Origin of the sequence: Neoakkermansia glycaniphila (genome assembly GCF_001683795.1) — a bacterium.
In the GTDB taxonomy this organism is placed as follows: Bacteria; Verrucomicrobiota; Verrucomicrobiia; order Verrucomicrobiales; family Akkermansiaceae; genus Akkermansia; species Akkermansia glycaniphila.
The window spans coordinates 1-49,198 of record NZ_LIGX01000010.1 but is presented as its reverse complement, the minus strand read 5'-3'; the positions used below and the strand labels follow the sequence as shown (position 1 = coordinate 49,198).

Below are 49,198 nucleotides of genomic sequence, written 5' to 3'. Positions count from 1 at the left end.
CGGAAAAACGGGAAAAAAGTGGTAGCATGCAGGCTTCGGCATATTTTTGTTGTAGACATGTTTTATTGTTGGTTTGCACGTAATCTATTTGAAAAAAGAAGATAGTGTTTGTTAGTTGCGACGGAATGGCAAAAGAATGTTATTGACGGGGCCGTGGGAAAATGTTAAATGAAAAAGGTCTTGAAGGTTGTGGCTCATGGCAGTCGCTTCCGTAAGGATTTCATCACCCCCAACACCCCCTGCAATGAATTACATTCATCAAAACAGCTATATAGTGCCCGGAACTCCGGGATACCGCCTTATCGAAAACAGCTCCGCAACCCGGCCTTCCGCCGGTGAAGCGTCCGCCTTATCAGGCGAAAGCGGCGACATGATCGCCCTGTCGTACTCGCATGGCAAACCGTCGAACTCCTCGCACGTCATGACGCCGGTACGAGGCACCTTCATCCTGCCAGAACTCCCCGAAGGGGGCACGCACACCGTCGTGGCATCGGGCAAGGTGGACGACTCCGTCAGCCTGACAGTAGACGACAGCAGCGTATCCTCCACCTCGGGAGCGCCCCATTCCTTCTCGATCAGCATCGAAGGCCTCCAACCCGGCGTCCACAAACTCGCCGTCGTCCACCACAACATCGACTACTACCCGGACCCCACGGGCAACATCTCCGTCATCTCCGGCAGCGTCGGCCCGTGCCCCCGCTTCGAAATCGAACCGGATGAAAACGTCAAGGTAGACTGCGAATGCGGCTGCGGCTGCGACCGCAACGACGGCGACTCCGGAGGAGAGCTACCCGCCCCGGCCGCCCGCATATCCATACCGCACGGCAGCTTCGGCTCCTCCTCGGCAGGCAGCGGCATCATCCGCGAAGCCCGCCTGCAATACATGCGCTGGAGCGTCACCTTCGGCACCTTCCGCGGCATGGGCGGCATCCCGAAAGGCCGCATCGAACTCATCGGCTACCGCTACTCGGCCTCCCTCCTCACCCCGGCAGGCCTCGCATACAGCCACCCCGCCGCCTCCTTCGTCTCCCTGCCTGCGGGCGGCATCCGCCCCAACAGCCTCCTGCGCGTCCGCCAGGGCGGCGCCTACGCCAACTACATCTGCGACGCCAACGGCCGCACCGCCTTCGGCGTCGGCTCCACCTCCTCCAGCACCGACCGTGCGGACTTCGTCACGGAACTCGTCCGCACCCCCTCCGCCGCCCTCCCTCTGGCGGAAGCCGCCTACCTCCGCATCCTGAAAACGGACGGCACGGCCACCTTCTACCACCTCGAAACGGGCGCCTTCGCCGCCTGCATCTCATCGCAAAACAGCCTCCTCACCGCCGAAGAGGCCGCCCAATACCTCGACATCGTCCGGGAACAAAACGGCACCATCCGCCAAATCTGGAACTACTGGGACGGCCTTGCGGACATCGTCGCCGCAGAAAACGGCTACATCGTCGCCCTCTACCTCCCGAACCAAATCACCGGGCAGAACCCTGCCAGCGGCCTCTACACCACCTCGGGCACCCCCTTCCAAACATACGCCATCGGCGGCGACCCGGCGGCCTCCAGCCTCACCGTCACCGAAACCGACCACACCCTCCCGGCCTCCATGCCCCCCTACACCACGGAATGGACCGAAACGGACCGCCTGTGGAACATCACCCGCGGCACGGGAGACACCGCCGTCTCCACCACCCGCACCCGCGAAACATCGCCCCTCGCCGGCACCTACCGCATCGTCACCACCGTCAGCAAAGGCGGGGCAGCCGCCTCCGTCGTCGCAGAAAACTACATCTCCCTCCCCGTCGGCGAACTCCTCCTCAGCCGCACCGAAGGCTACGGCAGCCCGCAGGCCCTCACCACCGCCTACACCTACGACGGCGCCGGCAGCCGCATCAGCTCCATCGGCCCGCAGCAGGGAGAAACCCGCACCATCCACGACGCACACGGCCGCGCCACCGTCCTCGCCCTCCCGTGGGCAGGCGGCCAAAACCGGATCATCAACACCTCCTACCGCAGCGACGGCGCCACATGGACCGACGAACCCGCGCAAATCGACACCACCATCGTCGACGCGGGCGGCATCCCCCGCCTCCACCTCCGCGAAACATACGCCTACAGCGAAACAAACGCCGTCAAACGCGTCGAAAAACGCAGCACGGCCAACGGCCTCACCCGCCTCGAAATCACCGAAACATGGCAGGGCAACGCCGAAAACATCCATGCCCGCGGCCGCCTCCGCATGACCCAGACCGCCGACGGCATCCAGACATGGCACGACTACGCCCCCGCCTCGGCACACGGAGCCCTCTACACCGCCACCGAAGAAACCCGCATCGGCGGCCAGCCCGTCCCCGGCCACAGCACCCGCAGCACCGCGTGGATCGACGCGCAGGGCAACGCCCTCCGCACCGAACAACACATCCTCGACAGCGCGGGCCACTGGCAACTCCTCGCCGCCGCCGACTACGAACACGACATCCGGAACCGCTGGACCAAACGCACCCGCAGCAACGGCCGCACCACCACCCGCGCCCACATCTGCACCGGAGACCTCCTCCGGGAAACCGACGAAAACGGCACCACCACCACCTACGGCTACGACAGCTCCCGCCAGCTCATCGAAACCGTCCGCAGCGCCACGGCAACCACCCCGGAAACCGTCACCTCCTACCAACGAGACGCCCAGGGCCGCATCCTCCGCACGAGACGCGACACCGGAGCCATGACCACCGTCGAAACCGCCGCGTACGACCTGCAGGGCCGCCTCATCGCCCAAACCGACACCCTCGGCCGCACCACCGCCTACGCCTACAGTGCGGACGGCCTCACCGAAACCCTCACCACCCCCTCCGGAGCCACCCTCATCACCGAACGCAACCCGGACGGCAGCCTCGCCCGCCAGCACGGCACCGGCCAGCGCGAACTCCTCCACGAACACGACTACAGCAACGCCCGCATCCGGCACACCGTCAAACTCGCGGACCGCAGCACCATCCTCTCCCAAACCCTCGAAAACGGCTTTGGAGAAACCGTCGTCGTCACCACACCCAGCACCACGGGCTACCTCTACGACCGCACCACCTACAACAACAAAGGCCAAATCACCCAGCGGCAGCGCGACACCGGCTCGGCAGCCGGCTCCCTCGCCATGGCTCCCACCCTCTACGAACACGACGCCTTCGGCAACCCCGCCAAAGAAACGTGGAAACTCGCCGCCACCCCCACCCTCGCCAACTCCCGCATCACCACCTGGGCCTACCGCGTCGAAACGAGGGCCGACGGCATCTACCGCATCGCCGTCGCCACCAAAAACAACGGCAAAGGCACCACCTGCACCGAAACCGCCGCCCAACTCATCTCCGAACACCCCACGCTTGAAACCCGCAGCGAACACACCTGCCCGCGCGGCCACACCACGGTAGACAGCACCGCCTATGGAGAAGGCGCGGAACGCATCGTCACGCAAACCCTCCCCACCTCCGTCATCGAAGCCGCCGCCACCGTCATCGACGGCTACACCGTCTCGCAAACCGACCACGCCGGCATCACCACCACTGCCCGGCGCGACTGGACCGCCACCGGCCTCCGCCTCACTCAAACGGACGGCCGCGGCAACGCCTCCGTCACCCTCACCGACATCGCCGGCCGCCCCGTCAGCGCCACCGATGCTGCGGGCCACACCACCGCCACCGCATACTGCCCCTGCTGCGACAACCCCGCCTGCATCACCGATGCACTCGGCCACACCGCCCGGTATGCCTACGACATCCGGGGACGCAAAACCGCCGAATGGGGCACCGGCATCCAGCCCGCGCGCTACGCCTACGATGAAGCCGACCGCCTCACCGCCCTCACCACATGGCGTGCCGACGAAGAAAACATCGAAACCGACCCCACCGAACGCACCGACGGCGACACCACCACATGGCAATACCATGACGCCACCGGCCTCCTCACCCGCAAAACTTATGCGGATGCTTCGCACGAAGACACCGAATACAATGCCCTCAACATGCTCTCCCAAAAGACGGATGCGAGAGGAATCGTTTCAACGTACACGTGGGACACCGCCAAAGGCCTCTGCACCCGCATCGAACACAGCGACGCCACCCCGGCGCAGCAAAACACCTGGAACCACATCGGCAACCTCTACCGCATCGCGGACGCCCAGGGCACGCGCGACATCGTCTACAACAACTACAACGAAAAAGACACCGACAGCGTCACCGTCGCCGGCATCAAACACACCGTCACCGAAACATACGACGCCTACGGCCGCCCCGCCGGCTACACCCTCACCAAACCCGGCAGCACCCTCGACACCGTCGCCTGGCGCTACGGCACGGACGGCCGCCTGAACCAGGCCTCCTTCCTCCAGGGAACGGAAGAAAAAACATTCGCATACGCCTACCTCCCCGGCAGCCACCTCCTCCACACCCTCGCGCACCCCAACGGCCTCCTCACCACCCGCAGCTACGAACCGCAGCGCGACCTCCCCACAGCCATCGACACCACGCGAGGCGCCACCGGAGTCGTCCTGCGAGGCTACACCTACGATGCCCTCGGCCGCCCCGCCACCCGCACCCGCGCACGGCAGGGAACCACCCGGCAGGACGCCTTCGCCTACAACGACAGAAGCGAATTGACTGGTGCAACCCTCGGAACCGCGCCCTACGCTTACGCCTACGACAACATAGGAAACCGGGAAACGGCGCAGGAAGCGGCGCAATCTGTCACCTCCTATGCCGCCAACCAGCTCAACCAATACACCGCCATCGGGCAGAATGCGGCGGAACCCTTTATTCCCGCCTACGACGCTGACGGCAACCAAACCACCCTCCAGACACAAACGGGGAAATGGACCGTCGACTACAACGCCAACAACCGTCCCACCCGCTTCACCAGCCAGGACGGCAACACCATCGTCGAAAACGGCTACGACTACATGGGACGGCGCTACATGAAAAAAGTCTCCGTCAACGGAACCGTAATCCTGCACCAGCACTACCTCTACCGTGGCTACCTGCAAATCGCGGCCCTCGACCTCACGCGCAGCAACGCCCCGGCCCTCTGGCTCCTCCACTGGGACCCGACCCAGCCCGTAGCGACGCGTCCCCTCTCCCTCCGCAAAAACGGCACATGGTACACCTACGGCCACGACCTCACGAAAAACGTCACCGAACTCTACAAGGCGGACGGCACCATCGCCACGGCCTACGACTACACCCCGTACGGCTCAGTCACCGCTACAGGCATCGACCAGCCCATCCAGTGGTCCAGCGAACACTACGACCCCGAACTCGCCCTCGTCTACTACAACTACCGCCATTACAACCCCGCCGACGGCAGATGGATCAACCGCGACCCCATCGCTGAAGAAGGAGGGAGGAATTTGTACGGGTTTGCCCGAAATAGGGTAATGGATTTATTCGATTTTTTGGGACTTTGGACAAAAGTTGAAGGTTCAGAGCATACATGGTGCGCGGAAAGAGGAGATTCATTGTCTGGTTTGGCACTCCAATATGGAGCAAGTCATAATGATTGGCAATGTTTGTGGCCGACGTCTGATACTGGCGATCACGGATATCCCAATTCAATTTGGGAGGGTGATAAATATGATGCTTCTAATTTAGACACGAATTGCCCATCAAATTCTTTAGCGGTAGCTCTTGTTCGTTCATTTGGAGAGCAAGATAGTGTGGTTTTTGATGTTTCTCCGGTTAATATTTCAGCTGTTCAGGTGCCTCTAGAAATAGCGCGTAGAGCAAAATATGGTGCGACGCCTATAACCAGTTTTCATGTTTCTGGCCATGGAGCGAGAGGGCTAGATGCGGCGTTTGATGAAGAGCATAAATATTTTACAAGTGTAGATATTCGACGGTTATCACAGTCGCCTTCTTTTGCAAATGCAAAGCAAAAGAAAGGTCCAGTTCGGTGTTGGTTTTGTCGATCTGCATCTGTCCGTTTGGCGACTTGTTATAGTAATATCATGGCTTTACAATTTGCTACGAATATTTTACGTAAAGGTAGCGTTTCGTGGGGAACTAGGCATATAACTGGCGTAGAGCCTGAATATTATGTGCTTGGTGATTTACGTTGGTTTTATAAAAATGATGATGGTTCCTCAATTCATTCGAATCCTGATAATGCGATAAAATCTCCTACATGGGTAAAGTTTGATGGGAAATTATAATAGAAAGTTTGTCGTGAAAAATCTAATCTGTTTAATGTTTATTTTGATGCTAATAATAGGCTGTTTTTGTGGGTGCTCTTCACCCTCAGTTCCTCCGATCCGTGATATTGTACAGCTTAAAGTGCAGTTTGTAGGATTTCAGAAATCGAATAATTTGTTTCTTGTTGAATACGTGCTGCATTTTATCAATCATACTACTCAAAATGTACAACTACAGTCATCTGGAAAAACGTTACGCTTGGTAATTCCTATACAAGTCGACTTAAATGGGCAATCATTCTTTGAATGGGAGAATGTGCATTTACAACACATAAAAAATGGAATTATAATCCCACCCCAAAGTGAAGTAACAGTTAAAATGTCGGTCTCATTGCCAATGATAATAACAGAAGAGATGGCGAATATGATCATAGTTAGTTATCCTGTAGTATATTACAGAGTTGGAAAATGGGAAATTGAATCACAAATACCGCAAATGCTTTTGTCATCGTAATACCAACGAGAATATTCATAGATGTGTTTTAGTTTGAAATAGCTTTAAAATTCATAAATATTTTTGGTTCATGCCTAGTTAAGAGTTTTTGAGATGCATTTAATGTATTCTCTATGAGTGCGAAATAAATATTTTTACCGTCCCCGCATTTCGGAGAAAAAGTTTAGAGAGCTTATTCATTTGTTTTCACTTGATATGGAAGCTTTAAAAAGATCACCATCAACGAAATCGTAGTCTTGCACCAGCACTACCTCTACCGTGGCTACCTGCAAATTGCGGCCCTCGACCTCACGCGCAGCAACGCCCCGGCCCTCTGGCTCCTCCACTGGGACCCGACCCAGCCCATCGCCACCCGCCCGCTCTCCCTCCGCAAAAACGGCACATGGTACACCTACGGCCACGACCTCACGAAAAACGTCACCGAACTCTACAAGGCGGACGGCACCATCGCCACGGCCTACGACTACACCCCGTACGGCACCGTCACCGCCAGCGGCATCGACCAGCCCATCCAGTGGAGCAGCGAACACTACGACCCAGAACTCGCCCTCGTCTACTACAACTACAGACACTACAACCCCGCCGACGGCAGATGGATCAACAGGGATCCCATTGGGGAGCGAGAGCATCTGCATTTGTCTATCTACGTCAGAAATAATCCGTCGATGTTATATGATTTACATGGTTTGGAAACCACGGATGATGAGATGGCAAAAGCCTTGGAAGAGATTAGAGTTAAGATATCGGGAGAAGATGACATTGAAATTGACTGTAAAGGTGTAGAGAGTGCAAAGCAGGCTGCAAGAAATGTCATAGAAAAGTGGAATCCTGTTTCGATAAAAAACGATGTGGAATATGGGGGCGAGTATATGCATGTTGTGTGCGCAAAACAAAAAAATATCTATATATAACAACGCATGTTCAAGGTAAAAACGGCGAAGTGGAACCTGAGGACGCTCCTCCTTGTCCTTTTGGATATAGATTGGCCGGTATTTGGCATACCCATGGCAAAGCGTCCAGTACTGATCCTCATGAAACGTTCGCTCCTGCGGACATTATTAAAATAAATAAGTTAGGTGTTCCTGGATATTTAGGTACTCCATCCGGGGCCATTTATACTCTTGACCCTAATAAAACGACAACTCCGCCAGAATTGAATAATCCTGGTACCCCAAAAACTGCTATCGTGTAAATGATATGATGAAAATATTTATTCTGAGTATATTGTTCTGCTCCTGCCTCTGGGGATCTCCCCAGAGACAGGAGGAGTATTCCTTGAAGGCGATGGATGATATTGCGCGTTGTATTCCCCATCTCGAACAAATTTTGGAAAAAAGGAAAGGAAAGGAGGAGGTTCGTGAGGATTGGGGAGAACATAGTGTGATGATTTATGCATTGCTTGCGGATCAACATGGTGATGTTCAATATGTCAGGGATGATGGAGTTAGTAAGAAGAAAAAGTATATGTTTTCTCTAGATAGTGAGGATCAGGTTGTTCCTTTTGAGCCCGATACGAGATACATCGCTTTTTATTTCTGGTATTGGCCGGATTCCGGGCCATTCGACGGTGAATTAATCTATCTTTGCGATTCAGCAACAGGTGAAGTTAAAGGCTTCTGGAAAACATGGTGAATATTTTATAGAAAAAGAAGATGAAAATATTGCATTTATGCCTGTTGTTGGCGAATTGCTTGTATGTATCGGCACAGGAACCGGAGGTGCAGTTCGATCCTTATATCAATCTTTCGGTGATCAAGCGTGCCATTCCTTTGGTTAAGGCTCATTTTGCCGAGAAGTGGCGTGAGCAACAGAAGTCTGAGGTTTATTATAATGTCACAATTAGGACGTTAGAAATTCCTTCGAGCGGCATCATTCGGTATGGTGATTCGCAAACGTTTGAGTGGTTCGAATCATTGAAAAAGAAGGGAGAGTTTTTGCCTCTGATCGGCGGAGACCGGTATATTGTTTTCCAAATTACGTCGTGGAGGAAAAAGGATAAGTCACAACTACCCGTTCTGGATGAATATATCGTTTATTTTTGCGATCTGAAGACGGGAGAACCGCTGGGAATGTTGAAATTGCAGTGATTTGTAATGGCTCGCCAGACAGCAAATGCTGAAGCTCGGCGCCTGTGTGCATGTACAGCCTGCACCAAGATTACGATGGAATAGGAGGGGAACGGAATTTGTACGGGTTTGCCCGAAATAGGGTAATGGATTTATTCGATTTTCTGGGACAGAAATCTGCCACGACAAAGAAAAAGGATCAAAAAAATGATAAGCTAAAAAAGGAGCCTACAAGTTTGATATATACTAACAATATGAATATGCCTACTAGAACATTAGGAGTAACCGGTGTTCAAGCACAATATACATATAGATATGAAGAGACTGAAAATAAATGCTGTTGCCATGAAGAGGTAACAAAATGGAGAATATCGGTATTCCTTCTTCATGCTTCAGAGTATCCTCAGGGAATGACAGATCTAAGTACATATCAACGTCGGTTTGATCTTATCAATCAAGGAAAATTTAAACCCGATCAGTTTGACGAGGCAGAAAACTGGAAGTTTGCAGATCCCGAAGGTGTAAAGATACATGAAGCTCAACATGTGCATCAATATGAAGCACAGGCAAATGGAATTTCCCATATTTTCTCAGCTCCGACTGTGCAAAGTGATGTGAAAGGAAGCATTGAATGTGAAATAATCAAGTATTCTTGTTCTCAAAAATTAGAGAATAATACTGGTTGGAGATTAAGTGAGGCGCATGGTGCAGCCATCGATGCACTGATGCAGGAAAAGTATCCGGGATCGTTTCGTGAAAGAGCCTCATTGAAGGCCGAATGGACGTACTATGCAAAAAAATATGGAAAACAGAGTAAATATTAAAATGGTATCAATATCATTGATGTTCACGTTATTGATCAATACTCATGGAAATGATGTCGATGGCTCATTAATATCTCAGCCATCCCAGCATGAAAATGAAGAAACAACGAAAAATTTATTGATATGTATAGAAAAAGTGCAGACGAAGATTCAGGAATTTGAGCATGCCGCCATATCTTATACGCAACAGGAAGATTTTAATCCGGAATATATGGTGCAAATCGTCACATCATACAAAGAAGAGATGGATCGAATCATCATTGAGTTTGATTTGAATTCCAAAGAGGATATTATTCTACTTGGTTTATATCCATGGAAATTCAGTCATTTTCCTTATTATCGCTTTTGGACACCAGAGTATTGGAAAGTTGATCAATGGGATATGTATTTTGATGCTGATATCCGAAAAAAGAAAATTCAAAGGGTAAGAGATGTTTTCACCAGTAAATTGCATGATTTGCAAATAGTTTATTTGGAACGAATCTCGCGACCAGCTACAGAAAATGAAATCTGGACAGCGAAACACGTTCGAGATTATTTAAGAAAGGGCCAACGCCCACTTAGACAATAGTCATGGCAACTCATGCCTTGGAGGACATGCTTCCTCCAAGGCATATAGTCGAAGCAATATAATTATACATTAATAATTAATTTAAAAGGAAAAATAGACGATTATAGATGGGAAAAGTCACCGTCAACGGAACCGTCGTCCTGCACCAGCACTACCTCTACCGTGGCTACCTGCAAATCGCGGCTCTCGACCTCACTCGCAGCAACGCCCCGGCCCTCTGGCTCCTCCACTGGGGCCCGACCCAGCCCGTAGCGACGCGCCCCCTCTCCCTCCGCAAAAACGGCACATGGTACACCTACGGCCACGACCTCACGAAAAACGTCACCGAACTCTACAAGGCGGACGGCACCATCGCCACGACCTACGACTACACCCCGTACGGCTCAGTCACCGCCAGCGGCATCGACCTGCCCATCCAGTGGAGCAGCGAACACTACGACCCCGAATTAGCCCTCGTCTATTATAACTACCGTCACTACAACCCACTAGATGGCAGATGGATCAACCGTGACCCCATCGCTGAAGAAGGTGGGAGGAATTTGTACGGGTTTATCCGAAATAACCCATATGCAAATACGGATTACATTGGAGAAACCCCAAAGAAAATAGAATGTCAAATCATTTTAGTTTGGGGGCACGGTTCCGACGTGGATGAGTCTATTGCTCAGCAGCATAGCAAATACAATCCGCATACATGCGCATTCGGTCCATTAGGTTGTTATGCCGACGCTGCTCCCGATGAGTATGCGATTCCAGATTTCCCCGATGTTTCGCAATCATTAATCGGCGATTCAGAAGCTTGTACAAATGCAGGCTTCAATCCGCCGGATGATAATGAGATAAAGAATGAGCAAGTTATACGAGCCAATCGACGACAGGGGTTCGCCAATTTATTGAGGGCAGCTATAACCTCAGCGACAAAAGAAGCAAAAAAAATATGTGAACGCTCAACTTGTCGATCTGTATCCATACTGTTTATAGGTATTGGGGAAAGGTCTGGTTTGGAAGGGACGAAGGTTTTAGGAAAAAGATTACAAAGTACCACAGAAGCTAGTAAAGGATGGAGCAACAGGAAAACATGGACCATTCCATGTCCAAAAAAGAAAATAAAAAAATGTTAAATGATATGAATGTATTTATAGGAAAAACGATATTTTTCGGCATATGTAGTATTTCTTGCCTTTATGCTCAACCCAGCGAGGTACATATTGATCTTAAATTTGAACCAAAGAGTGAATGGGTCGATCATGAAATGATTATTCGGAATGAGAATGGCAAAACGGTCTTTTTCGATGTGAATGATTCCAAAGTCATCCGTACGAGATTGCCACAAGGCCGCTACATTCTTAAAGTGCGGGCATCTACCGAATCCTTGTTTGAAGATTGGTTTTTTCAAAAGGAAATCACGATCAACAAGACGATCATGAACATGCAGTATGTCATTCCCAATTATCGAACAAATCTTGTTTTGCAAGCACATTTGTTGGGAGGGACTGTAGCTGCAAACACCCTGCCTGCAATTATACGTTCCTGTTCGGCTGACCGTACAGTAAATAACGAGTATAACATGGCTGCCTTTTTGAAAAAAGATGGAGCAATCTTTACATGTTCGGCTTATTACCTTCGAGAAGGTATCTATCAAGTGGGAGTTTATTATCCACCACATAAAGACTGGAAGTCTCCCAGTAAGGTGTTTTATTTTGAAATGAAACTACGAGATGGAAAAATGGTAGCGCAACTATTACCGTCATGAAAATAAATTGGATATATATACTTGATTAGCCAATTTGAGAATGATCAACTATTCTGTGCTAGAAAGGGTGCAGGATAGTTGATGAAACACATTTACATCTTAAGCAGACTACATGAGGCGTTGCTATATGAAAAAAGATCCCGCCAATGGTCTGGGTATATTATTTAGAAACCACTTTAACCTAGCTTGGAAACTTATCATTTTGAGTTCCCCTCTTTCAGAATGAGACATACATCACGGCCCTGCCCCGGAAAGGGTACGAAAAAGGGAGCGGGAAAACCCGCTCCCTGAAATATTTGATCGCCGGGCGTGTTACTTGGCAGGAGCCGGAGCAGGCACGGGGGCTTCTTCAACCACCGTTTCGTCTTCTTCGACTTCAACGGGAGCATCGGAAGACAACAGGCCCTTCAATGCATCGTTGCCGAAGAATCCGGCCTTTTCGATGCGTTCCACTTCCGTATTCAGCGAATTGGCCACATTCTGCAATTCCTGCAGCTTCTGGAAGATCTTCACCAGCTCTTCCTGCGGCAAATTGGCTTGATCGCTGTTCTGAGCGAGCTTCAGCTCCTCATTCAGCTTTTCCTGCAGGGTCTTCAACTGCTGCAGATCGGTGGCTGCCTTGGCTGCGGACGAACCGTCCGTCGTTGCCTTGAGCAGATTTTCCACAGTCTGCATGAGCTTCACCCAATCACCCAGCACTTCGACGGCCGGACGCGTAGCGGCGGCTGCCGGAGCAGCGGGTGCGGCAGGGGCGGGAGCCGGAGCCTGTTCCTGTGCGAACACGGGAGCAGCCAATGCTGCGGCGACGATCATGGAAACATAGCTTGTAGTTTTCATATACGCGACTCTAGCTCCAGCATCCGACGAAGTACAGTTTAAAATCTAGAATATAGGCGTCTTCCCGTCATCCTGCCGCGACTGTATTCAAGCATCCTTTTCGGAAACTGCGGCAGGCTTCTCTTCCGCCTTATCCGCAGGCGGGGCCACGGGAACGAGAGGCTGCAGCAGCTCAAGAAGAGCCTGGCTATCGTAATACATCTTGCCATCCAGCAGAGCCACCTTGAGAAGAATATCCTTGTTGAGACGGTCGATCGCCTCAATACGCCTTTCCAGCGCGGGAACATCCTTCGCATCGGGTACGGGAACGCGTTCCCCGTCGAGATATTGAGACGTCTTCAACACCTGAAGACTCTCCTTGATCTTCTCCAGCGGTACGGCGGCGGCATCGGCAGAAGCCTTATCCTTCACACCGTCAAGCAGGCGCTCCATCTCCCTGAGACTCGTTTCGATTTTGTCAAGAACCTGCGAAACAGACTCCTCCTGCCCCCATGCGGGAGCCGCAACGCCTGCAACGGCAACAACTGCCACACCGAAAAGAAAACCGTGCCATCTCATGCCTCACAGTGTACAGACGGGAACCTCCCGCCACAAGCCAAAAAAGTGTAACAAACCTGCAACAGAGCAAACCGTGCAATGAACTCAAATACCCTGCTTGTCGTACAGCTCCCGGTACAGCGGACAGGAGGAATACAACTTGCTATGCGTCCCGTCGCCCACGATCTCCCCGTGGCTGAACACCAGAATGCGATCCGCCACCCGGATGGAGCTGAAACGGTGCGCCACGATCAGAGTCGTACGCCCCTTCACGAGATGTTCCAGCTCGTGCTGAATCTTCTCCTCGCTCTCGGCGTCGAGAGCCGCCGTCGCTTCGTCCAGAATCAGAATCGGAGCATCCTTCAGGAATGCGCGGGCAATGGCCACGCGCTGCCGCTGACCGCCGGAAAGGCCGCCTCCGGCATCGCCCAGCACCGTATCGATCCCCTGAGGCTGATCGTCGAGGAATGAGAACACGGAAGCTTCCCTGGCTGCCTGCAAGACCTCTTCATCCTCCGCCTGTGGACGGCCGATGCGAATATTCTCCTTGATGGACTGGCGGAACAGCATCGCATGCTGGGAAACCAGAGCCAAATGCCTGCGCAGCTCCGTCTTCGCCACATCCTTCACATCCACCCCATCAATCAGCACCGCGCCGGACGTCGCATCGTAGAACCGGGGAATCAGGCTGGCAAACGTCGTCTTCCCGGCGCCGCTCGGCCCCACAAGAGCCACCACCTGCCCGGCGGGAATCTCCACCTGGATATTCTTCAGAATGGGCTTGCCCTCCTCGTAGCTGAAATTCACGTTACGGAACGAAATCCGTCCTTCCACACGCCCGATCGGCTGCGGCAGCTCGGGATCGGGCATCGTATCCGGTTCGGAAAGAATCGCATCGAGGCGTTCCAGCGAAGCCTGCGCCTGATTCAACTTATTGAAAGCTATACCTGCCCTCTTCATCGAATCGAACGCAAAGAACAACGCCCCGGCGATACCCAGGAAATCCGTCAGCGTCATCCCCATCGCACGGCCCTGCACCAGCATATTCGCCAGAGCGAGAGCCGTCACCGTCTCCATCACCGGCACGAGAATCTGCTGATACTTCACTGCCTTCAGCTGATCCTTGCAATACTTGTCCGTACCCTTTGACAACTCGTCAATCTGCCGCTGTTCCAACCCGTAGGAACGAATCTCCCGCTGCGAAGCCAGACTCTCCTGCACCACGGAGGTAATATCTCCAAGCCCCTTCTGCGCCTTGCGCGAACGGTTCGCAATACGCTTGCCGCAAATGATGATGGGAGCGAGAGCCAGTGCGGCGAAGCCGATATTCGTCAGCATCATCCCCATCGTCCCCTGCTCGTACATCATGTAGACCAGAACCCCAATCGCGCTTACCGCCGTCAGCGGCTGCTTGATGATATCGTTCGACACCTGCGTGATCATCGTCTGCACATTCTGCGTATCCGTAATCACGCGGCTGATCAGATCGCCCTTTTGCTGGCGTTCGAGGAAAGAAAGGGGCAAAGACTGCAGCTTCCTGAACACATCCATGCGGATATGCTCCAGAATCTTCATACCCACATAACTCACCAGCACCGCATTCAGCCACATCGCCACCCCACGGATGACGAAAACCACAGGCATCACGGCACAGGCCAGCAAAAGCAGCACATTCTTCAAATTCGCGGGATCGACCCGCGCCGCCATAAACTCGGAAACAGCCTCCGGCATCTTCGACGGATCGAACACCACCGGAAACACCTTGTAGATCATGAACGGAATCCCCATGCCGCTCGCCCCGGCGGCAATCACGCCGGACAGAATCGCCAGCAGGAACCACCACTTCATCGGCAGCAGATACCGCAAATAGCGCATCATGCGTTCCCTCATACCGCAGCCTCCTTTCCGGCATGCATAATCTGCTTATCGTACAGATCCCTGTACAACGTCGAAGAAGCATACAATTCCTCATGCGAACCGTCCGCCACAATGCGGCCAGACTCGAACACGAGAATGCGGTGCGCCATGCGGATCGTACTGAAACGGTGCGCAATCACGAACGTCGTATGGCCCTTCGCCAGCTCGTTCAGCGACGCCTGAATACGCGCCTCACTCGTCATATCGAGAGAAGCCGTCGCCTCATCCAGAATCAAAATCGGCGCATTCTTCAGGAATGCGCGGGCGATAGACACGCGCTGCCGCTGCCCGCCGGACAGACCTTCGCCGCCCTCGCCGATCTCGCGCTCGTACCCATCCGCATGCTGCTCCGTAAACTCGTTCACCGAAGCGAGAGCTCCGGCACGGAAAACCTCCTCATCCGTCGCATCCTGACGGCCCATCCGGATATTCTCCTTGATCGTCGTATGGAACATCACCGGATGCTGGGACACAAGCCCCACAGCCTCCGTACGGTCTTTTCGCGAAACATCGCGCACATCCACCCCGTCGATCTTCACCGAACCGTCCACCACATCGTAAAAACGGCACAGCAAATTGATAAACGTCGTCTTGCCCGAACCGCTCGGCCCCACCAACGCCACAATCTGCCCCGCAGGCACATGCACATCCACATCCCGAAGCACGGGATTATCGGCTACATAGGCGAAATTCACATGCTCGAACCGCACCTCGCCCCTCGGATGCTTCAGCGGCACCGGGCGCTCCGGCTCGGGAGTCTCATCCTTCGCGGACAACACACCCAGCAAACTATCCACAAGCGTCAGCGTCAGCTTGTACTGGTTATGCACCGTACCCAGCCTCTTGATCGGATCGTAGCAATAGTACAAAGCCAGCGCAATAGCCGTAAACTGCTCCAGAGTCAACCCGTGCGAACAGCCCATATACAGCGCATAGGCCAACGCCACCGCGCTCAAAATCTCAATCACCGGAGTCAACGCCTGACTGCAAACCGTCATCCGGAACAAAGCCGTCATCATCCGCCGTATCTGCCCCAGAAAGGTCTCCTCCTGCTGAGCCTCCATATTGAACGCACGCACATCCCTCTGCGCCGAAAGATTCTCCTGCACCGTCGCCGTAATATCGCCGAGACCGCTCATCATATCGCGCATCTTCTTCAGCATCGCACTGCCCACCTTCTTGATGATGGGAATGCACAGCGTCGCCACCACCATATTCACCAGCAGCACCGGCACCTGCTCGCTATTCAGGGCGGCGACGACCAAATACGTCATTGCGGCAACCAGCGTCAGCGGCTGAATCACGACATCGTTCATGATCGTCAGCATCCCGCTCTGCAAAAACTGCGTATTGTGAATCACCCGGCTGATCAGCTCGCCCTGCTTGAACCGCTCGTGGTAGGCCAGAGGCAGCTCCTGCAACCGCGAAAAAACGGCAAGGCGCAAATTCTCCAGAATCCGGAGCCCCGCCTTGCTCAGCAAAAACACATTCATGAACGCAGCCATCCCGCGCACCATCATCACCAGCGGCAGCATCGCCGCCGCTGCCCACAAAGTCACATCCGGCAAATCCTCCGACGCAAAATACTGCCGCAAAAACGCCTCCACGCCCTCGGGCAGCGGATCCTTCCCGAACACGACGGGGAACACATGCTCCATCATGTAGGGAATACCGAAACCCGCCGTAGCCGCTGCAATGCCTCCGAAAAAAATCGCCCAGAGCAGAGTCCTCTTCTGCTGACGGATATAGGACACCCAGAGAAAACGCAACTTTTCCCGGGTGGAAGCGTCTGGAGAAGGCGTCTGCATGCAAACGGAATCAGGATTCGGCGCGGCGCTCGGCCCGCTTGCGATCGTTCGCACTCAGCAGGCGCTTGCGCAGGCGGATATTCTTGGGAGTAGCCTCCACCAGCTCGTCCGCTTCGATATACTCGATGGCGCGTTCCAGCGTAAACTCCACCTTCGGAGTCAGCTGAATACTATCGTTCTTATTCGCGGAACGATGATTCGTCAAATGCTTTTCACGGCACGGATTCACGGGCAAATCATTCGCACGCGGATTCTCGCCGATCAACTGCCCTTCATACACCTTCTCCGCCGCACCGACGAACAGGCGACCCCGGTCTTCCAGGGCAAACAGCGAATACGGCGTCGCCACACCCGTCTCCATCGAAACGAGCGTACCCGTCTGGCGCGTCGAAATCTCACCCGCAAAGGGAGCATACTCGCGGAACAGGTGGGAGAAAATACCATGGCCGGACGTCAGATTCACCAGCTCGAACTCGAAGCCGATAATACCGCGCGTCGGAATGTACGCCTGCAGGAACGTCCTGCCCGTACCCTTCGTCTCCATATGCTCCAGCACCCCCTTGCGCGACGTCAACAGGCGCACCGCACCATTGGCGCACTCGTCCGGCACTTCGATATACAGAGTCTCGAACGGCTCCATCTTGCGACCGTCCTTCTCGATCGTAATCACCTTCGGGCGGGATACGCACACCTCGAAACCTTCCCGGCGCATCGTCTCCACCAGCACGGCAATCTGCATCGCCCCGCGGGCGGACACGGAGAAAATGCCAGCCGCATCCGTATCCTCCATCTTGATCGAAATATTCGTCTTTATCTCGCGCTCCAGGCGGTCGCGAATCACGCGGGACGTCACGTACTTCCCGTCCTGCCCGGCAAACGGACCGTCATTGATCGAAAACTCCATCGAAATCGTCGGCGGATCAATCGCCACGAACGGCAACGCCTCATCTTCCGGATTCGAAACCAGCGTCTCGCCGATATCCACATTCTCGAACCCGGCAAGGCCGACGATATTCCCCGCTTCACCCACAGCGGAATCGCTCGTACCCAGACCGGAATATTCAAAAAGCTTCGTCACCTTGCCCTGCACGCGGGAACCGTCCGCACGCAGCAAATGCACCGTATCGCCCTTCTGCACGCTACCGGAAGAAATGCGGCCGATCGCAATACGACCCACATAATCATCCCAGTCGATATTGGAAATCAGCATCCGGAAATCGCCATCGGCATCGGCATCCTTCGGAGCCGGAATATGCGCCACAATCTTGTGCAGCAGCGGCGTACAATCCACAGGCGGATCATTCTCGAGATGATCCATGAAATACCCGTCGCGGGCGGAACCGTACACGAACGGAGCCTCGAACTGCTCGTCCGTGGCACCCAGTTCCAGAAAAAGCTCAAGCACCTGATCCTTCACGGCGGCGGCATTGGCATGCGGGCGGTCGATCTTGTTCACCACCACAATCGGCATCAAACCTTCCTGCAACGCCTTGCGGAGCACGAAGCGGGTCTGCGCCTGCGGGCCTTCATAGGCATCCACCACCAGCAGCACGCCGTCCACCATCTTCATCACACGCTCCACCTCCGCACCGAAATCGGCGTGGCCGGGAGTATCCACGATATTGATCGTATGGCCGTGCCAGTGGATCGACGTATTCTTCGCCTTGATCGTAATACCCTTCTCCCGCTCCAGATCCATCGAATCCATCGCGCGCTCCTGCACCGCCTGATTCTCACGGTAAGTCCCCCCCGCCTTCAAAAGCTGGTCGACCAATGTAGTTTTGCCATGGTCAACGTGAGCGATGATGGCGAGATTGCGGAACTTCGAAGGATCTGGCATACGGCGAGAAGAGGTACCCTGACAAGGCGCTTTTGTCAAGTCAAACTTGCAACAATCGTCTTGATGCAGAAAGGCATTACCCCTTCATCCCCGTAATACGTCCATCCTCATCCACATCGATCTGCTCGGCCGAAGGCACGCGCGGCAAGGCGGGCATACGCATAATCGTACCCGTCAACGCCACCAGATACCCCGCACCATTGGCAATCTCGAAATCGCGCACATGAATCCTGAACCCGCGTGGCCGCCCCAACAGAGACGCATCGTCCGACAGGGAATTCTGCGTCTTCGCCATGCAAACGGAAAGCCCCGTCAGCCCGTTCTTCTCCAGCAAAGCCAGCTTCTTGCGTGCCGGGGCGGACACATCCACCCCGTCCGCGCCGTACATCTGCGTCGCGATCTTCTCCATCTTCACCTCCACCGCATCATCCAGCCCATACAGGCAGGAGAACTCCGGACTCGGCTCATCGGCAGCCTCCGCCACCAGCCGAGCCAGCTCCTCGGCACCGGGGCCGCCCTTGCCGAACACATCCGCCGCCGCACAGCGAACGCCCATCCCTGCACAAAAATCCTTCACGGCCTGCACCTCCTCCGCCGTATCGGAAGCGGCGAACAGATTGATCGCCACCACCACCGGACGCTTGAACCTCGCCGCACTCTCCAAATGCGCCCCCAAATTCTCCAGACCACGCTTCACCGCCTCCACATCAGGCGTCTCGAGCTGATCCTTGGCCACGCCGCCATGCATCTTCAAGGCACGAATCGTCGCCACAATCACGATCGCATCCGGCGAAAGCCCCGCTTGGCGGCATTTGATATCCAAAAACTTCTCCGCCCCCAGATCGAACGCGAAACCGCCCTCCGTCACCACATAATCGCCGTAGGCCAGCGCCATCTTCGTCGCCAGCACCGAATTGCAGCCGTGCGCGATATTGGCGAACGGGCCGCCATGCACAAACGCGGGCACCCCCTCGATACTCTGCACGAGATTCGGATTCACCGCATCCTTCAGCACCGCCAGCAGCGCCCCCGTCACCTTCATCTCGCGGGCATACACCGCCTCGTCGTCCCTCGTAAAACCGATCACCATCCGGTCGAGCCGCTCGCGCAAATCGTCCATAGACTCGGACAGGCACAACACTGCCATAATCTCGCTGGCGGGCGTAATATCGAACGAACTCTCACGCGCCACCCCCTGCTTGTTCAGGCCGATCACCACATTGCGAAGCGAACGGTCGTTCATATCCAGCACCCGCTTCCACGTCACCTTCGCAGGATCCAGCCGCGTCGTCCCGTAGAACAGCGCATTATCGATCACCGCACTCAGCAAATTGTGCGCCGACGTAATCGCATGGAAATCACCCGTAAAATGCAAATTGATCGAATCCGCCGGAGTCAGCGAACTCATCCCGCCCCCCGTCGCTCCGCCCTTGCGGCCGAACACCGGACCCATCGAAGGCTCGCGGAGAGCCAGCACGCTCCGCTTCCCGATCGCCTGCAGCCCCTGCGCCAGACCGATCGAAATCGTCGTCTTGCCCTCGCCTGCCGCTGTCGGCGTCAAAGCCGAAGTCAGAATCAGCTTCCCTTTCAACGGGCGGCCCTTCAGCGCCTTGATCGACACCTTTGCCTTATCCGAACCGTAGGGAATCACCTGCGCGGCATCAATGCCGAGATACTCGGCCACTTCTGAAATCGGTCTTGTCTTTCCAATCATGCTGCCAACATACCAGAAACCGCCGCAGCAATCAAGACCCGACTCCGTCCAAAATCGGCAATCCTCCCCAACAGATAGATGCAAACTCCCTGCCGCATCACATGCATGCGATGCCCAGCAAAAAAAGAACCTCGCACCGCCCCGGCCCGCACACCTGCGCCACCAACGCCGCCATCACCTTGGAACCGGCAGCGCATACCGCTCAAGCGTAATCCAGAGGGCCATATACACCTCCGATCTGAGGCTGGACTGCTCGTCCCTGTAAAACTGGCGGTAATCTTCGGGATCTTTCCTGCTCTGAATCACACTCTCCTGATACGACTTCACGAACTGCCCGAACTCCTCCCTCGCCTTTGCCGGAAAACTCGCCATCAGCCGATCATAAGCTGCGCCTATGCTCTTCTCCGTCTCGTACACCAGCAACTTGTCCACATTGGCCTTCGGATCCTCGGCAAGCATCTCGCGCTCGATGCAGTCCGACAACATCTTCACCATCGCCGCTGTTTTCTCGCTATCCAACAGAGCCACGATCTCGCGGCCCACACGCCGGGGATGCTTCACACGCCCATCCGCCTGCAACACGGCCAATGCCGCATCCAACGAAGCCCCGGCTTTCTCCAAATTCGCCTGAGCCGCAGGAGTATGCGTCAAATGGTAAAAACCCGGCGACACCACAATAGGCGACTCGTCGAGCTTCACACTTTGGCAAGCCGCCAAAAACAAGACGATCAAGGGTAGATAAACGATCTTCATACACGCTCAAATTATCATATCCGGGCATCTTGTCAACTCCGGGCAGCAAAACTCTGACCTGCAAAAAAACATCACCCTTCTTGCCGATAAAACGAAACATCGCACACCGCCCATCAGGCTCATGCCCCATCCCTCCCATGCGAACCGCATGGGAGGCGGTAGTCCACACATCCTACCTCTTCGATAAAGCCTGCACGCGCGAAGCATCCCAGCCGCCGCCGAGCACCTTGTACAGATTCGCCATATTCTGCCGCAGGCTCTGGCGTGCCGAAACAAGCCTCTCTTCGGACGAAAGCCACGACTGCTGCGCGCTTGCCACATTCAGGAAATCCGTCATACCTGCCGTATAAAGCTTCAGCGAAATGCGGGCAGCTTCACGATTGGCGCGGCGAGCTTCTTCATACAAGGGAAGCTGCTGCATCACCTGTGCATAATTGATCAGGCAGGACTCCACCTCGCTCATCGCCACAACCACCGTCTTCCGGTAGGATTCCGCAGACCGCTGCGTCGCGGTCTTCTGCTGCCGCACGCGCTCCCACAAGGCTCCGCCCTGGAAAATACTCTGGTTCACGCCTCCACCCAGCGCCCACGACGACTTTCCGGAAGAGAACATCCCGGCAAAATCAGATCCGGCGCTGGTATTCACGCTGCCCGTCAACGAAAACTTCGGGAACAAATCAGCCACAGCAACGCCGACATTCGCCGTCGCCGCGTGCAAATCCTCTTCCGCCTGAATAATATCGGGACGCCTCCGCAACAGATCGGAAGGAAGCCCAGTCGGCACCGAAGGAATCTTATTATATACATCGGCCGAAGGCATGGACAGCTTGACCCGGTCCAGATAGGAACCGAGATAAATCGCAAGCTGATTCCTTGCATTCTGCCTCGCGGCCTCCATGGCAGGAATCGTACTCTTCGTCGAAGCGATTTGCGCCTTCGCCTGCTCCAGATCCAGATCGGCGGCAAAACCGACACTCTGCCTCTGCACCACAATCTCATACGTATGCTGCTGATAATCGAGCTGCTCCTTCGCAATACGAAGCTGCTCCTCCGCGGCAATCCAGTCGAAATAGGCCGAAGCGACATTGGCCAGCAACGCCGTACGCACAGCGGCAGCCGACGCTTCCGTCGAACGGAGATTCGCCAGCGCAGCCTCGATGGAACGCCTGTTCCCTCCGAAAATATCCAGCTCCCACGAAGCGGACGCACCAAGCCCCCATTTGCCGTGTGAAGTAGAACTGAATCCCGAAGAAGGAGCCGTAGACTGGCTGCCCGAAGCACTGGCCGAAGGCAGCAGAGCGGCTCCGGCAATCCGTGCGGACGATTCCGCCTCCTTAATGCGCAACGCTGCCGCCACCATATCGGGATTGTTGTTGACAGCCTGTTCAAGCAGGGATTCCAGCTGATTGTCGCCGAAAAGCTGCCACCAGTGCGTCAGGGCATCCTTATCGACCGCAGGCGGTACGGCAGTAGCCCACGAGGCGGGCAAATCCTGTTGCGGCGCACCCTTGAAATCGGGGCCGACCATGCACGCAGGCAGCAGCAGCACTCCGGAAAGGCAGGAAATAAGAATCGGTCGTTTCATGGAAAAAAAGTTATTCATGGCGAAGTGCGTCGATGGGGTCGAGTTTGGAAGCCTTATAAGCCGGATACCAGCCGAAAATGATGCCGATGGTCGCCGCCACCCCGACGGAAAGCACCATCGCTCCCGTGGAACTGGCCGTCGTCCAGTTGAACTTCATGCTCACTAGTTCGGACACGCCGCGGCCGAACAGAATCCCGAGGACGCCGCCGACAAGGCACAGCAGCACCGCTTCCAGCAGGAACTGCCACATGATATCGCGAGGCCTCGCGCCCACGGCCATGCGGAGGCCGATCTCGCGGGTACGTTCCGTCACGGAAACCATCATGATATTCATGATCCCCACACCGCCCACAATCAGGGAAATCATCGCCACGGCCAGCAGCAGGCGCATCATCGTCTCGCTGGTGGACGTCATCACGCTCACGATCGCAGCACGGTCGAACACACGGAAATCGTCCAGTACGCCGGGCTCAAGCCCGTGGCGGGCGCGCAGCACAACCGTCAGCTCCCTGATCGTCTCGGAAGAACGGGACGGATCGGCAATCTCCAGCAGAATGGAATCCACCGTACGGAAACGCAGCGGGTGGGGCGCATCGGTATACGGCTGCAAATCGGCGCCGGGATAAAACTGGACGGACGTACTGGGATAGGTGGAATAGGTCGAAGAAGCCGTCGAATTGGCCGAAGCGCCAGCCTTCGTAATCTTCGCGGTGCCCGAACCGCCCTGCAAACGCGTGCGGATACTCGTCCACGGAAGAATCACGATATCGTCCTGGTCGTTGCCCATCATATCCGAGCCCTTCGATTTCAGAACGCCGATCACCTTGAACACCACATCGCGCACGCGCAAATCCTGCCCCACCGGATCGGTATCAGGAAACAGCTCCTTCACGATCGTCGTACCGATCACGCACACGCGGTTGGCCAGCCTCACATCGCGGGCATCGAACGACACGCCGGAAAGCATCTCGTCCCAATCCTTCATCTTGAGATAATTCTCATTCCCGCCCTCAATCGTACGCGGATTCCAGTTCAGATTGCCCGCCACGATCTGGCCGCTGGAGCGCACCACCGGAGTGGCGCGAATCACCGTCTTGCACTCTTTCTCCAATGCGACGGCATCCTCGGAAAACAGCGATGCACGGCCGCCGCCGCCGGAATTCACCCCGCCCTTCGTCACGGAGGCAGGCATCACGCTCAGGGAATTCGCCCCCATCGTCGCGATTTGCTTGGTAATCTGCTCCTTGGAACCCTGCCCGATCTCCATCACGGCAATCACGGCCGCAATGCCGATAATGATACCGAGAATCGTCAACAGGGCGCGCATCGGATTGCGCACCAGCGCACGAATACAGGTCAGAAAAAGCGTCACAAGTTTCATGCGTCAATGGGATGGAGTTTCTCGGAAATACCTTCGGACAGCATGCCGTCCACCATATTGATGGCACGGTCCGTAAACGCCGCAATCTTCGGATCGTGCGTCACGATAATCACCGTCAGCCCCTGCTCGCGGTTCAACTGCTTGAACATGTGCAGCACCTCCACCGAAGTGGACGAATCGAGATTGCCCGTCGGCTCGTCTGCCAGCAGAATGCCGGGATTATTGATCAGAGAGCGGGCGATGGCCACGCGCTGCTGCTGGCCGCCCGAAAGCTGGGCCGGAGTATGGTGCATACGGTCTTCCAGCCCCACGAGCTTCATCAGCCCGAGCGCCCTCTTGTGCAGCTCGGCATGCGGCAAGGCCGGGCGGGCGTATGCCGCCGGCATCATCACATTTTCCAGAGCAGTCGTGCGGGACAGAAGATTGAAATTCTGGAAAACGAACCCGATACGCTTATTGCGCAACCCGGCGCGCTCATTCGCATTGAACTTCGACACATCTCTGCCGTCGATCAGGAACTCTCCGTCCGAAGGCCTGTCCAGGCATCCCAGAATATTCATCAGGGTGGACTTGCCCGAACCGGAGGCCCCCGTCAGCGAAACGAACTCGCCATCGTCGATGCGCAGGGTAATCCCCTTCAGCACGGGGAGATCGATCTCCCCAAGCTTGTACACCTTGGTAATATTACGTAATTCAATCACGGAATCGCAGTATTGAAGTGGACGAGACGGGCGGAATCCTCACATGGGCGGTCCTCCATGGCCGCCACCGCCGGAAGAGCGGGCGCTACCCTTGGAATCAGCTCCGCCCGTACCGCGCTTCGGCATCTTCGGCATCTTGGGACCGAACGGATTCGTCCCGCCGGCCGTGGCATTTTCCTGACCTTCAGTCCACTGCTGCATCGCCGTCACCAGCTGCATACCGGGCTTCAAGGAATCCGGCTCCACCGGAACAATCACCGTCTTGGCTCCGTCCGACTCACTGCGCCGCACCCAAACGGGCCGCACTTTATCCTCACCGGAACGCACCCACACAGCGGCAACCTGTTCCGCATCCGCAGCCTCACCCTGCTCCGCACGCATACGGTGGATTTCCTTCATCTTTTCCTTGTAAGCAGGCAAAACGGATGCTTCGATCGCATCCTCCTTCGGTCGGAAATTGAACACCGTATTCGGCACAAGCAGCGCATCCTTGACCTCCTTCACCATAATATCCACATTCGCGGAAAGATACGGCAGGAGCATCCTGTCCTTATTCTCAAAATCGATTTCCACGATATACGTCACCACATTCGACGTCATCGTCGCATTGGGACGAATCTTGTTCACCTTCCCCTCGAACGTCTTGTCCTTGAACGCATCCACCGTGAAATCCACGCGCTGGCCCGGCTTCACGCGGCCGATATCCGCCTCATTCACGGATGCCCAAATCTGCATGTGCGACAAATCCTTGGCAATCAGGAACAGCGTCGGCGCGCTCATGCTCGAAACAACCGTCTGCCCCACATTCACCTGCCTCACGATAATCGTACCGTCTGCCGGAGCGAGAATCTTCGTATAATCGCGGTTGCGGAGCTGGGTGGCAAGCTGCGTCTCCGACGACTTCAAATTCGCCTCCGCCTCCGCCTTCGATGCCGTGGCGGACTCCAGCGCAGCACGCGCCGCCACCAGAGAAGCCTCCGCTACTTCGGACGCGGAAACATACTGGTCGAAACTCGACTGGGAAAGAGCCTCGCCCGGCCCCAGCTTCTCGGCACGGTCGCGATCCCGCTTGGCCTGATTGAAATTGGCTTCCGCCTGCACGATGCTCGCCTTGGCCTGTGCAATGCTGGCGGCGGCCTTCAGAATACCGGCCTTGCTCTGCTCCACGGCAGCCTGCGAACGGCGGATATCGAGCTCCACCACCGTATCGTCGATACGGGCCAGAAGCTCGCCCTCTTTCACCTCGCTGGCATAATCCACGGAATTGCCATTCACATCCTTGCCCAACTCCATGATGAGGCCGCCCACCTGGGCGCCTACGTCGATCAGCTGCTGGGGTTCCAGCGTACCCGTGGCCTGCACGGAGATATGGAAATTATCCTGTGAAATATCGGCAGTCTGGAAAACCACCTTCTTCTCGGCGTCGGTTCCCCAGATATACCACGCAGCCCCACCGGCCACACATACGGCTATGGCAATCGCCCATTTGGAAATCTTGTTCACGGCAGAAAACAATATAGAAAGGTCTTTTAGTTGTCAAGATGCAATAGTTATAAAAAGTAAACTATTTTACACCATCGCATAAATGAAATGAATAAAAATCACAAAAACTTGAATAAGAATAAATTAAAATGTTCATAAAAGAGGATTTATCTGAAGAAAAAGCGACCGCACGGATGCACGCACGCGCATCCGGAAAATCCGGTGTTGCGAAGTAAAACACCGGAGGATCGCCGCAGTTGCAAAAAACATGTCTTTTGTTCAACCAACCGACGACCTCTTCCGCAGCGCGCGGAATTCTCCTTGCAACATACTACGTCCGAAAAGAGCAAGGCCTTTCAAACGAATCGGATCACAACTCGTAATACGTATAGCCGTTCAAGCCCATACGGAAAGCCTCCATCGCATTGCGGCGTTCGCGCGGCGTAATACGCTCGTCCGCCACCGCCTGTTCCGCGAAACTGCGGAACTTGACAATCAGCTCCTTGGGATCATATTCGACGTACGACAGCACATCCGCCACCGTATCGCCCTCCACCTCGTGCGTATAAACGGGCCGGTCCCCTTCCAGATGCACGCCGACCACATTCGTATCGCCCAGCAGATTGTGAAGATCGCCCAACGTCTCCTGATACGCACCCACGAGGAACACGCCTACATAATAATCCTCATCCGACGCCACGGAATGCAGCGGCAGCGACTTCGCCACATCTTCGCGATCGATGAAACGATCGATCTTGCCGTCGCAATCGCAGGTAATATCCGCCAGCACCGCCTTCTTCGTCGGCCTTTCATTCAGCCGCTGCAAAGGCATCACGGGGAACAGCTGCTTGATCGCCCATGCATCCGGCAGGGACTGGAACAAAGAGAAATTACCGTAATAAAAATCCACCATCGAATCCGAAATCTCGCGCAGATCTTCGGGAATCGTCTCCATCTCCGTCAGCATATGGGCGATGCGGTTCAGGATATGCCAGAAATACGCGCCTCCGAGTCCCCGCTCGCGCAGGGAGGAATTGCCGTAGAAAAACTGCGCCCGAAGCTGGTCGCGGTAGTAGCAGGCATCGTTATAGCACTCCTGAATATTCTTGCGGGAAAGCATGCGGCTCGTCTCGGCAAGGGCCTTGAGACTATCCAGCGCATTATCGGGCACAGGAGGAGGCTCATCGCCGCCGGGGGCGGCTGCCACATCCAGAATATTGAACACAAGCACCGAATAATACGTCACCACCGCACGGCCGGACTCCGTCACCAGCGTCGGGTGAGGCACATTGTGCTTCGTGCAAAGCTCGCCCACCACCTCGACGATATCGCGGGCATACTCCGCAATCGAATAGTTGCAGGAAGAATGGAAATTCGTCTTCGAACCGTCGTAATCCACGGCGAGGCCGCCGCCCATATCGAGCGTACCCATCGGCGCGCCTTCCGCCACGAGATCGATATAAATACGGGTCGCCTCCGTCAACCCTTCGCGGACGACGGAAATATTCGGAATCTGGGAACCCTGATGGTAATGCAGCAGCTTCAGGCAATCCAGAGCATCCGCCGCCTTCAGCTTATCCACCACATCCACCACCTGCGCGGCATTGAGGCCGAACACGGAATTATCCCCGGCGGATTCCGACCAGTGGCCGGACCCCTTCGCCGCGAGACGCACCCGCACACCGAGATTCGGACGAATCTTCAACTTCTCGGCACGCTTCAAAATGGCATCCAGCTCATTCGGCATCTCCAGCACGAGGTAAATATTAAGCCCCATCTTCTGCCCCAGCAGCGCAAGATCGATAAACTCGTCGTCCTTGTACCCGTTGCAAATCAGATAAGCCTTCGGATTGTGCATGTGCGCCATGGCCGCAATCAGCTCGGGTTTCGACCCGGCTTCCAGACCGTAATCGTAGCGTTCGCCGTACCGAGTCACCTCCTCCACAACCTGCCTCTGCTGATTCACCTTGATGGGATACACTCCCTGATAACCACCTTGGTACTTCACCTCGTCGATCGCCTTGCGGAAACTCTCGTTCAGCTCCTTGATGCGGCTGCGCAGCAAATCGCGGAAACGCAGCAGCACGGGCACCGTCGTACCGCGTTCGACAAGACCTTCCACCAGATCATGCAGACTCACATCCTTGAAGGAATTGCTGTCGCTCTTCAGACGCACCGTCACTTCACCCTGGCGGTTCACCCGGAAATAGCCGTTGCCCCATGAATCGATCCCGTACAGCTCGGCGGAGTCGTGATGGCTCCATCCCTTGACCTTCTGCTTGATACCTTCTTTATTGCGAGCGCCCATGATCGTGCTAAGTTGTGCGCGGGTTATAGCACAACGAATCAGCCCAAGCGAGCCTCAAAGTCATCGTACGACAATTCTTTCACACAACACACCGCACCGCCTGCTTCCTGCACGGCAATCGACGGATGGGGCACCCCGTTGAAAAACGTCGTCTTCACGATCGTATAGTGCGACATATCGTCGAACAACAGCTCATCGCCGACCTCCAGAGGCGCATCGAACGAATAATCGCCGATCACATCGCCTGCCAGACACGTCGGCGCGCCGAGGCGGTACGTCACCGCCTGCTCGCCGGGCTGCCCGGCCAAGGCATACGACTCGCCCGGCCACGCCACGGCGGGCGCAGCTTCACCGCCCTGCCCGCCCACGCGAAACACATCCGGACGGTACGGCATCTCCAGCACATCCGGCATATGGGCCGAAACGGACACATCGAGAATCGCATGACGCACGCCCTGAGACTCGAACACATCCAGCACGCGGCAACGCAGCACGCCCGTATGAATGGCCCACGCCTCACCCGGCTCCAGCAGCACCTCCACCCCGTAGCGTTCCCGCACGCGGCGTACGAGCTCCACGAGCAGCCCCCGGTCGTAATCCGGCTTCGTCACCCAGTGGCCGCCTCCCATATTCAGATACCTGATCTGAGGAGACGACAGCAACTCGCCGAAGTTCTCCTCCACCGCATCCAGCGTCACCGCCAGATCCTCCGCTCCCTGCTCGCAAAGCGTATGAAAATGCAAGCCGGAAATCCCTGTCAAATCCGCCCCCTGCAACGCATCCGCCGTCATACCGAGCCGCGAACCCGGCGCACAGGGATCGTACAGAGCGGTATGCCCCGTCGAACACTGCGGATTGATACGCAGGCCGCATTGCAACTCTCCCGACAAAAAGCGGGGATGCCGCATCAGCTCATCCCGGAAACGGAACCACTGAGACAAACTGTTGAAATCGATATGGTGGGCGAACCCCGCCAACTCCTCCACCTCGCCGTCCCGGTAAGCCGGAGAATAAACGGCCACATGCCCTCCCGCATGACGGGAGGCAAGCTTCGCCTCGTACAGGCCCGACGCACAGCATCCGTCCATAAAAGGCTTCAGCGTACCGAAGGCAGCCGTTGTGGCAAAACCCTTGAGCGCCAAAATCACAGACGCTCCCGACTCATCCGCCACTGCCCGGAGAATGCGAGCATTGCGCTCCAGAGCAGGCAGACTGATCACAAACTGGGCCATAAGCAGGAACAAGCCTTATGCCGCCGAAGAGGGAGCATCGTTCACCTTCATCTCGTCGGACGACTTGCCTTCCTCGCCTTCGGGCTTATCGCCCTTCAGCGTCTTTTCCGCTTCGAGAATACGGGCCTTCAGCTTATCGAACGCCTGGGAAACATACGACTTCAAATCCGGGCGGGTCGTCATCTGGTACACCGTCTGGCACTGCGTCGCCGCTTCCAGCCAGTAATTCTTGGCCTTCTCCAGCTGGGCGCACTTGTCCTCCAGATCGCCGAGAGCCGAAATCGTATGCATCAGCTTGATGCGCAAAGCCGCTTCATCCTGCTGTGACAGATTCTTCAGCGAAAGGGCGAAATCCACAGCCTTCTGGTACATATCGCGGGCATCTTCCAACTCATCGGCATTCACCAGCATATCCGCCACATTCTTGTAGGAATCCATCAAATCCTTCGCAACCGCATGGTAAGCAGGAGACTGCTGTTCTCCTTCAGCCGGCTTGAGAAGCTCAAGAGCCTTCCTGTCCGCATCCACACAGGCACGGAAATTTTCCAGCGAAGCCTTGGAATCGTCCTTGGCAAACAGCAACACGCCAAGCCCCCGCATCGCGCCGCTGCGAAGGCGGATCGTCTCCACCTTCTCCTGCGGCAGGGCATCCGTGCGTTCCAGCACATCGCGATAGCTCGACTCTGCCTTCTCGATCGCCTGCAGGGCAGCCTGCAAATCGCCCACCTTATTGCCCACGCGGCAAATCAGCACGACATCTTCCTCAGTCGGATTCTTTTTGGCCTTCAAGGCATCCAGATAATTCTCCGCAATCTCGTTCAGGAAACGGACGGACTCGTGAATCTCGGGAGTCTGCGTATACGGGCGAAGCAAATCGGCAAGCTCGAACACGGACCTCTCCGCAAACACCTGCGAGGCTGCCTTCTCGGCAGGCTTTGGAGCTTCCACCGGGGCCGGAACCTTGGGAGCGGCAGCCGCATCCTTCGCCACAGCCGGAGTTTCAGGCTTCTTGCCGTCCTTGCCGGACTTACTGTCGCCACAGGAAACCAAAAGACAGGCAGACGCCGCCATGGACAATCCACAGCCCAAACCGAACCTCGCAAAACGATCCAGAATCATCATGCGCTTATCTTGCAGGACGAGCCCCGGTGCGTCAAGATTATTCCCGGACGTACGGACGCATGACAGAAAACAGGCATCGAAATAACTTCACACCCTGCAACAATTTCTCCACCAGCAGTGAACCATCGCATCGGACATAAAAAAACGTTCCGGTTATGACAAAAAGAACCACACATTCCACTGCCGAGCCATGCAAGAACATAAAACACATTCAAAACCATAACAGAAAATAAATTATACCAATAAAATGAAATCCGGACATAAAAAAAACATGGAAAAGCGAGAGTTTTTGCTTGAGATAGGCCGTCTTCATTGATTAGAATAAGGGACACCGAATACGTCATGATGAACTTCGTCTCTTTCCGCAACAAACTTACCTTGGCTTTCGGGCTTGCCGCTGCCGCCATGGCACTCAACTCTTGCAGCACCGCGCCTTCGCCCTCCAACGTAGCCAATCGCCTGGAAAAGGCAACGTCTACGCAAGTGTACAGTTTCAACGACCAGATGCGCCCCGAACTGCGCACCTTTGAATCCTGCGGCCCCATCCCCGAACGCGCACACCGCGCTCTCGTCGAATGGGTACGCACCGGCGAACGCAAGGACTATTCCTACGCACGTCCCCAGTACTTCGTCGAACTGATGAACGACATCAACGGCAAACCCGTGAAATCCATCTGGTCCATCTGCTCCGACAGCAACGGCAACCTTGTCGGCGTACTGGTGCCGAAGCACAATCTTGATGCGCGCAGCCTGCCGACCGTCGGCAACTACGACATGTACGTCTGTGAAACTTCCCGCGCTCCCGAACTCAGCGAAGCCATCATGATCTCCATGGCTCCCTGCGACGCATACCGCAGTGCCAATCGCGCCTACAACGGCCTCAAAACCATCAGCAAACCGCTGACGAAGAGCGAACAGGAAGCCCTTGCAGAAGCCAAGCGCCGCGACCGTGCCGCCGCCATGTCCGGCGGAGCCGCTCCGGCAGCTGCCGCAACACCTGAAGAAGACACTCCGGCAGACAGCACCGATGCGACGACGACCGACACCCCGGCAGACACCTCCGACTCGGGCACCACGGACGACACGACCTTCGGTTTCTAAGAGCCTTTCCATCATGAATGAAAAACGCGGCCTGCTGGATGCAGGCCGCGTTTTTCGCATTCCGCCGCACGCGCAACCGGAGCTTGCTGCCGGCCCTTCCCTGTGCTACAATCCCATCGCATGGGAGATCAACCGACACAACAGCTCTTTATCCTCGATGGCATGGCGCTCGCCTATCGAGCCTTCTACGCCTTCATCACCTCGCCCATGCGCACCTCGGCGGGACTGAACAGCTCTGCCATGTTCGGCTTCACCAACACTGTCGCCTCCATCATCGACAAGGAATCCCCCACCCACATCATCGCCTGCTTCGACGCAGGCAAAGAAACGGCCCGCCACCTCCTCTACCCCCAGTACAAGGCCAACCGGCAGACCATGCCCGATGAACTGCGCGCCTCCATCCCCTACATCCTACGCATCCTCGAAGCCATGCGCATCCCCATCCTCCGCATGCCCGGCTACGAAGCGGACGACCTCATCGGCACCCTCACCCTGCACGCCGAGCAACGCCCCGCCATGTACTCCTACATGGTCTCGCAGGACAAAGACCTCGGCCAGCTCCTCTCCCCCACCTGCCTCATGTGGAAACCCGGCAAACGCAGCGCCGAACATGAACTCATCGATTGCGAACGCTTCACCGCCGACTGGGGAATACAAACGCCGGAACAAATCATCGACATCCTCGCCCTCATGGGCGACGCCTCCGACAACATCCCCGGCATCCCCGGCATCGGAGAAGTCACCGCAAAAAAACTCATCGCCGAATACGGCTCCGTCGAAGAACTCCTCGCCCGCACGGCTGAAATCAAGGGCAAACGTCGCCTCGTTATCGAAGAAAACGCCGACAAAGCCATCCTCTCCAAAAAACTCGCCACCATCGACCGCCACGTCCCGCTGGAATTCGATCTGGACTCCGGCAAACGGCAGGAATACGATGCCGATGCCCTCTGCGCCATCCTGCACGAACTCGAATTCAAACAACTCGCCACACGCCTCTGCGGAGGCAGGCCAAACGTCCAATGGCAACCGGGAGACCTCTTCTCTCCCACCCCGGCAGCAGAACCGGAAACACACACCGCGCCCCCCGCTCAGAACAGCGACGGACAAATGCTCCTCTTCGAAGAATCCTCCCTCAAAACCATCGACGACATCCCGCACACCTACCACCTCGTCACCACGGAAGAGGAAAGAAACAGCCTCATCACGCGGCTCGCAGCCGCCCCTCTCTGGAGCTTCGACACGGAAACCACTGGCCTTGATCCCCTGCAGGACAAACTGCTGGGCATGTCCTTCGCCTTCACACCGCACGAAGCCTACTACGTCCCCGTCACAGACGGCTTCGACCTGCAAACCTTCCGCCCTGCGTTCGACTCGGCAGCCGAAAAAATCGGCCACAACGTCAAATTCGACCTCGAAGTCCTGCACGCAAACGACCTCGCCACCTCCGGCCCCTACTTCGACACCATGCTCGCCCACACCGCCATCGCGCCGCAACTGCGGCACAACATGGACGACATGGCCGAAAACCTCCTCTCCTACTCCACCATCCGCCTCGAAACCATCGCCACCAAAGACGGAGCCATCGACACCGCCTCCGTCCCGCTGGAAACCCTCGCGCGCTACGCTGCGGAAGATGCGGACATCACCCTTCAGCTCGCCCTGCACCTCAAACCGCAGCTCGAAAAACAAGGCATCGCCGCCTTGATGCAAAACATCGAATACCCCCTCCTCCCTGTCCTCGCCTCCATCGAAGAAGAAGGCATGAACATCGACCCGGCCATCCTTGCCCACGCCTCCGGAGAAATGGGTCTCTGCCTCGAAGCCATCCGCGAACGCATCGATACGGCCGTCGGCCGCCCCATCAACATCAACTCTCCGAAACAACTGGGCGACCTCCTCTTCGGAGAAATGAAACTGTTGGAAAAACCCAAAAAGACGAAAACGGGCCAATACGTCACCGACGAAGAAACTCTCCGTCGCCTCGTCCCTTCCTCCCCCCTCGTCGCCGACATCCTCGAATACCGCGAAGCCGCCAAACTCAAAGGCACCTACCTCGATGCCCTCCCCCGCTTCATCTCCCCGAAAGACGGCCGCATCCACACCACCCTCCTCCAAATGGTCACCGCCACCGGGCGGCTCGCCTCCCAATCCCCCAACCTGCAAAACATCCCCATCCGCTCGGAAGCAGGCCGCCTCATCCGCCGCGCCTTCATCCCCCGGAACGAACACTACGCCATCCTCTCCGCCGACTACTCGCAAGTAGAACTCCGCATCATGGCCGCTCTCTCCGGCGACCCTCACCTCATCGAAGCCTTCCAAAGCGGCCGCGACATTCATACCGAAACCGCCGCCCGCGTCTTCCACATCGACCGTCAGGACGTCACACCCGACATGCGGCGCGCCGCCAAAACCGTCAACTTCGGCATCATCTACGGCATCTCCGCCTTCGGCCTCTCCCAGCGCCTCACATGCTCCCGCACGGAAGCGGCCCAGCTCATCGACAGCTACTTCTCCGAATTCCCGCAGGTCAAAACCTGCATGGACGACCTCATCACCACCGCCACACACAACGGCTACGCCGAAACCCTCTGCGGACGCCGCCGCCTGCTGCCCGACCTCGCCAGCGCCAACGGCAACCTCCGCACCGCCGCCGAACGCACCGCCATCAACACCCCCATCCAGGGCACCGCGGCAGACATGATCAAACTCGCCATGATCCGAGTCCACAACCTCCTCGAAGGCAAACGATCCCGCCTCATCATGCAAATCCACGACGAACTCCTCATCGACCTCCACGAAAGCGAACACGACATCATCCCCTCCGTCATCGCCGCCATGCAGGGAGCTCTCCCTCTGCCGAACGGCGTCCCCCTCGCCGTCGATGCCAACACGGGCCGGAACTGGCTCGAAGCCCATTGACCCATCCGCCATTCGCCACACAACCCCTCGCTCCGTTCCGGCCAGACATCGAAAATACCATCCTTGGCAAAAATACCGGCACGGGTAAAGAATATCTCGACTGGCCCGGAGACGGATGTCACACGCCCGCCACCTACATCCTTGACAGAACAGGACAAACACTTGGCATCGTGAGGCATTATAACGGATTTGAAGGCATTCCCGGCTCCCGGTGCACCCCATACAGGCGCATCGGAAAAACATGGAAGGCAGAGGCTGCTTACCCTGTCGCGAGAGAACGCCCGCATAGGCGCATCGCCCGGCACTCCAAACTGCGCCGCGGAAGCGTTACACAACATTTATTCTTGAAATACAAAACATGCATGTTATCCTTAACTGCATGCACTTCATGCGTTATCTCCTATTGTTCGCGGCTTGCATCACTTGCACCCATGCAGCTCCTGAGGAAAAACCGAACATCGTCTTCATCCTGGTCGACGATATGGGATGGGGCGAACTGGGAACCTTCCACCAAAACCAGCGGGCCGCGAAAGGACAGCCCGCCATGCAAACGCCCAATCTGGACACCATGGCCAAGGAAGGCCTCCAACTGCGCCGCCACTACTCCTCCTGTCCCGTCTGCGCCCCGGCGCGAGCCTCCCTCTTCAGCGGAGTCCATCAGGGCCACGCCGAAACCGTCCGCGACAACAGCTTCGACATCCCTCTTGAAAACAGCCACACCCTCGCCTCCGTCCTCAAACAAGCAGGTTACAGCACCGCCCTCATCGGCAAATGGGGACTCGCCGGAGGAAAAGAATCGGGAGGTTCGCCCGAAACATCCAGCGCCTACCCGACCAAGCGGGGCTTCGACTACTTCTTCGGCTACCTCGACCACATCGCAGGCCACCGCCACTACTCCAAAGACGACCCCCACGACCCAAGAAGCGAACACGGCAAAAATGCCGTTTGGGACAACGACCGCATCGTCACCGACGACTGCGACAAATGCTACTCCACCGACCTGCTCACGGCACGCGCCAAAAAATGGATCATCGACCAGAAAAAGGAACAGCCGGACAAACCCTTCTTCCTGGCCCTCACCTTGATTGCGCCCCATGCCGCACTCGAAATACCGACCATGGCCTACCCGCAGGGCAAAGGCCTCAAAGGCGGCCTGCAGTGGCTCGGCACGCCCCATAAACTCATCAACACGGCCGAAGGAAAAACCGACTCCTACATCTACCCCAAATACGCAAACAACAAATGGCCTGAATCCGCCAAACGCCACGCCACCATGATCGCGCGCATCGACGATGCCGTGGGCGACATCCTGCAACTGCTCAAGGATCTCAAGATCGATAAAAACACCATCGTCATCTTCACCTCAGACAACGGCCCCCACAACGAAGGCAGCTTCCGCGGCCCGGCACAAGACCCCACCTTCTTCCAAACCTACGGCCCCTTCGACGGAATCAAACGCGACACTTGGGAAGGCGGCATGCGCGAACCGACACTCGTCCGCTACCCCGGATTCGTCAAAAAAGGCATCTCCACCCAGCCCAGCCAGTTCCATGACTGGATGGCCACCTTCGCCGACCTCGCAGGCGTACCCAGCCCGGCCCGTTGCGACGGCGTCAGCCTCGTCCCCGTCCTCACCGGCAAAGGAAAGCCCACCCCCGGCATCATCTACACCGAATACTGGCAAACCACCAAAACGCCGAACTACAAAGACTTCAAGGAAAACCGCCGCAACGGCGTACGCCAGCAGGAACAAGTCATCTACTACAGCGAAGACGGCAAAAACAACTACAAAGGCGTACGGCTCAACATCGCCGATGAAAACACTCCGTTTGAAATCTACGACATTGACAAAGACCCCGGCGAACGCAACAACCTTGCCGGCACCAAGGCAGGAGCCGCCATGCAGCAATGGATGCAAAACCGCATCCTTCAAATCCGCCGCCCCTACGACTACACGCACAAAAACCGAGGCACCTTCGCCCAGCGCCCGTACGACAAAGCCCTCGTTCCGGCAGCTGCGCCTCAACCCAAACAAACGGAACAGGGCCTGCAAGGCGTACAGCTCAAAACTGCCTGCCCGTGGGTCCCGGACAGTCGTTCCCTTGGCAAACTGAATACTCCTGCACAGGCACTTCCGGCAGCGGTCGATCCGGCTTCCACCGAACTTCCGGCCGGCACCGTAACCGTCTACTACGGCTATCTGGACATCCCGAAAGACGGAGAATACAAATTCTACCTGACCCTCGACGACGTAGCCGGCAGCAAAGCCTACGTCCGCATGCACGACTTCCAACTCATTGATGCGGACTTCAACTACATCCCCGGCAAAGAAATCGACTCCTCGTCCGCCATCAACACCACGGAAGCAAACCCAAACAAAACGGGCCTCAAAGCCGTACCTCTCAAAGCCGGAAAACACCCCATCGAAATCACTGTCGTACAGGGAGAAAAAGCCCCAGGCCACATGAAACTCTCATGGGAAGGTCCGGGCATCGACAAACAACCCATCTCGGCCGAACGGTTCCAGTCTGTCAAAATCAAGGGAAATCCCCTCACCGCCCCTTGGCGCAACTGAAACATCACCATTCACACATCGACAAAAAACCCCGGAGAGCAATCTCCGGGGTTTTTGCATCCTGCACGGGAACCGAACATCAGCAGGCGGCATACCCGTTCAGCACGCCAATCTCAGCCTGGCAGCCGAACCGCTCATGCAAAGCCTTCTGCATGGCAAGAGTTGCCTCGGGATCGCCATGCACGAGAAACACCCGGCTCTTGGAGCCCCCCATCTGTCCGAAATAATGCAACAGCTCATTCTCATCCGCATGCCCCGAAAACGAATCCATCTCCTCGATACGGGCACGCACGGGATAAAACTCGCCGAAAATGCGCACCTCCTTCTCTCCATCCATAATACGCCTGCCCAGCGTATGCTCCGCGCAATAGCCGACAAACAGCACCGTATTGTTCGGATTGCCGATCCCATTCTTCAAATGGTGCAGAATACGTCCTGCTTCGCACATCCCCGAAGCGGAAATGATAATCGCCTGCCCCTTCAAACGGTTCAACGCCTGCGACTCCGACACCGACCGAATCAGCCTCAAATGCTCGAACCCGAACGGATCCTTCTCTTGAAACAGGAAATCGTACACCTCCTTATTGAAACACTCCGGATGAATGCGGAAAATCTCCGTCGCACTCACCGCCATGGGACTATCCACGAACACCGGAATACTCTTCAACGAACCGTTCTTGTATGCCTTGTGCAGCAAATAAAGCAACTGCTGCGTACGTTCGACGGCGAACGCGGGAATCAGCACCTTGCCGCCACGCTCGATCGCATCGCGCACAACCGCACAAAACGCCTCGTCATTCCGTGCAGGAGACTCATGAAAACGGCCGCCGTACGTACTCTCCATCAGCACGATATCCACATCGGGCACGACAGCCGGATTCTTCAGCAACTCATTATTTCCACGACCTACGTCACCGGAAAACAGCAGCCTCTTCCTCTTCCCGTCGTCACGGTCATCGATATCAAGGCACACCTGCGCAGCCCCCAGAATATGGCCTGCATCGTAAAACGTCATGGAAACGCCATCGCAAAGCTGCATGGGCCGCTCATACCCTGTCGTCACAAACTGATCCATACACTTCACGGCATCCTGCTCCGTATAGATCGGCACGGCCGGCGCATCATGCCCCCCACGCCGCTGATTCATCTTATTGAAGAAATCGCAGTCGCTCTGCTGAATGCGGCCCGCATCCGGCAGCATAATCTGGCACAAATCGCGCGTCGCATGCGTCGCATAGATATTGCCGTTAAAACCGTTCTTCACCAGATTGGGCAAATTGCCCGAATGGTCGATATGCGCATGGGACAACACCACGCAATCGACCGCTTTCGGATCGAAATAGGGAAAATCCCGGTTGATCCTCAACGCTTCCTCGCGCCGGCCCTGATACATGCCGCAATCCAGCAGAATGCGCCTTCCGTTCACCTCAAGCAAATGCTGGGACCCTGTCGTCGTACCTGCCGCTCCACAGAAATGTATTTTCATCACTCGAAATCATAACAGAAATGGTAGTGCATTCAAGCGAGAAAGCCTCCATTCGCCACAAAACAGCATGACAAAAGTGCGCGCCGGCATCCGCCCGACACAAAAAAACCTGCACCGGAAAGATGCAGGCTCCTTGAAAACTTGACGACTCCGTTCAGGACTTGCGGGGAGCCGGATTATGGTGCCAATTCACCACGCCCTTGCCTACAGCATAAGCATAAGCAAAAAGCAGAATACCGATAAAGAAACACATGGAACCGAAAGCCTCGGGATTCTGCATCACGAAATCCTTGAAATTGATGGCCCACGGATACAGGAACACCACTTCCAGATCGAAAATGACGAACAACATGGCTACCAGATAAAACTTCACCGAGAAAATCGGAGCGCCATCGCCAAGAGGAATCATCCCGCACTCATAAGGAATATTGGCAGGCTTGCGAACCTTGGCGCGGCGGCCGAACAGCACGCTCAAACCAAGCACCATCCCCGCAAAACCGAAGGCTGCGATACACTGAATCAGGGCGGAAAAATATTCTTGAGACATAAGTGACTGCGCTGTTTGTAACACAAAACAGGTAAAAGTCCAAGCAAAAATCACGGGAAAGAGAGAAAAGCAGCCTCCCTTTAAAGCCCCATGATCCTCTTCTTGTAAGCCTCCACGGCATCTTCTCCACGCAAATCGGCCGGATCGTCGAACTCCGGTTCCGGCTCATCTGCGGCAGTATCCGCATCTTTCGGTTCGGGCTCATCCGGCACCGGCTCCTCATCCGTCGCCTGTGCCGCCTGTACGGCGGCGGCCTCCACGGCACTGCGAGCCCCGAGAATATACACGGCCTCCTCACCCTCGCCGTTCCGGGCCAGCACCCACGGAGAAGCGGCAATCTTCACGCCCCACCGCGTCTTGATCGTAGACATCGTATTGGGAGCACCGGACAAATTGCCGAACGCCACCGCCTTCTCCGCCCGATTCACATCATACGGAGCTCCTGTCCCGGCAACCAGAATACTTCCATCCTCCAGATCGGCAGGCTCATCCGCAGGATAAACCGGCATTCGCAGCCACTTCTTGGCAGCCGCAAGCTCCATCGCTTCCAGACGCTCCTCCTGCTCCGGCAACTTCTTCGCTCTCCACTTCCACGAAATCAGCTTCACAACGGACTGGTTAAGCGGCAGACTCACCGCCATATCGTCCACATCCCACTCCAACGACTTCCCGTCAAACCGGTTCGGCACCCCCAGTTCGCACACAAACTCCGCCACCGACAGCCCCAGCCGGGACTTATCCTTATTGCGGCTCTTCATATTGCGCACCACAATCGACGAAACCACGCAAGCTCTGGAAACGGCGGCATCACCGCTTCCCTCACTCCACATCCGGGCATACACATCCTTACCCTTGTACACGCCCGACTTATCCAGCACGATCTCCGGCTGCAGCTCCTTCAGAACATCGCGCACAGCCGCCGCACCCGCTTCACCGCCTTGCGCATCGGACAAGAAAAACATCACACATTGATCCTTGATCGTCAACACAGTCACATTCACTCCATCCTTCTGAAACCGCAGACCTCCCTCTCCCTGTTGCACATTCTCATAATCCTTCTCCACATCGGCCGCATAGGCGCCCAAAAGATCCGCGGCATGGCACCACGCACTTAAAAACAACAGGACAGGCAAAAGCAATCTCATCATAACGATCTGGAAACAAAATACTAAACTAAAGATAAGATGAAGAAATACACTGTTTCTGTCAAGAGAAATTTTCATTCAGAGCAAAACAGACACCAGATTGCCATCTTTGAACTTGACACTCAGCTCCATCAAGATAAAATGCCACTTACTATGATGCAAGCATACACATCCATGTTCGTCGCAGGAGCCGCCCTGATTGCGCCCGCACTCGTCAATGCACAAGAAGCTGCTCCTGCCCAGGAATCCGGCGTTGCAACTCTGGAAAAACTCGTTGTCCATCTCCAAAAACTTGAAGGAACGCTCAAAACCATCACCGATGCAGCCTCTGCGGAAAAAGGCACGGCCGAACTCCAAACCCTCAAGCAGGAAGCCGAAGCCGCCGTACCCGGAGGAAACATCAACATCCCAGAAGAAGAAGCACAGGCCAACATGCAGAAAATCCAGGAATGCCTCCAGAAACTCGGCGCCATCGGCCAGAGCGTCGACTCTGAAATCGCCCGCATCAAACAGGCCGACTGCTACGGCAACGATGCCCTGAAAGCTATCCTCGAAGAACCCGCAGCCAAAGAAGGCGACACAGCCGAATAACCTGCATCATCTCTACCAGTCACCATCATCAACAAAAAGAGCGCTTCCTCCGGACGCGCTCTTTTTTCATCCCTGCCGGCACCAAACTGCTACTTCACCTTGGAAGAACGCACCGCAGGATCCTCAGCCAAAGTCTTCAGTGCAGGAAAAACGGACGCTTTTTTGCGAATCATCTCCGCATACTCCGTATTGCCTAAAACCATCAGCATGCGCCGCAACTCGCCGACACATTCCCCCTCCTGCCCATTTCCCTTATAGGCATCCGCCAGCAAAAGCTGCAACCGCACCCGGTCGCCGAGCCCCGTAGCAGACAACAAAGCCTCGGACAAATACCGCACCGCCTTGGAAAAATCCTTTCTCACCAATGCACGGCTTGCCAGCATCTCCCACAGCCCCGCATTCCCCGGCTGCCGGGCAGCCTTCTCCACCTGCGCCGCCAGCACATCCGCCTCCCCTCCCCACGAGGCAACCGCCACAAACCACGCCTGAAACAGCCGGAACCGGGCATCCTTCTTCATTCCCTCCTTCTTCATTCCCGCAAACGGTCTGTACAGGGGATCTCCGAAAACGACACACTGCCAAGAAAACGCCGGAGCCGCCATCGCAGCGGCTTCCGCCACGGAATACCCCTTCAACAAACGATCATAAAACACATCCAGATGATGGGAACCGCCAAGAAACGGCTCATACACATTCCCCAGCGTCACCGCCGCCCCTCGTTCCAGCAGGGGACCGCTCCATGTCCGAACAGCACTCTTCATCGTCGTCGCGCTGAAAGAATGCAAATGTACAGCCACCGCACCCTTCGCAAAACGGAACGACGCATCCGCAAAAGGCCCGTTCACCTCGCCCGCATACCAGCCGAAATACGAAGCCAGCGGCCCAGGCAGCGGATAATGGGCAGGCAGCGTCTCCCGCGCAGAATCCATCAGCACCGGCACCCCCTTCCCGGAAGCCGTCGCAGCAATACTCTGCATCCACTTGTCTCCCTCACCGTAAGGCCCTCCTGCATCCACAGACATCCACCCCCACAACCCGCCCGCCTTCTCCACCTGAACGGGATCCTCAATCATACGGCGGCAAGCCTCCTTTGAAGGCGCATCGATCCGGCTCACCAGCATCACGGGATACCCGGACATCACGAAACTCTCATCCTGCCCGTAATATGGATTCTTCAGCATCCCGGCACGAGGCACATCACGCACGCCGAGCAAAGCCAGCTCGGAATCCACGGCGGCGGCCGTCGTCTGCTGCCAGGGCTGCCCCTTGGAGCGAGGCTCCTCCCGCACCTTCAAGGGAAGATCGGGCATCAGCACCAGTACGTAAACCTCCGCACCGGAACCGTTGCCCGCCTGCCCGATAAGCGTCGGAAGCCACCAGCCGCGCTGCGCCGCCGTCCTTGCCAAAGGAACCAGAACCTCCGCCTCGAACTCCTTGCGCGAAACCTCCTCCCTGACCGCACAGGAAAGGCCAACCACCTGAGCTGCAGGAATCCCGCGCAGCTCCGCATACCGCTTCGCGCACTCCCGGCTGAAATCGGACTTCTCATTATACACGACGGCCACATGCCGGGGCTGCAAATCATCCGCCCGGCACACCGACAGGCAAAGCACGATAAAACAGATAAGAAAATGCATACGCTCATCCTAACCGCGTTTTTCAACGATGACAAGTTTCGGAAACGGGAAAACGCACTTTTTCGCAACCTGCCCTATTTCTGGCTTCACAAATGGCAAAAAATAATGTTTAATTGTAACAACAAAGCAGCAATACCCAAGCCTACATGCGCGGGTATGGGGCTTTTTATCATCTGCACACTATTATGATCCAGCAAATTGATCACATCGGCATCGCTGTCACAAGCCTTGACGATACAGTTCCTTACTATCGCGATGCGTTGGGATTGGGTGAACCCCACATCGAAGAAGTAGCAACCCAGAAAGTGCGCGTCGCCATGTTCGACGTCGCCGGAGTCCACATCGAACTTCTGGAACCCACCTCTCCGGACAGCCCCATCGCCAAAGCCATGGAAAAGAATGGCGGCCGCGGACTGATCCACCACATCGCTTTCAAGAGCAACGACGTAGCTGGCCAGTTGGAACAGGCCAAAAACGCCGGTTGCGCACTCATCAACGAAACCCCCGTACCTGGCGCCCACAACACGCAGGTCGCCTTCCTTCATCCGAAATCCACCTTCGGCGTACTCACGGAATTCTGTGAACACCCCGACTGCGGATGCGGCTGCAAGCACTGAACCCTCTTATCACAACGACAAGCAACATGGCTATCGACCCCAAATTGATTGACGATCTCAACGAACGCCGCAAAAAAGTCATCCTTTCCGGCGGACAGGACAAGATCGACAAGCGACACGAAAAAGGCGAAATGACCGCCCGCGACCGTATGTCCTACCTCTTCCAGGAAGGCACATTCACGGAAATCGGCATGCATGTGCGCCACAATTGCCACAACTTCGGCATGGGCAAAAAGGAAATCCCCGGCGACGGCGTCGTTTCCGGCTTCGGTCTCGTGGACGGACGTCCCGTGGCCTGTGCCGCATCCGACTTCCTGGCGCAGGGCGGCTCCCTCGGCTACATGCACGCCATGAAGATCGTGGACGCCCAGAAATACGCCCTCAAGGCAGGCATCCCCGTCGTCACGGTCAACGACTCTGGCGGCGCGCGCCTTCAGGAAGGTGTCGCAGCCCTCTCCGGCTACGCACAGGTCTTCTACAACAACGTCCTTGCATCCGGCGTCGTCCCCCAGATCTCCATGATCTGCGGCCCGTGCGCAGGCGGCGCGGCCTACTCCCCCGCCCTCACGGACTTCATCATCATGCGCAACTCCGGCAATGCCGGCATGTACATCACGGGACCGAAAGTCATCGAACAGGTCACCTACGAAAAATGCACCATGGATGACATCGGCTCCGCCGCCATCCATGCCTCCGTCTCCGGCAACGTCCACTTCGTCGCCGAAAGCGATGCACACGCGCTCGACATCCTCAAGCGCCTGCTCTCCTACCTGCCGGCGAACAACACGGAAGAACCGCCGCACAAGCTCGACACCCCGCTCGACCTCGGCAAGGATCCGGGCATGAGCGACATCATCCCGGACACCAACCGCACGCCTCTCGACGTCCAGAAAGTCATCGCCCGCCTCGTGGACGACCAGGACTTCCTTGAAGTGCAGCGCGACTTCGCCAAAAACGTCGTCGTCGGCTTCGGTCGCATCTGTGGCGTCGTCGTCGGCATCATCGCCAACCAGCCCAACGTCAAAGCCGGATGCCTCGACATCGACGCTTCCGACAAGGCCGCACGCTTCATCCGCTTCTGCAACGCCTTCAACACCCCCCTCGTCAACCTCGTCGACGTCCCCGGATTCCTTCCCGGCGTCAACCAGGAACGCGGCGGCATCATCCGCCACGGCGCCAAGCTCATCTTCGCGTACTCGCAGGCCACCGTGCCCAAAGTCACGCTCATCATGCGCAAGGCATACGGCGGCGCCTACATCGCCATGTGCTGCAAGGATCTCGGAGCCGATGCCGTCTTCGCATGGCCGGGCGCCGAAATCGCCGTCATGGGTGCGGAAGGCGCAGTCCCCGTCCTCTATGGTCGCGAACTCAAAGCCGCCGAAGAACCGGCCAAGCGTCAGGCAGAACTGCTCGACGAATACCGGGATGCCTTCTACAACCCCTATGTCGCAGCAGGCATGGGCCAGATCACCGAAGTCATCAATCCGGAAGAAACACGTGCCAAAATCGCCTTCGCCCTTCGCACCCTCCTCAACAAAAAGGAAGTGCGTCCGGCCAAGAAACACGGCAACATCCCGCTCTAATCCATGATCATCGGATCCATCATCGCATCGATCACCGACATCATCTGCGTCAGCGCTGCAACCGAACAATTCGGTTATCAGGGTATGGGCATGATCGTCGTGTTCACCTGCCTTTCGTTCCTCGCCATCATGATCTCCATCTCGGGGACGGTGGCGCAGAAAATGACGAATGCCAAAAAAGCCAAGGAAGCGGCCATCGCCGCAGCACAAACGGCCGCTCCGACCGCAACTGCTGCCGCCGTCGCCGTACAGCCCCAGGCCGGAAGCAATGCAAAGGAAGTAGCCGCTCTTGCGGCTGCCCTGTATTCCTCCGCCAAGGAAAGCCTCACTCCGGAACTCATCGCTGTCATCTCGGCAGCAGTGCATACGGAAATGGCCGGGCAAAGGCACCGCATCGTCGCCATCAAGGCATCGCCTGCCGGATACGCCGCAGCAGGCAGATCGGAAATCTTTTCTTCGCACCGCATTCCCATGCAGACGCGTCGCTAATTGCATCACACTCTCAATAAAAACAAAACAAACCACTTAACATAAAAAATCATGAAACAACTTCGTATTACCGTTGCCGGCCAGACATTTGACGTGACCGTTGAAACCCTTGGTGAAACCTGCTGCTCCGCCCCGGCTCCCGCCGTGGCAGCTCCGGCCCCTGTCGCCGCTTCCGCACCCGTCGCCGCTCCGGCAGCAGCTCCCGCCCCGGCTCCCGTCGCCGCCCCTGCGGCTTCCGGCTCCGGAACTCCCGTTCCGAGCCCCCTCGCCGGCAAAGTCGTATCTCTCGACGTCAAACCCGGTACCGCCGTCAAGGAAGGCGACCAGATCCTGACGCTCGAAGCCATGAAAATGAACACCGTCATCTATGCCCCGCAAGCCGGCACCGTGGCGGCCTTCAACGTCCAGCCCGGTGAAACCGTGCAGGAAGGACAAACTCTCGCCACTCTGGCCTAATCTCCTTGTACAGGCTCCGCAATCAGGGAGCCGCTACGTTTAGAATACCATTATGGTTGAAGCATTTGAAACATTCATTGAGGGGATGGGCATCTTCTCCCTCACATGGCAGATGGCTGTCATGTGGGTGGTGGTCTCAGTCCTCCTCTATCTGGGTGTCGCCAAGGAATTCGAGCCCTTGCTGCTCGTGCCCATTGCCTTCGGCGCACTCATTGCCAACATCCCGGACAACGGGATGACCATCGCGAAAATGAGCCGCGAAGTTGTCTCCTGCAAAGACGGACAACCGCAAAAAACCGTTATCCGCGATGTCGGCGCCCTCCGATTGCACCTCATTCCCCTGGAACACGACAAAACCAAAACACCGGATGAAATCGTAGGCAATGAGGCCAAAATCGCTGAACATCAGGCATTGATGTCGGAACCCATGACAGCCAAACCGACTGTCGACGCCAACGGCAAAGTCGTCAAAGGCGACTACACCCTCAAGGGACAAGCCACGCAGGATTACCTGCTGACAGCCCCCGAAGGCGGCCTCTTCGACTTCATCGGCCTCGGCATCAAATCCGAAATCTATCCGCCGCTCATCTTCCTCGGTGTCGGTGCGTTGACGGACTTCGGCCCCTTGCTTGCCGCCCCCCGCACCATCCTGCTGGGAGCAGCTGCACAGATCGGCGTGGCAGTCACCTTCTTCATGGCCCTCATGTTCGGGTTCAACAAGGGTGAATCGGCCTCCATCGGCATCATCGGCGGTGCCGACGGTCCGACCTCGATCTTCCTTGCCATGAAGCTCGCGCCGCACCTTCTCGGAGCCATCGCCGTCGCGGCCTACACATACATGGCCCTCGTACCATTGATCCAGCCTCCCATCATGAAGCTGCTCACCACGCACAAGGAACGCCGCATCAGGATGAAATCGCTCCGGCAGGTCTCCAAGGGAGAAAAACTCTTCTTTGCCGTCCTCGTCACCGTCGCCACCATCCTGCTCATTCCGGATGCTTCTCCGCTGATCGGCATGCTCATGCTCGGCAACTTCCTGCGTGAAAGCCGCGTCACCGAACGTCTCGTCGGCGCCGCCCAGAACGAACTGATGAACATCGTCACCATCCTTCTCGGCACCTCCGTCGGCCTCACCATGCAGGGCGAACGCTTCCTGCAGCCGCAAACCGCAGGCATCATTTGCCTCGGCATCGTCGCCTTCGGCGTCGCTACGGCTGGCGGCGTTCTCTTCGCCAAACTCATGAACCTCGTCTGGCGCAAGAGCCCGGTCAACCCGCTCATCGGCTCCGCCGGCGTCTCCGCCGTGCCGATGGCCGCACGCGTCTCGCACAACGTCGGCCAGAAGGAAGATCCCAGCAACTACCTTCTCATGCACGCCATGGGACCGAACGTCGCCGGGGTTATCGGCACCGCAGTCATCGCGGGCTACTACATCGCCACCCTCTCCCATTAAGACGGGACGACGTAAAAGCTGAAACAATCAAACAGCATGGGACGGAGCTAGAAGATAACTCCGTCCCATTTGCTTCCCGAATATGGCATCTCCCATCACTTGGACCGTACATGAAGTACAGGAGGCAGTCTCCACCAACGACCTCGCACGCAGCCACGCACCGTGGAGCCTCGTCCGCTGCCATGTACAGACCGGCGGCCGCGGCCGCTTCAACAGAGAATGGATCGGCCAGGAAGGCGGACTGTGGGTATCCTACAACGTCCCTCTGGCAGAAGAATCAACCTCCGATTGGCGCCTTCTTCCGCTCGTTGCCGGCATTGCACTGCTTGATGCATTGAAACCGCACCGCGTACCTGATGCACGCCTGCGCTGGCCCAACGACCTCATGGTCGGCAGGAAAAAACTGGCCGGCATCCTCGTCGAACGCCCCTCCGCCACCATGGCGACCATCGGCATCGGCGTCAACATGCTCAACTCCATGGCCGACCTCGCGGGCAAAACGAAAGACGCACCAGCCCGTATGGCCGACTACGCCGCGCCCTGTCCCGCCGTGGACGAATTCGCCATGCAGCTGGCGCAAGCCATCCAGACCGACTTCCTCGCTTTCGTCCAAAACGGCATGCAGGCTCTCATGCCGAAATTGGAACAGGCATGGGGAAAACCGCGAACCGTCGAAGTCCAGACGGATCAGGCCAACTACACGGGAACATTCATCGGCATCACGCCCGACGGCTCGCCCATCCTCCGCCGCAAGGAAGGGGATCTGCGCGCCATACCGGGCCACACCGTCAACAGACTGATTGAACTGTAACGGCTGCGCCAAAACCGCCGTCTTTCACAAAAACGGACAATCACCAGAAAAAATTCATTTTGCACTAGAAAAAAACTGCCGGGAGCGTTATAGTCTTCCCAGCGCAATTCTTATTTTATGAAGTATCAAACACTCACTCCGGACGAAGCTGCCGCGCTCATCGAGAACGGCGAAAATATTGGACTCAGCGGATTCACCGCAGCAGGCGTACCCAAGGCAACCACGCGCGCCATTGCCAAAAAAGCGGAAGAAGAACATGCCGCAGGCCGCCCGTTCAAAATCAACCTCTTCACCGGTGCCTCCACCAGCGCCTCTACGGACGGTGCTCTGGCCAAAGCCAATGCAGTCGACCAGCGCACCCCCTACCAATCCAGCCCCGATCTGCGCAAAAACATCAACGGCGGCCACACGCGCTACAACGACATGCACCTTTCGCATACGGCCCAATACATGCGCTACGGAGCCCTTCCCCGCGTCAAAACGGCCATCATCGAAGCGGCCAACATCACCGACGACGGCGAAATCACTCTCACCACGGCCGGAGGCAACTCTCCCACCTACTGCAAACTCGCGGACCGCATCATCATTGAGCTGAACTCCTACCATCCGAAGGAACTCCGCGAAATGCACGACATCTACATGCCGCTCGACCCGCCCCACCGCGAACCCCTGCCCCTGAT

Annotated in this window: 37 protein-coding genes and 1 pseudogene; 20 read left to right on the top strand and 18 right to left on the bottom strand. The window is 56.4% G+C overall.

All coding sequences use genetic code 11. The features are described 5' to 3' along the window. Positions 1-244: 244 nt before the first annotated feature. The 9 genes from AC781_RS03005 (at position 245) to AC781_RS13630 (ending at position 11,891) form a co-directional block, all read left to right on the top strand. Positions 245-6,184: an RHS repeat-associated core domain-containing protein gene (locus AC781_RS03005; RefSeq protein ID WP_067773259.1), complete on the top strand. Its 5,940-nt coding sequence runs from the start codon at positions 245-247 to the stop codon at positions 6,182-6,184. Between the two features lie 729 nt (positions 6,185-6,913). Further along, on the top strand, positions 6,914-7,588 hold the full coding sequence (locus AC781_RS03000; RefSeq protein ID WP_067773257.1) for an RHS repeat domain-containing protein: 675 nt from the start codon (positions 6,914-6,916) through the stop codon (positions 7,586-7,588). Beyond that, complete coding sequence (locus AC781_RS13240; RefSeq protein ID WP_172801755.1) at positions 7,558-7,869, top strand: DUF4329 domain-containing protein; 312 nt, start codon at positions 7,558-7,560, stop codon at positions 7,867-7,869. Before AC781_RS03000 ends, AC781_RS13240 begins: the two co-directional genes overlap by 31 nt. Before the next feature lie 5 nt (positions 7,870-7,874). Next, entirely contained in the window at positions 7,875-8,309 is a 435-nt protein-coding gene (locus AC781_RS02995; protein WP_067773254.1) for a hypothetical protein, read from the top strand. 20 nt (positions 8,310-8,329) lie between these two features. Further along, on the top strand, positions 8,330-8,764 hold the full coding sequence (locus AC781_RS02990) for a hypothetical protein (RefSeq protein ID WP_067773250.1): 435 nt from the start codon (positions 8,330-8,332) through the stop codon (positions 8,762-8,764). 125 nt (positions 8,765-8,889) lie between these two features. Next, positions 8,890-9,567: a hypothetical protein gene (locus tag AC781_RS13635; protein WP_172801756.1), complete on the top strand. Its 678-nt coding sequence runs from the start codon at positions 8,890-8,892 to the stop codon at positions 9,565-9,567. Beyond that, positions 9,545-10,138 (top strand): hypothetical protein, encoded by a 594-nt coding sequence (locus AC781_RS02985; RefSeq protein WP_141675721.1) that lies wholly within the window; start codon positions 9,545-9,547, stop codon positions 10,136-10,138. The genes AC781_RS13635 and AC781_RS02985 overlap by 23 nt, the downstream gene beginning before the upstream one ends. A gap of 107 nt (positions 10,139-10,245) precedes the next feature. Further along, entirely contained in the window at positions 10,246-11,259 is a 1,014-nt protein-coding gene (locus AC781_RS02980; protein ID WP_067773244.1) for an RHS repeat-associated core domain-containing protein, read from the top strand. Beyond that, a complete protein-coding gene (locus tag AC781_RS13630) occupies positions 11,229-11,891 on the top strand; it encodes a hypothetical protein (protein WP_141675720.1) in 663 nt (220 codons plus the stop codon). The genes AC781_RS02980 and AC781_RS13630 overlap by 31 nt, the downstream gene beginning before the upstream one ends. A 312-nt stretch (positions 11,892-12,203) precedes the next feature. On the opposite strand, the gene AC781_RS02970 is transcribed toward AC781_RS13630, so the two are convergent. The 14 genes from AC781_RS02970 to AC781_RS02905 form a co-directional block, all read right to left on the bottom strand. Then, on the bottom strand, positions 12,204-12,728 hold the full coding sequence (locus AC781_RS02970) for a hypothetical protein (protein ID WP_141675719.1): 525 nt from the start codon (positions 12,726-12,728) through the stop codon (positions 12,204-12,206). A gap of 87 nt (positions 12,729-12,815) precedes the next feature. Beyond that, a complete protein-coding gene (locus tag AC781_RS02965) occupies positions 12,816-13,259 on the bottom strand; it encodes a hypothetical protein (protein ID WP_071133255.1) in 444 nt (147 codons plus the stop codon). 111 nt (positions 13,260-13,370) lie between these two features. After that, positions 13,371-15,143 (bottom strand): ABC transporter ATP-binding protein, encoded by a 1,773-nt coding sequence (locus AC781_RS02960; RefSeq protein ID WP_067773263.1) that lies wholly within the window; start codon positions 15,141-15,143, stop codon positions 13,371-13,373. A gap of 8 nt (positions 15,144-15,151) precedes the next feature. After that, positions 15,152-16,936 (bottom strand): ABC transporter ATP-binding protein, encoded by a 1,785-nt coding sequence (locus tag AC781_RS02955; RefSeq protein ID WP_172801757.1) that lies wholly within the window; start codon positions 16,934-16,936, stop codon positions 15,152-15,154. A 64-nt stretch (positions 16,937-17,000) separates the two neighbouring features. Continuing rightward, entirely contained in the window at positions 17,001-18,830 is a 1,830-nt protein-coding gene (gene typA / locus AC781_RS02950; RefSeq protein ID WP_067773234.1) for a translational GTPase TypA, read from the bottom strand. A 76-nt stretch (positions 18,831-18,906) separates the two neighbouring features. Then, positions 18,907-20,544 carry a formate--tetrahydrofolate ligase gene (locus tag AC781_RS02945; protein ID WP_067773232.1) on the bottom strand — a complete coding sequence of 546 codons (1,638 nt, stop codon included), beginning with the start codon at positions 20,542-20,544 and terminating at the stop codon, positions 18,907-18,909. A 174-nt stretch (positions 20,545-20,718) separates the two neighbouring features. Continuing rightward, the gene (locus tag AC781_RS02940) at positions 20,719-21,297 is read right to left on the bottom strand and encodes a hypothetical protein (RefSeq protein ID WP_067773228.1); all 579 of its coding nucleotides are present in this window, start codon (positions 21,295-21,297) and stop codon (positions 20,719-20,721) included. Between the two features lie 172 nt (positions 21,298-21,469). After that, positions 21,470-22,882 (bottom strand): efflux transporter outer membrane subunit, encoded by a 1,413-nt coding sequence (locus AC781_RS02935; protein WP_176712485.1) that lies wholly within the window; start codon positions 22,880-22,882, stop codon positions 21,470-21,472. 10 nt (positions 22,883-22,892) lie between these two features. Beyond that, the gene (locus AC781_RS02930) at positions 22,893-24,263 is read right to left on the bottom strand and encodes an ABC transporter permease (protein ID WP_067773222.1); all 1,371 of its coding nucleotides are present in this window, start codon (positions 24,261-24,263) and stop codon (positions 22,893-22,895) included. Beyond that, positions 24,260-24,964, bottom strand: coding sequence for an ABC transporter ATP-binding protein (locus AC781_RS02925; RefSeq protein WP_067773220.1), 705 nt, complete (start codon positions 24,962-24,964; stop codon positions 24,260-24,262). The genes AC781_RS02930 and AC781_RS02925 overlap by 4 nt, the downstream gene beginning before the upstream one ends. A gap of 39 nt (positions 24,965-25,003) precedes the next feature. Next, complete coding sequence (locus AC781_RS02920; RefSeq protein WP_141675718.1) at positions 25,004-26,467, bottom strand: efflux RND transporter periplasmic adaptor subunit; 1,464 nt, start codon at positions 26,465-26,467, stop codon at positions 25,004-25,006. A gap of 349 nt (positions 26,468-26,816) precedes the next feature. Beyond that, positions 26,817-28,754, bottom strand: coding sequence for a biosynthetic arginine decarboxylase (speA, locus tag AC781_RS02915; RefSeq protein ID WP_067773215.1), 1,938 nt, complete (start codon positions 28,752-28,754; stop codon positions 26,817-26,819). Positions 28,755-28,792: 38 nt separating this feature from the next. After that, a complete protein-coding gene (gene nspC / locus AC781_RS02910) occupies positions 28,793-29,986 on the bottom strand; it encodes a carboxynorspermidine decarboxylase (protein ID WP_067773212.1) in 1,194 nt (397 codons plus the stop codon). 15 nt (positions 29,987-30,001) lie between these two features. Further along, entirely contained in the window at positions 30,002-31,108 is a 1,107-nt protein-coding gene (locus AC781_RS02905; RefSeq protein WP_067773210.1) for a hypothetical protein, read from the bottom strand. Between the two features lie 342 nt (positions 31,109-31,450). Here AC781_RS02905 and AC781_RS02900 point away from each other — a divergent pair, with 342 nt between their 5' ends. The 3 genes from AC781_RS02900 to AC781_RS02890 all read left to right on the top strand — a co-directional run bounded on the left by AC781_RS02900 (position 31,451) and on the right by AC781_RS02890 (position 37,703). Further along, the gene (locus AC781_RS02900; RefSeq protein ID WP_067773208.1) at positions 31,451-32,209 is read left to right on the top strand and encodes a hypothetical protein; all 759 of its coding nucleotides are present in this window, start codon (positions 31,451-31,453) and stop codon (positions 32,207-32,209) included. A gap of 120 nt (positions 32,210-32,329) precedes the next feature. Then, entirely contained in the window at positions 32,330-35,128 is a 2,799-nt protein-coding gene (gene polA, locus AC781_RS02895; protein WP_067773205.1) for a DNA polymerase I, read from the top strand. Between the two features lie 388 nt (positions 35,129-35,516). Continuing rightward, positions 35,517-37,703, top strand: a complete 2,187-nt coding sequence (locus tag AC781_RS02890; RefSeq protein ID WP_172801758.1) for a sulfatase-like hydrolase/transferase — start codon at positions 35,517-35,519, stop codon at positions 37,701-37,703. A gap of 79 nt (positions 37,704-37,782) precedes the next feature. On the opposite strand, the gene AC781_RS02885 is transcribed toward AC781_RS02890, so the two are convergent. The 3 genes from AC781_RS02885 to AC781_RS02875 all read right to left on the bottom strand — a co-directional run bounded on the left by AC781_RS02885 (position 37,783) and on the right by AC781_RS02875 (position 40,884). Continuing rightward, on the bottom strand, positions 37,783-39,189 hold the full coding sequence (locus AC781_RS02885; RefSeq protein WP_067773199.1) for an MBL fold metallo-hydrolase RNA specificity domain-containing protein: 1,407 nt from the start codon (positions 39,187-39,189) through the stop codon (positions 37,783-37,785). A 154-nt stretch (positions 39,190-39,343) separates the two neighbouring features. Continuing rightward, positions 39,344-39,790 carry an NADH-quinone oxidoreductase subunit A gene (locus tag AC781_RS02880; protein ID WP_245741059.1) on the bottom strand — a complete coding sequence of 149 codons (447 nt, stop codon included), beginning with the start codon at positions 39,788-39,790 and terminating at the stop codon, positions 39,344-39,346. A gap of 26 nt (positions 39,791-39,816) precedes the next feature. Further along, the gene (locus tag AC781_RS02875; protein WP_141675717.1) at positions 39,817-40,884 is read right to left on the bottom strand and encodes a hypothetical protein; all 1,068 of its coding nucleotides are present in this window, start codon (positions 40,882-40,884) and stop codon (positions 39,817-39,819) included. Positions 40,885-41,034: 150 nt separating this feature from the next. Between AC781_RS02875 and AC781_RS02870 the strand changes: the two genes are divergently transcribed. Beyond that, positions 41,035-41,472, top strand: coding sequence for a hypothetical protein (locus AC781_RS02870; RefSeq protein ID WP_067773190.1), 438 nt, complete (start codon positions 41,035-41,037; stop codon positions 41,470-41,472). 89 nt (positions 41,473-41,561) lie between these two features. Here AC781_RS02870 and AC781_RS02865 read toward each other — a convergent pair whose 3' ends face one another. Further along, complete coding sequence (locus AC781_RS02865; RefSeq protein ID WP_083076467.1) at positions 41,562-43,109, bottom strand: TIGR03790 family protein; 1,548 nt, start codon at positions 43,107-43,109, stop codon at positions 41,562-41,564. 185 nt (positions 43,110-43,294) lie between these two features. Here AC781_RS02865 and mce point away from each other — a divergent pair, with 185 nt between their 5' ends. The 7 genes and pseudogenes from mce to AC781_RS02825 form a co-directional block, all read left to right on the top strand. Continuing rightward, a complete protein-coding gene (gene mce / locus AC781_RS02855; RefSeq protein WP_067773181.1) occupies positions 43,295-43,726 on the top strand; it encodes a methylmalonyl-CoA epimerase in 432 nt (143 codons plus the stop codon). 26 nt (positions 43,727-43,752) lie between these two features. Further along, positions 43,753-45,309 carry an acyl-CoA carboxylase subunit beta gene (locus AC781_RS02850; protein ID WP_067773261.1) on the top strand — a complete coding sequence of 519 codons (1,557 nt, stop codon included), beginning with the start codon at positions 43,753-43,755 and terminating at the stop codon, positions 45,307-45,309. 3 nt (positions 45,310-45,312) lie between these two features. Further along, complete coding sequence (locus tag AC781_RS02845; protein ID WP_067773178.1) at positions 45,313-45,798, top strand: OadG family transporter subunit; 486 nt, start codon at positions 45,313-45,315, stop codon at positions 45,796-45,798. 51 nt (positions 45,799-45,849) lie between these two features. Continuing rightward, positions 45,850-46,254, top strand: coding sequence for a biotin/lipoyl-containing protein (locus AC781_RS02840; RefSeq protein ID WP_067773175.1), 405 nt, complete (start codon positions 45,850-45,852; stop codon positions 46,252-46,254). Between the two features lie 52 nt (positions 46,255-46,306). Then, positions 46,307-47,707: a sodium ion-translocating decarboxylase subunit beta gene (locus tag AC781_RS02835; RefSeq protein WP_067773172.1), complete on the top strand. Its 1,401-nt coding sequence runs from the start codon at positions 46,307-46,309 to the stop codon at positions 47,705-47,707. A gap of 82 nt (positions 47,708-47,789) precedes the next feature. Next, a complete protein-coding gene (locus tag AC781_RS02830) occupies positions 47,790-48,518 on the top strand; it encodes a biotin--[acetyl-CoA-carboxylase] ligase (RefSeq protein WP_067773169.1) in 729 nt (242 codons plus the stop codon). A 117-nt stretch (positions 48,519-48,635) separates the two neighbouring features. Next, positions 48,636-49,198: pseudogene (locus AC781_RS02825) on the top strand (acetyl-CoA hydrolase); the annotation flags it as partial.

Bases quoted from the DNA above. Each gene is read 5' to 3' on its own strand.
- AC781_RS03005 (WP_067773259.1), top strand. From the start codon at position 245: ATGAATTACATTCATCAAAACAGCTATATAGTGCCCGGAACTCCGGGA.
- AC781_RS02995 (WP_067773254.1), top strand. From the start codon at position 7,875: ATGATGAAAATATTTATTCTGAGTATATTGTTCTGCTCCTGCCTCTGG.
- AC781_RS02990 (WP_067773250.1), top strand. From the start codon at position 8,330: ATGAAAATATTGCATTTATGCCTGTTGTTGGCGAATTGCTTGTATGTA.
- AC781_RS13635 (WP_172801756.1), top strand. From the start codon at position 8,890: ATGGATTTATTCGATTTTCTGGGACAGAAATCTGCCACGACAAAGAAA.
- AC781_RS02985 (WP_141675721.1), top strand. From the start codon at position 9,545: ATGGAAAACAGAGTAAATATTAAAATGGTATCAATATCATTGATGTTC.
- AC781_RS02980 (WP_067773244.1), top strand. From the start codon at position 10,246: ATGGGAAAAGTCACCGTCAACGGAACCGTCGTCCTGCACCAGCACTAC.
- AC781_RS13630 (WP_141675720.1), top strand. From the start codon at position 11,229: ATGTCCAAAAAAGAAAATAAAAAAATGTTAAATGATATGAATGTATTT.
- AC781_RS02970 (WP_141675719.1), bottom strand. From the start codon at position 12,728: ATGAAAACTACAAGCTATGTTTCCATGATCGTCGCCGCAGCATTGGCT.
- AC781_RS02960 (WP_067773263.1), bottom strand. From the start codon at position 15,143: ATGATGCGCTATTTGCGGTATCTGCTGCCGATGAAGTGGTGGTTCCTG.
- typA (WP_067773234.1), bottom strand. From the start codon at position 18,830: ATGCCAGATCCTTCGAAGTTCCGCAATCTCGCCATCATCGCTCACGTT.
- AC781_RS02945 (WP_067773232.1), bottom strand. From the start codon at position 20,544: ATGATTGGAAAGACAAGACCGATTTCAGAAGTGGCCGAGTATCTCGGC.
- AC781_RS02940 (WP_067773228.1), bottom strand. From the start codon at position 21,297: ATGAAGATCGTTTATCTACCCTTGATCGTCTTGTTTTTGGCGGCTTGC.
- AC781_RS02935 (WP_176712485.1), bottom strand. From the start codon at position 22,882: ATGAAACGACCGATTCTTATTTCCTGCCTTTCCGGAGTGCTGCTGCTG.
- AC781_RS02930 (WP_067773222.1), bottom strand. From the start codon at position 24,263: ATGAAACTTGTGACGCTTTTTCTGACCTGTATTCGTGCGCTGGTGCGC.
- speA (WP_067773215.1), bottom strand. From the start codon at position 28,754: ATGGGCGCTCGCAATAAAGAAGGTATCAAGCAGAAGGTCAAGGGATGG.
- nspC (WP_067773212.1), bottom strand. From the start codon at position 29,986: ATGGCCCAGTTTGTGATCAGTCTGCCTGCTCTGGAGCGCAATGCTCGC.
- AC781_RS02905 (WP_067773210.1), bottom strand. From the start codon at position 31,108: ATGATGATTCTGGATCGTTTTGCGAGGTTCGGTTTGGGCTGTGGATTG.
- AC781_RS02900 (WP_067773208.1), top strand. From the start codon at position 31,451: ATGATGAACTTCGTCTCTTTCCGCAACAAACTTACCTTGGCTTTCGGG.
- polA (WP_067773205.1), top strand. From the start codon at position 32,330: ATGGGAGATCAACCGACACAACAGCTCTTTATCCTCGATGGCATGGCG.
- AC781_RS02890 (WP_172801758.1), top strand. From the start codon at position 35,517: ATGCGTTATCTCCTATTGTTCGCGGCTTGCATCACTTGCACCCATGCA.
- AC781_RS02885 (WP_067773199.1), bottom strand. From the start codon at position 39,189: ATGAAAATACATTTCTGTGGAGCGGCAGGTACGACGACAGGGTCCCAG.
- AC781_RS02875 (WP_141675717.1), bottom strand. From the start codon at position 40,884: ATGATGAGATTGCTTTTGCCTGTCCTGTTGTTTTTAAGTGCGTGGTGC.
- AC781_RS02870 (WP_067773190.1), top strand. From the start codon at position 41,035: ATGATGCAAGCATACACATCCATGTTCGTCGCAGGAGCCGCCCTGATT.
- AC781_RS02865 (WP_083076467.1), bottom strand. From the start codon at position 43,109: ATGCATTTTCTTATCTGTTTTATCGTGCTTTGCCTGTCGGTGTGCCGG.
- mce (WP_067773181.1), top strand. From the start codon at position 43,295: ATGATCCAGCAAATTGATCACATCGGCATCGCTGTCACAAGCCTTGAC.
- AC781_RS02850 (WP_067773261.1), top strand. From the start codon at position 43,753: ATGGCTATCGACCCCAAATTGATTGACGATCTCAACGAACGCCGCAAA.
- AC781_RS02845 (WP_067773178.1), top strand. From the start codon at position 45,313: ATGATCATCGGATCCATCATCGCATCGATCACCGACATCATCTGCGTC.
- AC781_RS02840 (WP_067773175.1), top strand. From the start codon at position 45,850: ATGAAACAACTTCGTATTACCGTTGCCGGCCAGACATTTGACGTGACC.
- AC781_RS02835 (WP_067773172.1), top strand. From the start codon at position 46,307: ATGGTTGAAGCATTTGAAACATTCATTGAGGGGATGGGCATCTTCTCC.
- AC781_RS02830 (WP_067773169.1), top strand. From the start codon at position 47,790: ATGGCATCTCCCATCACTTGGACCGTACATGAAGTACAGGAGGCAGTC.